Annotated in this window: 53 protein-coding genes and 2 tRNA genes (2 of these 55 cut by a window edge); 27 read left to right on the forward strand and 28 right to left on the reverse strand. The window is 66.0% G+C overall.

Going from position 1 to position 57,671, the window contains the following annotated elements; translation table 11 throughout:
• Positions 1-469: the 3' portion of a thiolase family protein gene (locus VHK65_11540; GenBank protein ID HVS06780.1), read on the forward strand. 725 nt of this gene lie to the left of the window's left edge; the window shows 469 of its 1,194 coding nt (coding positions 726-1,194); its start codon lies beyond the left edge, outside the window; the stop codon is at positions 467-469.
• 48 nt (positions 470-517) lie between these two features.
• Positions 518-1,315 (forward strand): hypothetical protein, encoded by a 798-nt coding sequence (locus VHK65_11545; protein HVS06781.1) that lies wholly within the window; start codon positions 518-520, stop codon positions 1,313-1,315.
• Between the two features lie 19 nt (positions 1,316-1,334).
• On the opposite strand, the gene VHK65_11550 is transcribed toward VHK65_11545, so the two are convergent.
• Entirely contained in the window at positions 1,335-2,429 is a 1,095-nt protein-coding gene (locus VHK65_11550) for an ion channel (GenBank protein ID HVS06782.1), read from the reverse strand.
• 24 nt (positions 2,430-2,453) lie between these two features.
• Positions 2,454-2,537, reverse strand: a tRNA-Leu gene (locus tag VHK65_11555).
• Between the two features lie 67 nt (positions 2,538-2,604).
• Between VHK65_11555 and VHK65_11560 the strand changes: the two genes are divergently transcribed.
• Genes VHK65_11560 through VHK65_11570 form a run of 3 tightly spaced genes read left to right on the forward strand, consistent with a single transcriptional unit; the run spans position 2,605 to position 4,494 of the window.
• Positions 2,605-3,084: a D-alanyl-D-alanine carboxypeptidase gene (locus VHK65_11560; protein ID HVS06783.1), complete on the forward strand. Its 480-nt coding sequence runs from the start codon at positions 2,605-2,607 to the stop codon at positions 3,082-3,084.
• A complete protein-coding gene (locus VHK65_11565) occupies positions 3,075-3,638 on the forward strand; it encodes a hypothetical protein (protein HVS06784.1) in 564 nt (187 codons plus the stop codon). Before VHK65_11560 ends, VHK65_11565 begins: the two co-directional genes overlap by 10 nt.
• Before the next feature lie 52 nt (positions 3,639-3,690).
• Entirely contained in the window at positions 3,691-4,494 is an 804-nt protein-coding gene (locus tag VHK65_11570) for a VTT domain-containing protein (GenBank protein ID HVS06785.1), read from the forward strand.
• Here VHK65_11570 and VHK65_11575 read toward each other — a convergent pair.
• The 5 genes from VHK65_11575 to VHK65_11595 form a co-directional block, all read right to left on the reverse strand.
• A complete protein-coding gene (locus VHK65_11575) occupies positions 4,491-5,654 on the reverse strand; it encodes a hypothetical protein (protein HVS06786.1) in 1,164 nt (387 codons plus the stop codon). The genes VHK65_11570 and VHK65_11575 overlap by 4 nt on opposite strands.
• Before the next feature lie 110 nt (positions 5,655-5,764).
• Positions 5,765-7,393, reverse strand: a complete 1,629-nt coding sequence (locus tag VHK65_11580) for an MDR family MFS transporter (GenBank protein ID HVS06787.1) — start codon at positions 7,391-7,393, stop codon at positions 5,765-5,767.
• Positions 7,380-7,949 (reverse strand): MarR family transcriptional regulator, encoded by a 570-nt coding sequence (locus VHK65_11585; protein HVS06788.1) that lies wholly within the window; start codon positions 7,947-7,949, stop codon positions 7,380-7,382. Before VHK65_11585 ends, VHK65_11580 begins: the two co-directional genes overlap by 14 nt.
• Before the next feature lie 104 nt (positions 7,950-8,053).
• The gene (locus VHK65_11590; GenBank protein ID HVS06789.1) at positions 8,054-9,694 is read right to left on the reverse strand and encodes an MFS transporter; all 1,641 of its coding nucleotides are present in this window, start codon (positions 9,692-9,694) and stop codon (positions 8,054-8,056) included.
• Between the two features lie 142 nt (positions 9,695-9,836).
• Positions 9,837-10,472 (reverse strand): PadR family transcriptional regulator, encoded by a 636-nt coding sequence (locus VHK65_11595; GenBank protein HVS06790.1) that lies wholly within the window; start codon positions 10,470-10,472, stop codon positions 9,837-9,839.
• Positions 10,473-10,562: 90 nt separating this feature from the next.
• Here VHK65_11595 and VHK65_11600 point away from each other — a divergent pair, with 90 nt between their 5' ends.
• The 3 genes from VHK65_11600 to VHK65_11610 are packed head-to-tail and all read left to right on the forward strand — an operon-like array spanning position 10,563 to position 13,816.
• On the forward strand, positions 10,563-11,246 hold the full coding sequence (locus VHK65_11600) for a response regulator transcription factor (GenBank protein HVS06791.1): 684 nt from the start codon (positions 10,563-10,565) through the stop codon (positions 11,244-11,246).
• 1 nt (position 11,247) lies between these two features.
• Complete coding sequence (locus VHK65_11605) at positions 11,248-12,660, forward strand: HAMP domain-containing sensor histidine kinase (protein ID HVS06792.1); 1,413 nt, start codon at positions 11,248-11,250, stop codon at positions 12,658-12,660.
• A gap of 40 nt (positions 12,661-12,700) precedes the next feature.
• Positions 12,701-13,816, forward strand: coding sequence for a hypothetical protein (locus VHK65_11610; protein HVS06793.1), 1,116 nt, complete (start codon positions 12,701-12,703; stop codon positions 13,814-13,816).
• A 423-nt stretch (positions 13,817-14,239) separates the two neighbouring features.
• Here VHK65_11610 and VHK65_11615 read toward each other — a convergent pair whose 3' ends face one another.
• The 4 genes from VHK65_11615 to VHK65_11630 form a co-directional block, all read right to left on the reverse strand.
• Positions 14,240-15,568 carry an ABC transporter permease gene (locus tag VHK65_11615; GenBank protein HVS06794.1) on the reverse strand — a complete coding sequence of 443 codons (1,329 nt, stop codon included), beginning with the start codon at positions 15,566-15,568 and terminating at the stop codon, positions 14,240-14,242.
• Positions 15,555-16,367, reverse strand: coding sequence for an ATP-binding cassette domain-containing protein (locus VHK65_11620; GenBank protein ID HVS06795.1), 813 nt, complete (start codon positions 16,365-16,367; stop codon positions 15,555-15,557). Before VHK65_11620 ends, VHK65_11615 begins: the two co-directional genes overlap by 14 nt.
• Before the next feature lie 66 nt (positions 16,368-16,433).
• Positions 16,434-17,639 carry a substrate-binding domain-containing protein gene (locus VHK65_11625; GenBank protein ID HVS06796.1) on the reverse strand — a complete coding sequence of 402 codons (1,206 nt, stop codon included), beginning with the start codon at positions 17,637-17,639 and terminating at the stop codon, positions 16,434-16,436.
• Between the two features lie 270 nt (positions 17,640-17,909).
• Positions 17,910-18,194, reverse strand: coding sequence for a GlsB/YeaQ/YmgE family stress response membrane protein (locus VHK65_11630; protein HVS06797.1), 285 nt, complete (start codon positions 18,192-18,194; stop codon positions 17,910-17,912).
• Positions 18,195-18,320: 126 nt separating this feature from the next.
• Between VHK65_11630 and ftsH the strand changes: the two genes are divergently transcribed.
• On the forward strand, positions 18,321-20,288 hold the full coding sequence (ftsH, locus tag VHK65_11635; GenBank protein ID HVS06798.1) for an ATP-dependent zinc metalloprotease FtsH: 1,968 nt from the start codon (positions 18,321-18,323) through the stop codon (positions 20,286-20,288).
• Between the two features lie 9 nt (positions 20,289-20,297).
• Here the strand turns inward: ftsH and VHK65_11640 are convergent, their stop codons facing one another.
• A complete protein-coding gene (locus tag VHK65_11640; protein HVS06799.1) occupies positions 20,298-21,074 on the reverse strand; it encodes a BTAD domain-containing putative transcriptional regulator in 777 nt (258 codons plus the stop codon).
• Positions 21,075-21,197: 123 nt separating this feature from the next.
• Here VHK65_11640 and VHK65_11645 point away from each other — a divergent pair, with 123 nt between their 5' ends.
• Positions 21,198-21,350, forward strand: a complete 153-nt coding sequence (locus tag VHK65_11645) for a DUF1059 domain-containing protein (GenBank protein ID HVS06800.1) — start codon at positions 21,198-21,200, stop codon at positions 21,348-21,350.
• Between the two features lie 61 nt (positions 21,351-21,411).
• Positions 21,412-21,759, forward strand: coding sequence for a YciI family protein (locus tag VHK65_11650; protein HVS06801.1), 348 nt, complete (start codon positions 21,412-21,414; stop codon positions 21,757-21,759).
• Here the strand turns inward: VHK65_11650 and VHK65_11655 are convergent.
• From VHK65_11655 to VHK65_11715, 13 genes are all read right to left on the reverse strand, one after another.
• On the reverse strand, positions 21,756-22,724 hold the full coding sequence (locus VHK65_11655) for an XdhC family protein (GenBank protein HVS06802.1): 969 nt from the start codon (positions 22,722-22,724) through the stop codon (positions 21,756-21,758). The genes VHK65_11650 and VHK65_11655 overlap by 4 nt on opposite strands.
• A 15-nt stretch (positions 22,725-22,739) precedes the next feature.
• Positions 22,740-25,094 carry an aerobic carbon-monoxide dehydrogenase large subunit gene (locus tag VHK65_11660; GenBank protein HVS06803.1) on the reverse strand — a complete coding sequence of 785 codons (2,355 nt, stop codon included), beginning with the start codon at positions 25,092-25,094 and terminating at the stop codon, positions 22,740-22,742.
• A gap of 3 nt (positions 25,095-25,097) precedes the next feature.
• Positions 25,098-25,610 (reverse strand): (2Fe-2S)-binding protein, encoded by a 513-nt coding sequence (locus tag VHK65_11665; GenBank protein HVS06804.1) that lies wholly within the window; start codon positions 25,608-25,610, stop codon positions 25,098-25,100.
• Positions 25,611-25,612: 2 nt separating this feature from the next.
• A complete protein-coding gene (locus VHK65_11670; GenBank protein HVS06805.1) occupies positions 25,613-26,485 on the reverse strand; it encodes a xanthine dehydrogenase family protein subunit M in 873 nt (290 codons plus the stop codon).
• Between the two features lie 116 nt (positions 26,486-26,601).
• Positions 26,602-27,639: a hypothetical protein gene (locus tag VHK65_11675; protein HVS06806.1), complete on the reverse strand. Its 1,038-nt coding sequence runs from the start codon at positions 27,637-27,639 to the stop codon at positions 26,602-26,604.
• A complete protein-coding gene (locus VHK65_11680) occupies positions 27,636-28,625 on the reverse strand; it encodes an XdhC family protein (protein HVS06807.1) in 990 nt (329 codons plus the stop codon). The genes VHK65_11675 and VHK65_11680 overlap by 4 nt, the downstream gene beginning before the upstream one ends.
• A 78-nt stretch (positions 28,626-28,703) precedes the next feature.
• Positions 28,704-28,904 carry a hypothetical protein gene (locus tag VHK65_11685; protein HVS06808.1) on the reverse strand — a complete coding sequence of 67 codons (201 nt, stop codon included), beginning with the start codon at positions 28,902-28,904 and terminating at the stop codon, positions 28,704-28,706.
• 41 nt (positions 28,905-28,945) lie between these two features.
• On the reverse strand, positions 28,946-30,130 hold the full coding sequence (locus VHK65_11690; GenBank protein ID HVS06809.1) for a VWA domain-containing protein: 1,185 nt from the start codon (positions 30,128-30,130) through the stop codon (positions 28,946-28,948).
• Positions 30,123-31,022: a MoxR family ATPase gene (locus tag VHK65_11695; GenBank protein ID HVS06810.1), complete on the reverse strand. Its 900-nt coding sequence runs from the start codon at positions 31,020-31,022 to the stop codon at positions 30,123-30,125. The genes VHK65_11690 and VHK65_11695 overlap by 8 nt, the downstream gene beginning before the upstream one ends.
• 51 nt (positions 31,023-31,073) lie before the next feature.
• Positions 31,074-31,934 (reverse strand): xanthine dehydrogenase family protein subunit M, encoded by an 861-nt coding sequence (locus tag VHK65_11700; GenBank protein ID HVS06811.1) that lies wholly within the window; start codon positions 31,932-31,934, stop codon positions 31,074-31,076.
• Entirely contained in the window at positions 31,931-34,282 is a 2,352-nt protein-coding gene (locus tag VHK65_11705) for a xanthine dehydrogenase family protein molybdopterin-binding subunit (GenBank protein HVS06812.1), read from the reverse strand. Before VHK65_11705 ends, VHK65_11700 begins: the two co-directional genes overlap by 4 nt.
• 15 nt (positions 34,283-34,297) lie before the next feature.
• On the reverse strand, positions 34,298-34,801 hold the full coding sequence (locus tag VHK65_11710) for a (2Fe-2S)-binding protein (GenBank protein HVS06813.1): 504 nt from the start codon (positions 34,799-34,801) through the stop codon (positions 34,298-34,300).
• Positions 34,802-34,922: 121 nt separating this feature from the next.
• A complete protein-coding gene (locus tag VHK65_11715) occupies positions 34,923-36,500 on the reverse strand; it encodes a S8 family serine peptidase (protein ID HVS06814.1) in 1,578 nt (525 codons plus the stop codon).
• Positions 36,501-36,771: 271 nt separating this feature from the next.
• Between VHK65_11715 and VHK65_11720 the strand changes: the two genes are divergently transcribed.
• From VHK65_11720 to VHK65_11730, 3 genes are all read left to right on the forward strand, one after another.
• The gene (locus VHK65_11720; GenBank protein ID HVS06815.1) at positions 36,772-37,425 is read left to right on the forward strand and encodes a hypothetical protein; all 654 of its coding nucleotides are present in this window, start codon (positions 36,772-36,774) and stop codon (positions 37,423-37,425) included.
• Between the two features lie 93 nt (positions 37,426-37,518).
• The gene (locus VHK65_11725) at positions 37,519-38,064 is read left to right on the forward strand and encodes a lactate utilization protein (protein HVS06816.1); all 546 of its coding nucleotides are present in this window, start codon (positions 37,519-37,521) and stop codon (positions 38,062-38,064) included.
• A 13-nt stretch (positions 38,065-38,077) separates the two neighbouring features.
• Positions 38,078-40,258: an LUD domain-containing protein gene (locus VHK65_11730; protein HVS06817.1), complete on the forward strand. Its 2,181-nt coding sequence runs from the start codon at positions 38,078-38,080 to the stop codon at positions 40,256-40,258.
• A 49-nt stretch (positions 40,259-40,307) separates the two neighbouring features.
• On the opposite strand, the gene VHK65_11735 is transcribed toward VHK65_11730, so the two are convergent.
• The gene (locus tag VHK65_11735) at positions 40,308-41,036 is read right to left on the reverse strand and encodes a 1-(5-phosphoribosyl)-5-[(5-phosphoribosylamino)methylideneamino] imidazole-4-carboxamide isomerase (protein ID HVS06818.1); all 729 of its coding nucleotides are present in this window, start codon (positions 41,034-41,036) and stop codon (positions 40,308-40,310) included.
• A 52-nt stretch (positions 41,037-41,088) separates the two neighbouring features.
• Here VHK65_11735 and VHK65_11740 point away from each other — a divergent pair, with 52 nt between their 5' ends.
• The 12 genes from VHK65_11740 (at position 41,089) to VHK65_11795 (ending at position 54,962) form a co-directional block, all read left to right on the forward strand.
• Positions 41,089-41,436 (forward strand): YerC/YecD family TrpR-related protein, encoded by a 348-nt coding sequence (locus VHK65_11740; protein ID HVS06819.1) that lies wholly within the window; start codon positions 41,089-41,091, stop codon positions 41,434-41,436.
• Entirely contained in the window at positions 41,433-42,314 is an 882-nt protein-coding gene (hisG, locus tag VHK65_11745; GenBank protein HVS06820.1) for an ATP phosphoribosyltransferase, read from the forward strand. The genes VHK65_11740 and hisG overlap by 4 nt, the downstream gene beginning before the upstream one ends.
• Positions 42,311-44,638, forward strand: coding sequence for a histidinol dehydrogenase (hisD, locus tag VHK65_11750; GenBank protein ID HVS06821.1), 2,328 nt, complete (start codon positions 42,311-42,313; stop codon positions 44,636-44,638). The genes hisG and hisD overlap by 4 nt, the downstream gene beginning before the upstream one ends.
• A complete protein-coding gene (gene hisB, locus VHK65_11755) occupies positions 44,628-45,212 on the forward strand; it encodes an imidazoleglycerol-phosphate dehydratase HisB (GenBank protein HVS06822.1) in 585 nt (194 codons plus the stop codon). Before hisD ends, hisB begins: the two co-directional genes overlap by 11 nt.
• Positions 45,209-45,823 carry an imidazole glycerol phosphate synthase subunit HisH gene (hisH, locus tag VHK65_11760; GenBank protein ID HVS06823.1) on the forward strand — a complete coding sequence of 205 codons (615 nt, stop codon included), beginning with the start codon at positions 45,209-45,211 and terminating at the stop codon, positions 45,821-45,823. The genes hisB and hisH overlap by 4 nt, the downstream gene beginning before the upstream one ends.
• Positions 45,824-45,833: 10 nt before the next feature.
• Entirely contained in the window at positions 45,834-46,592 is a 759-nt protein-coding gene (gene hisF, locus VHK65_11765) for an imidazole glycerol phosphate synthase subunit HisF (protein ID HVS06824.1), read from the forward strand.
• A complete protein-coding gene (gene hisIE / locus VHK65_11770) occupies positions 46,589-47,197 on the forward strand; it encodes a bifunctional phosphoribosyl-AMP cyclohydrolase/phosphoribosyl-ATP diphosphatase HisIE (GenBank protein HVS06825.1) in 609 nt (202 codons plus the stop codon). Before hisF ends, hisIE begins: the two co-directional genes overlap by 4 nt.
• A 137-nt stretch (positions 47,198-47,334) precedes the next feature.
• Entirely contained in the window at positions 47,335-47,955 is a 621-nt protein-coding gene (locus VHK65_11775; GenBank protein ID HVS06826.1) for a hypothetical protein, read from the forward strand.
• Between the two features lie 172 nt (positions 47,956-48,127).
• Positions 48,128-48,571, forward strand: coding sequence for an ester cyclase (locus VHK65_11780; protein ID HVS06827.1), 444 nt, complete (start codon positions 48,128-48,130; stop codon positions 48,569-48,571).
• Positions 48,572-48,774: 203 nt separating this feature from the next.
• Complete coding sequence (locus tag VHK65_11785) at positions 48,775-50,268, forward strand: prolyl oligopeptidase family serine peptidase (protein HVS06828.1); 1,494 nt, start codon at positions 48,775-48,777, stop codon at positions 50,266-50,268.
• A gap of 319 nt (positions 50,269-50,587) precedes the next feature.
• Positions 50,588-54,031: a hypothetical protein gene (locus tag VHK65_11790; GenBank protein ID HVS06829.1), complete on the forward strand. Its 3,444-nt coding sequence runs from the start codon at positions 50,588-50,590 to the stop codon at positions 54,029-54,031.
• A gap of 406 nt (positions 54,032-54,437) precedes the next feature.
• Positions 54,438-54,962, forward strand: coding sequence for a hypothetical protein (locus VHK65_11795; GenBank protein ID HVS06830.1), 525 nt, complete (start codon positions 54,438-54,440; stop codon positions 54,960-54,962).
• A gap of 80 nt (positions 54,963-55,042) precedes the next feature.
• Here VHK65_11795 and VHK65_11800 read toward each other — a convergent pair whose 3' ends face one another.
• Together VHK65_11800 and VHK65_11805 are read right to left on the reverse strand one after the other, a co-directional pair.
• On the reverse strand, positions 55,043-55,297 hold the full coding sequence (locus VHK65_11800) for a hypothetical protein (GenBank protein HVS06831.1): 255 nt from the start codon (positions 55,295-55,297) through the stop codon (positions 55,043-55,045).
• Between the two features lie 246 nt (positions 55,298-55,543).
• Positions 55,544-55,617 (reverse strand) — tRNA-Cys (locus tag VHK65_11805).
• 575 nt (positions 55,618-56,192) lie between these two features.
• On the opposite strand from VHK65_11805, the gene VHK65_11810 reads away from it, so the two are divergent.
• On the forward strand, positions 56,193-57,671 hold the 5' portion of the coding sequence (locus VHK65_11810; protein HVS06832.1) for a molybdopterin-dependent oxidoreductase. The gene runs 246 nt beyond the window's last position; 1,479 of the gene's 1,725 nt are visible here — the first part of the coding sequence; the start codon lies at positions 56,193-56,195; the stop codon falls past the right edge of the window.

The following is a 57,671-nucleotide window of genomic DNA, read 5'->3' on the forward strand; positions in this document are numbered from 1 at the left end:
CGGCAGCGTGACCGCCGGCAACTCATCGGGTATCAACGACGCCGGCGCGGCCGTCGTGGTGATGACTCGGGCGAAGGCCGACGAGCTAGGGGTCACGCCCCAACTAGAGTGGGTCGCCGATGCCGTCGCCGGCATCGCGCCGGAGATCATGGGGGTGGCCCCGATCTTTGCCGTGCAAAATCTCTTGAAGAAGGTCGGCATGACGATCAACGATATCGATCTGATGGAGCTGAACGAGGCCTTCGCCGCGCAGGCCGTCGCGGTGATCCGCGAGCTGGAAATCGACCCGGACAAGGTGAACCCGAATGGCGGGGCCATCGCGCTCGGCCACCCGGTCGGGGCCACCGGGGCGATCCTCACCGTCAAGCTGGCCTACGAGCTGAAGCGGCGGCAGGCCGAATGGGGCATCGTGACGATGTGCATCGGCGGCGGCCAGGGCATCGCCACCCTCTTTAAGAACCTGAACTAGACCCTCCGGCTGCACGAGTTCGGCCCTCGGCACGTTGTATTCGGAGGCATGTCTCGCCTGCCTCGGCGCCCCATCGTCCTCGCGGCCACACTGGTGCTCACCTTGATCGCGCTGGTGCGATATGGCGTGCTGGTCACGATCCTGGTCATGGCCCTCGGGGTGACCGCGGCCGTCCTCGTCGGCCGTCACCAGAGGGGCGCGTTCCGGATCCACAAGAAGGCCCCCAAGGGCCCGGTATGGCGCCCCAAGAATCACCACAAGGAGCTGCCGGCCCCGGCTGACGACCCGGTGATCGGCTTCGCGGAGCCCGTTGTCGAGCTCTTCGCCGCCCGGACTCCCCCGCTCGCGCATCTCGGCCTGAGCTCCACGCTGCGCAGCCAGCTCGACGGCTTTGCGCTTGGTCGCACACGGCGGATCATCGAAGCACCAGACCTCCTCACGCACGCCGCCGCCGACGCGGAAACGTGGCCGGTCATCGAGGCGGCGGTGCAAAAGAGCCTGGCGTTGGCGCGGTCACGGGGCGTCGAGGTCCGTCCCGAGGGCCAGCCGCGACTGACCCAGGCGCTCGCCCTGAGCGCCGTGCAGGGCGTCCTTCTCGCCGAGTGGCGGCAGCTGGACGACGGCGCCACCGTCTGGGACGGCGCAACCGCGCGAATCCGCGCGTCGGATGCCTTTTCGATCCAGCACATCACCGAGGCGATGGAGCGGCGCCAGCTGCCGGAGCTGTTCGCGGGAATCGCTCGACGACCACCGAATTTCGAAGTGCGGCTCCTACTGCCCTACACTCTCGCGACCGCGTTTTACCTCCGGTTGCGCGGAAAGGCGCCCGAAGCCTTCGCGGCCTGAGCCGGTAACGACCGTGCGCTCAGGCGGCGCCCGCGGAGATGTCCTCGTGCCGGTTCTGGGTGAAGTGGCGGTATGAGCGGTCGCCGATCCATTGCGTCGGCGGCGCCGCGAACCATTTCGCCATGTCGTTGAGCGCGCCCGCGTACTCGGACCGCAGTTTGGCAAACGCCGCCCACGAGTCGTCAGGCGGCGCTAGCGTGTAGCCGAACTTCGCGAGGCGCTGGCGAGCCTCATCGAACTCGTATCGCTCGACCCCAGGCTGGTGGTCCCGCGTAATCGCAAAAAAGCGCGCCAGGTCTTCGACCGTGTGCCGGCCCATCGCATACATCATCTGGGCCGGGCCACGCGGAACATCGACCACCGTGGTCAGCACCAGCGTCGCGGCATCGAGCACGGCCCCGAGCGCACTGATCCAGGACTCATTGTCGTGGCTCGAGCGAAAGTAGGCGAGCAAGGGATAGGCCATGTGGCTGTCGAGCACTTCCGCGGCCCACTTCTCCCACTCGATGAAGATGCGCGAAAGATCATCCTTTAGACCGAGTTTCGATGAGGCTTCCAACAGGCTGACGCCCGACGGCGGCGCTCCGGCCCGCGCATCGAGCGTGACGACCAGGACCTCCCTCCGCTGAAAAGACGCATAGAGCGAGAAGATGAAACTGATCGCGAGCGCGATCAGCCCGAGCCCGGCGACCGCCGCCGTGATCGAGACCAGCCGGGCCAACCACGTATGCGCAACGATGTCGCCATAGCCGATGGTGAGCAACGACGTGCCGGCAAAGTACATCGCCACCGGCAGGCTCTCGAGGGGCGGGCGGGTCTGTGTCCGGAGGGCGTAGAGCATCAGCCCGAAGCCGATGATGAGGCTGAGGATCCAGACGAGCAGCAGGCCGATGAGAATGCGGGGGGCAAAGGTGCCGAGAACACGCTCCCGCCCTTCAGACGAACTCTTTCGCAACCCGAAGGTTCGCCAGGCTCGCCAGCTGCCGCGGATCACGAAGCGCGTCAGTCGGAACCCTCCGACCGTCGGTCGCGGCACGACCACCGACTGGAAGACGTCGTTGAGCACAGCAAACACGACGATCGCGCCGGCCAGGAACTCGATGATGTCGATCATGTCTGCCGCTCAGATTAGCCGGTGTGCCGGGACAGGGACTCGAACCCTGACGCCCTTACGGGCAGGCGATTTTAAGTCGCCAACGTCTACCTATTTCGTCATCCCGGCGAGAGCAACATTGTAGGCGGGTGCTCTTGCTTTCTTACCTGTTCTGCGATAGGCTCGCTGACCTGCCATGGGACGGTCTTCGCTTCGCCTGACGGTCATCGTGGTGGTGACCGGTGGGTTGATCAGCATGGTGGGCTCGGCGGCCCCGCCCCGACCGCCAGCGCCGCGGGAAACGTCCACGCTGCTGGCCGCTGCGCTGCCGGCGGACGAGCTCGACCGCCAACGGGAACCCACTTTTTCGGCCACACCCTCGCCCCTTTCCTCGCCGGCGCCGACTGCGCCACCATCGGCGACCGCGCCGGCTCGCCCCGTTGCGACCCTGCGGCCGATTCCGCTCCCGGCGATCGATGCGCAGGAGGTGGCCCTGGTGAATCTCGACACCGGACGTTTTCTCTGGCAATCCAATGGTCGCGCCGCGTGGGCACCAGCCAGCCTCACGAAGATTTTCACCGCCATGGTCGCCGTCGATTTGCTGGGGATGAGCACCACGGTCACGGTGCCGGCCTCGATTCGCCAGTACCCGCCGACTCCACCTTCATGGGACTGACCCCGGGAGAGCGGGTCACGGTGCGCGAGCTCTTGTACGGCATCTTCCTCAGCTCTGGAAACGACGCGGCCGAGACGCTCGCCTCGGCAGCGACCTCTCGCGCCACGTTCATCGCGGACATGAACGCGAAGGCGGCACGGCTTGGCCTGCGTACCACCCATTTCGCCAACCCGACCGGTCTGGACGCCTCCGGTCACTACTCCTCGGCCGATGACCTGGCGATCGCCACGGTCTACCTCGAGTCGCACTATCCCGGCCTGGTCGGCATCGCCGCAACGCCCGCCATCGCATTGACGGCGACCGCGACCCACAAGGCCTACGCGCTCGTCAACCTCGACAAGCTGCTGTACACCTACCCGGGTACGTATGGCCTGAAAACCGGCTGGACCGAGGTGGCGCTCGGCTGCTTGATCACGACCGCGAGCCGGGGTGGCCACCGCCTGCTGGCGGTGGTTCTCGGCGCTCCCAATGGGACGGCGTACGCGGAGATGCCGAAGGTGCTCGATTACGGATTCGAACTGCTCGGCGTCCTGCCTCGACCTGCTACGCCGTAACCGGCGTCAGGCTCGAGCAGCCACAAGGCCACTCACATTTCAGCCAAGCTGAATGGCCCCCGCGATCGCCTTGCGGCGGTACCCTACCGATGTCACGAACGTCTTCCAACATCGTTCTCGCACAGGACCCTCGCGTGGCGGCGTGGTCGCCCGGATCACCATCGGCCTCACAGTTGGCACGCTCGCTGCCGGCGTTGTCGGCGCCTCGGCCCAACCTGGTTTCGCCAACCACGTGACGGCCGTCGAAGCTGGCATTCAGCAGAAGGTCGGAGTCGAGCTCGCCCTTGCCGGCATCTACCTGGAGGAGTCGGGCGTCCCATCGCCCATGCCGTCCGAGGTCTCCATCGGGTATCTCGGGCAGCGCATCAATCGGAATCCGCTGGCATTGTTCGCGGCCTGGATCGGGCTCAGCGCGCTGATCCTGCTTGGATCGACAAACCTGTTCGCCGCATCACGCCGATTCGGACCACGACTCGTCGGCGGGCGCATCGGAACGGCATTGCATCTGACGCCCGCCGGGGTTGCGCGCGCGCAGCGCTGGTTTGCTCGCTGGGGCCCGCTGGCGATCGGCGTCTCGCGCTACATCCCGGGATTGCGCTGGGGCATGGCCGTGGCCTGCGGCACCCTGGGGGTGAGTTATCGCACCTTCTGGGTGAGCACGGCGATTTCCGCTTCGATCTGGGCGGGCGGGCTGCTCACGCTGGGCGTGACGCTGGGCGCCGCGGTTGGCCGCGTGATCGCCGACCATGTCTGGCTGGGTCTGCTCCTCCCGCTGCCCGCCGCTGCCGTCGTGACCACCGGACTCATTCGCCTCGTGGTCATCCGGCGATCGGGCGCGGCGGCCCCCTCCGTCTAGGCTGTCGCCGGTCGCATCCGGACCCGCTGCGTCACCACCAGCGCCAGCGCGCCGGCGCCCAGGATCAACGCCACCAAGCCGACCAGCCATCCGATCACGGGGATGACCCCAATCACGGCCAGGACAAGAAGGCCGGCCAGCAGCGCGAGGGCATCGTGGTAGCGGCCCCAGCCCAGCTGCGCGAAGATCAGCCGGCCCAGCAGGAACCCGGAAACAACGTAGCCAATCGCCAGCGCCAGGACCCAGAGCGGGATCAGTAAGACTCCAAGCCACCAGAAGCCGAGAAAGATCCCAACGATGAATACGACCAGCGCGACGATCGGGGTGATCACCAGGATCGCGGCCCCGATGCCCAGGCTCGCCCAGGGCTGCGCCCGCTCGGTGTCGATCGCCCGGGTGCTCACGCCGGGGAGCAGGAAGATCAGGAGCAGGCCGAGCGCGAGGATCCCGATCAGCGCGCGCAGCCAACCGAGGAACCCGTTGCCGGCGCCGCCGCCCCGGTCGAGGGGCGTGTGCCGCGTGGTCGCTCCGGCGACACTTGCGCCGTTGACCCGCTCGACCGAATTGTTGCTCGTGTAGTCGAGGTTCCCGGCAATCTGCGCGCCGTCCAGCTTCAGATGGTCGACCTGGCCGCGAACGTCGCCGCCGACCTTATTCCGTAGCGTGAGGCTGCCCGCTGCCATCTGGACCCGACGGGCGACCGGCGCGGAGACTGTGGCCATCCCACCGGCCACCACCAGGTCGCGGCCGATGGTGGCACCGGATCCGACGTCGATCATGCCTCCGGTGACCACGATGTCCTGCGCGACCGCTCCGTTCACGGTGATGTTGCCGCCGGCAGCGATGATGCTGCCGCCGACATGGCCGTTCACCGTGATGTTGCCGCCGCCGAGGATCAGGTCGCGGGTGACATTGCCGGACACGGTGATCGTCCCACCACCGGCGACGACGCTCCCGTTGACGGTTCCGTTGATGCTGATCGTCCCGGCGCCCGCGTAGATATCGTCGTTGACCGTTTCACCGGGTCCGACCGTGACATCGTTGCCCTGTCGAAGATCAGCGGCGGCTGCCTGGAGCGGCAGCCAGGCAAATACGGCTGCGACGACGATGGATCCCCCAAACGCCGTCAACCAGCGGTGGTGTATGCCTGTGCGTGCCATCCCGTGCCCTCCTCTTCCGACAGCGATCTGCTTGCATTCTCCCACTCTCGCGCTAACCCGTGCGGGCCGAACGGCGATTCAGGCGGGGCTGCTAACCCGCCCGACCTGGCTCAGCCGACCGCGGCCTCGCGCTCCGGCTCTCCTGTTGCCGGGACCTCACCGATGCCGGCCCCGCGTTGCGGTTGCCGCGACCGCAGCGGCACGTCGGGCATGAAGAGCGTGGCGATCAGCGCAACCGCCGACAACGCCATCGCGATCAGGAAGAGGTCGTGGAGTGTCAGCGCGAGCGCCTGACGAACGGCATGCATCGCCTGGTCGAAGAGGGGCGCGAGCTGTGGTGACAGCTTCGCCTTCGCGGCGGCAATCTTCGCCGGATCGAGCAGGGCGTTGGGATTGCTGGCCGAACTGCCCAGGGCATTCTTGAATGTGGGAGGCAGATTGACCCTGGCGATCTGGGTGCTGATGGCGTCCGGCAGGCGCTGGGCCAGGATCGTGCCGAGGACCGCCGCGCCCGCCGTGCCGCCGACGTTACGCCAGAACTGGAACTGGCTGGTGCCGACACCGAGGTACCGCATCGGAAGGGCGCTCTGGACGGCGTTGATGTAGAGCGGCATGGTGACACCGAGCCCGAGGCCGACCAGGACGATGTCGATCGTGATCGACATCTGCGACGTCGCGGTCGTCGTTTGGGCCATCAGGTAGAGCCCGACCATCATCAGCGCGATCCCGATGGTGCCGAGGTAGTGGTAATGCTTGATCCGAGGAATCAACTGCCCGGTCAGGACGCTGGACACGATCAGGCCGAGCATCATCGGCGTGAGAAGAAGCCCGGAGTTGGTCACGCTGACGCCGAGCACGCCCTGGAGCTCGAGCGGGACGAAAATGATCATCCCGAACATGCCGAGCGCGGCGAAGAACCCGACCAGCATCGAGACCGTGAACGCCCGGTTCTTGAACAGTGAGAAGGGCACGATCGGCTCCTTGACCCGCTGCTCGATCACGAAGAAGGCGACCAGCATCGCCACACCGAAGCCGAGCAGGCCAAGGACCTGGAGGGAGGTCCATCCCTGGTCCTTCGCCACGGACAGTGCAACCAGTACCGGGATCAAACCGGCGGCCAGCGCCGCCGACCCGACGAAGTCGATGTCGCGCCATGAGGCTTTGGTCCGCACGAAGGGCAGGAAGGCCGTGACAACGACGACGCCGAGCAGGCCGACCGGCAGGTTGACGTAGAAGACCCAGCGCCAGCCAAGGTTGTCGGTCAAGAAGCCGCCGACCACCGGGCCGATGATGGACGAGAGACCGAAGACGGCACCGAAGAGGCCCTGGATGCGCGCCCGCTCCGCCGGCGTGTAGATGTCGCCGAGGACGGTGAACGCCGAGGCGAAGAGCATGCCGCCGAAGAGGCCCTGGACGATCCGGAAGACGATCAGCTGTGACATGTCCTGCGCGACGCCGCAGAGCGCGGAGGCCGCGGCAAAGCCGATCATCCCGGCGATCAGGAACGGCTTGCGGCCGAAGAGGTCGCCAAGCTTTCCGGCGATCGGAACCACCACCGTCGACGCGACGAGGTAGCCGGTGATCAGCCATGAGTAGCGATCGAGACCGTTCAGCTCGGCAACGATGCGCGGCAACGCCGTCCCGACGATGGTCTGGTCGAGCGCGGCGAGCAGCAGCGCGAGCATCACGCCGATGGTCGCCAGGACTTTGATCCGGGTGGTCAGCTCAGCTTGTGGCATGGGTTTTTCCCTCCTCGACGGCCATCGCCTGGATGAGGCGCAGACACAGGTGTCGCAGTTGAATCAGCTCCGAGTTTGTCAGACCCCTGGTCAGCGCGACCTGGGCCCCCGCGGTCTCCCGCCACAGGGTCTCGATCCGCTCGCGGCCATGATCGGTGAGCTCGGCATAGACCGAGCGCCGGTCGGCGGGATCATCGACGCGCTTGACGAGGCCGTCGCGCTCCAGGTTGTCGACCAGGCCGGTCACCGTTCGAGGGGAGACGTCCAGCATTTCGGCCAGCTCGCCCATCGTGAAACGCCCGTCCGGCTGGTGTTTCAGGCGCACCAGGATCTGGAAGCGGCCCTCGCTGAGCCCGAACCGCTCCGCCCACCGCTCCATGGTGATGTGGAGCTTCTTGCCCAGGATGCGGACGGCGGCCAGCGCCTCGGTTCCCGGCTCGACGTTTCGGCCCTGTCGCGTCAGGACCTCGCGAACTCGCGGGTCGAACAGGAAACCGTTCGCGTCCGCCTTGAGCTCGGTCGGGTCGTGATCGGTCTTGAAAGTGAGCTGACTCATATTTGCAGGGCACATTATTACATAGCTCAAGAAACAGGGGCAACCCGCAATTGGTGGGAACCGGGTAACAGGACAGGGGCCCCGCCCGGCGGCGCCCCTGTCCCTCAGGCGACGGGCGCCGCTTCCTGGTAGGCCTGCGCCCCAGCCGCCGGCTCGGCTCTGGTGGCGCGAGCGCGGACGCCGGTGACGCCAACCGCGGCGACAACGATGATGGCGATCGCCAGCGCCATGCTGGGCCGCATCGCGTCGACGAACGACTGGGTGAAGACGGCATGCGCCAGACGCTCGAGCAGCTGCACGATTTGCGCCGGTATTCCGGCGGGGAGCTGCAGGCTGCCGCCTGTCTGGCCGCGCCCGACCTCCAGACCGTGGCTCGCCGCCTGGCTGAAGCCATCGACGAACGGGGCCCGGAACGGGGCGGGCAGCTGCGACGAATACCCCACCGCGTGTGACTGCAAGCCGGTGGCGAGCCGGTTCTGCAACACCGCGCCGATAGCGGCGCTCCCGATCACGGTGCCCAGCTCCTGCACAGTGTTCAAGACTCCCGAGGCGACCCCGGCCAGCCGCGGCTGCAGGTCACGGGTCGCCAGGCTGTAGACGGGCGTCCACACTCCCGCAAGACCCAGCCCACCGAGGAGCAGCCCCGGCACGAAGGTCCAACGATTGGAGTCCACCTGCACCCGCCAGGCGATATAGGCCATCCCAAGCGCGAACAGCGTCAGTCCCACCATCAGGATGTACTTGCCGAAACGCGCGGCCAGCGGAGCCACCACGCCGGAGAACAGCATCATCGTCAGCGCCATCGGCGCCACAGCGACTCCCGCGTCGAAGGCGCTCAGCCCCAGCACCGACTGGAAATAGATGGTGATCGGCAGAAAGACGCCGACCATGGCGAACCCCATCGCCATCAGGACGAGCGTCATGATCGTGTAGTTGCGATCCTTGAACACGGCGAACGGCAGCAGCGGCTCGCGGTCCTGGCGGCGCCACTGGATGATGAAGAAGATCGCGAGGACGACGACACCGGCGGCGATGATCTCAGGGATCGTGATCCCGGACCGGACCGTTCCCCAGTTGTAGCGCTGTCCCTCGATTAAGCCGAAGACGACGCCAAAGAGGCCGGCCGTGGCGAGCGCGACACCCGCGAAATCGAGGCGGTGCTTGCGGCCGGGGCGGAGATCCGGAACCAGCGCGAGCGCCAGCGCCACGATCAGGGCGCCCACCGGAAGGTTGACATAAAAGATCCAGCGCCACCCGAAGTTGGTGACGATGAAACCGCCGACGATCGGGCCCGCTAGTACCGCGAGGCCGGCCAGTCCCCCGTAGATGGCGAAGACGCCACCTCGCCGCTCCGGCGGAAAGATCGTCGTCATGATCGGCAACCCCTGCGGGGCCAGGATGGCCGCCCCAAGACCCTGCGCACCGCGGGCAAGGATCAGTTGCGTTGGATCCTGCGCGAGACCGCTGAGCGCCGAGGCGACCGTAAACACCACCACGCCCGCGATGAACATGTTTCGCGGACCGAAGATGTCGCCCAGCCGTCCGGAGGTGATCAAGAGCACGGCATACATCAGGCTGTACCCGTTGAGCACCCACAGGATCTGGTCGAGCGATGCGTGCAGGTCATCGACGATGCTTGGGATCGCGACGTTGACGATGGTCAGGTCGAGCAGAGTCATGAAGAGACCCAGCGCGAGCACCGCCAGCGCCAGCCAGGGCGCCGACGGTCGAACGGTTTTGGACATGGCGGTGTTAACCCTCCTTGGAATTGACGCCGCTATACTCGGGGTGCGCGCCCTTGAGTGGCGGTCCTGCTAAAGGCCTGCTCGAGGAACACGACCTCTGACGGAGTGGTCAGAACACTTCGCCGGAGGTCGTTGTTATTCATCAATGATCACCTCCTCCTTCTCGGTTTCCAAGTCGCGCGTCAACCGCGTGCATCTCCTCATGCGTGATCCACAGCGTGCCGTCCTCGATGTCGCGGATAAGGCTGCGAACCCAGGCCAACTCCGCGCGGTTCATGACGACGCCGTACTCGGCCTCCACGAGGAAGAGGCGGGGGATCGCCAGGGTCTTCTGCAAGTTCTCGAGACCCTTCTCGTTCCGGGCAATCTGACCGTCCAGCAGCGCCATCCGCGCCCGGAGGAGGCGCACGACCTCGCCCTTGTCGAGCACGGCTAAGAAGGCGAGCGCCGCGGCAAACTGCGGATAGTCGTTCACCGGCTGCGCCACCATCTCGCGCATCCAGGCCGTGATCTCCTCCCGGCCGGTCTCGGTGATGGCGTAGACCGTCCGTTCCGGCCGGCGCCCTTCGCGGCTGGGCGCTTGTGCTGTGATGAATCCACCCTCTTCTAGACGTTCGACCGTGTCGTAAATCGACCCACCCTTGAGCCTGATGACCTGGTCATGGCCCCGCTCCTTCATCTTCAATTTCATTTCGTAGGGATGCATCGGGTGCTCCATCAGCAGGTTCATGACGGCCAGAGCCAGTGGGGTCCGGGGAAGTCCTCTTTTAGTCTTCATCGTTTAGTCGACTTCGACTATACCACTGCGACTAGTCGGTGTCAACTAGAAATCGGCTTACAGCATCCTTACAAAGAGCGAGGACGATATATGGACGTGAGCGCAGGCGCCCGGCGGATCCTGGTGGTCGATGACGACCCGATGGTCGCGACCACCGTCCAGCGCGTCCTTCGTCCCGAAGGCTACGAGGTCGCCGTGGCGCTTGGCGGCGCCGACGCGCTGGCGCAAGCGCGTGCGCACCGGCCGGACCTTGTGGTCCTCGACCTGATGATGCCCGGCATCGACGGACTGGAGGTGTGCCGGCAGCTGCGGGCGGACACAGACCTGCCCATCCTGATGCTGACCGCGCGCAGCGGGACGGCCGATCGCGTCCGCGGCCTCGACACCGGCGCCGATGACTACCTCGTCAAACCGTTCGCCTATGCGGAGCTGTTGGCCCGTGTCCGCGCATTGCTGCGCCGCACGCCCCCGCCCGCCACCCTCCTTCAGTTTGCGGATTTGCGCCTGGAAATCGGGACCCGCGAGGTCCGCCGCGGTCAGCGGGTGATCCCGCTCACCGCCCGCGAGTTCGCGCTGCTCGCCCACTTCATGCGGCACCCTCGGCAGGTGCTGACTCGAGACCAACTCCTTGGAGCCGTCTGGGCCGGTGAGGATACCGACGACAACGTCGTGGCCGTTTATGTCGGGTACCTTCGCGCGAAGCTGGACGGCGAGGGCGAGCCGCCACTGATCCAGACGGTCCGAGGCTTCGGCTATAGCTTGCGCGAGACCTGACGTGTCGTTCCGTCTGCGACTGACGTTCTTCGGCGCGGCTCTGGTCGCACTCACCCTCCTGGCCTTCGGCTGGCTCGTCTACGAGCTGGCCGCGAACAGCCAGGCGGCGACCCAGGACGACGCCCTCAGGCAACGCGCCGCCGATGCCCTGACACTGATCCGGACGGCCCCGCCGGGCGAGCTAAACGGCACGGCGACGCCATCGCTCACCGGCGCGGAAGATCTGCAGCGTCGCACCGACCCGTTCACGGAAGTGCTGACCTCGTCCGGCGTGGTCCTCTCGAGCACCGGTCGGGTCGGGAGCGCGGCCCCCGCCGTGCCGGCGACCTTGCTCGATGCCGCCGCCAACGGCGGCGCGCTGGCGACGGTCGATACCCCTGGCTCCCCGCAGCTGCGCCTCTTCGCCGGGCCATGGTCGCGCCCGGATCTCGGCCTGCGCGGCTTCGCCGTCGCCGGCCAGCCCACGAGCATCCAGATCGAGAACCGCAAGGGCCTGCGAGGCTTCCTCATCATTTCGTCGATCCCCACCTTGTTGGCTGCCTTTCTCGCCGGCTGGCTCGTCACCGGGCGGGCGCTGCGGCCGCTCAAGACCGTGGTGGAGACCGCGGACTCGATCGCCCGTACGCGCGACTTGAAGCGACGGCTGCCTCCCGCGAAACGGCGGGACGAGATCGGCCTCCTCAGCGAAAGCTTCAACGGCATGCTGGAGCAGGTTGAGGCGGCCAACCAGCAGCTCACCGTCGCGCTCGACGCGCAACGACGCTTTGTCGCTGATGCGTCGCACGAACTCCGGACGCCATTGACGACCATCCGGGGCAATGCGGACTTGCTGGCGCAGGGTCCGGCCGTGACGGAGGACGTGCGCGCCGCCGCCGCCCATGACATCGCCAGCGAGAGCGCGCGGATGAGCCGGCTGGTGGACCACCTGCTAACGCTGGCCCAGGCCGACGCCGGCCAGCACCTCGAGCTTGCGCCGGTCGAGCTGCGCGCGACGATGGCATCGGTCGGCCGTCAGGCGCAGACCATGCATCCCGACCGAACCTTTCGCAGCGTGGGAATGACGGACGCGACCGTCCGGGCGGACATCGACGCCGTCACGCAGCTGCTCTGGATCCTGGTCGACAACGCGGTGAAATTCACCAAACCGGGCGGGGAGATCGAGCTCGGCCTGCGCCAGCTCGACTCGACCGCGTTGCTCACGGTCGCCGACGACGGGACGGGCATCCCAGCGGACGATCTCGAGCGTGTCTTCGAGCGCTTCTACCAGGCCGATCCGGCACGGTCGAACAAGGGTGCCGGACTCGGGCTCTCGATCGCCCACTGGATCGTCGACGAGCATCACGGAATTATCGGCGTCCGGAACAACACCGGCCCCGGCTGCACGTTTACTGTGAGCCTCCCGCTCGCCGGCTAACCCTTACGTCGTTCTTACCGGCCGGCGGTACGGTCGACCCATGTACGATGTGGCCGCCGCTCATGCGCCGGCGCTCTCAGCGGCAATCCTGCTGGTCGCCTTCTGCTGGTGTTTTCTCCTGTTCCTCCGGATCCTGGCGCGCCGACAGCTGTTGCAAACCGCCGTCCTCTTCGTGACGGCGTTCGACGCCGCGTCAGCGATGACCAAGCTGGCGGCGGCCCTGATGCTGGCCAGCGGCGCGATCCATCTCGCGCTCGTCCCCGGTCATGCCGGGATCACCGGCGTCCTGTTCGTCATCGATGGGCTCGGGTTCATCGCGCTTGGAGTCGCCGCGTTTTTCACCTCATGGTGGCGCCGCCCGGCGGTCTTCTGGCTGGTGGCGACGATCGTCGCCTACGTCGTTTGGGTCGTCGCCGGTTGGGAAACCCCTGACCAGATCGGGATTGCCTGCAAGTTGATCGAGCTGGTCGCGCTCGGCCTCATCCTGCGGCTGGCGCAACCGGGGCGGCGCACCTGGCCGCGCCGCATCTGGCGAGCGGTCGCCTTTCCGATCATGGCCATCGTGGCGACGCTCGGAATCTGGGTCGGCGGTCTCGCCCACCCGGACGCCCTGCACGCGCATGCGGGCGCCCTCCTCCAGCCGGTCGCAGCCGTGGCGACCCCGGAGCAACGCCAGGCCGCCTCGCGTCTGCTGGGCGACACTCGGGCGGGCATCGCCCGCTATCAGGACCCGGCGGCCGCGATCGCCGCGGGGTACAAGCCTGGTGCGGTGTCGAGTGCCGACCCACTCCGCCATTTCACGAACGCAGGGAACACGAATGCCATCCTCGATCCCAACCATCCGCAGGCCCTCGTCTATGCCCAGACGAAGCACGGACTCCAGCTGATCGGCGCCATGTACCAGATGAAGCGCGCCGGCCAGTGGGGCCCCGACCCGGGCGGGCCGCTGACGCAGTGGCACCAGCACGAGGGCATCTGCTTCTCCCCCTTCGGCTTCGAGTTCAGCTTCGAGACGCCCTTCTGGACGTGCCCCGTAGGGTCGACCAGCATCACGACGCCCCCGATGCTGCACGTCTGGATCGTTGACAACGGAAAAGAAGGGCCGTTCGCCGCGGACTTGGACAAGACTGTCCAAAAGCAACTGCAAGGGAGTTGAACAAGCCATGAGCATCGCATCGCCCGCCGTCGCCGCAAACGCTGTGCCGTCGACGACCAGTGCACCGGAGATCGCCTCCGTGCTGGTGGTCACCCAGGCGAGCCTCTCGCTCGTCGCCGGGCTGAGCGCGATCCCGTTCGCCATCGTCGAGCCGGGCTTCCGCGCGCTCAGCCTGATCACCATCCTGATTGCGATCGGGATGTTCTGGCTGGCGCGCAACCTTCGCCGGCAGCGTCGCTGGGCACGCCGCTGGGTCATCGCCCTCGAGGCACTCAGCCTGGTGGCGTCACTCCTGTTGACCGTGCTGCCCATCGGCGCCATGCGTGGACCCGTACCGGTCCTTGTCAACCTCGTGCTGCCGGCGGCCGTTCTCTGGCTCCTCTGGTCCCGCTCGGGCCGAGCCGCCTTTAAGCAGACGGGCGATCAGACGCGGGCGGCGCTGCCTGAGGTGGCGCTCCGGCGAGAGAGCGAGTCGATCGTGATCGCCACCAACAACACCAGCCCGGTGACGATGAACTGCCAGCGGACGTCCAGGCCGAGCAGTCCCATCCCGTTGTAGATCCCGCCAATGACCAGGCCGCCGAGGATGCCGTGGAGCACCTTGCCTCGGCCGCCGAAGAGGCTGGTTCCGGCCAGGACTACGGACGCAATCGCATATAGGACGAGCTGTCCACCGTTGATGTTGCCCGACATGCCGCCCAGATAGGAGGCGTAGAGCAGGAGACCGATGCCAGCGGTGAAGGTACAAATCATGAAGCACAAGGTTCGAACGGCGGCAAGATTGATGCCGGCCCGCCGTGCGGCCTCGGGATTACCGCCAATCGCGTAGACGTAGCGTCCAAACTTCGTTCGCTGAAGAATCGTCATCCAGGCGGCGAAGACGGCGAGGACGATGGGAATGACCCAGGGCACGCCCGCCAGCGTGCCGAACGCCGCCCGGTTGACATTGCATATCGCCACCACCGAGATCGCGACGAGCGCGATCACGGCAATTTTCAGGAGCGTCAGGCTGACAGGTGGTGCGACCAGGCCGCTTCGGCGCCGGCGGTTGTCCCCAAACCAGAGCAGGGCGGCGATAGCGAGGACGACAACCGCCATCGCGATCCAGCTGACCGTGGGGTCGATCGTTCCCCACATCAAGTTGTAGAGCACCTGCAGATTTGGATTCAAGCCGGCGAGGCTCGGGTAGCCGGAGAAGGCGAGGCCGAGGATGATCAGCATCGTGCCCTGCCAGATCAGCAGCCCGGCCAGGGTCACGATCAGCGACGAGAGCCGAAGGCGGGTGATCAGGCTTCCCTGGACCGCCCCAATGACGGCGCAGACCGCCAGTCCTGCGATGATGGCGCCCCACCACGGCCATTTCGCGGTGCCTGGCTGCACCAGCTGTACCGTGACCGCGGCACCGACGCCGCCGGCATAGGCGATCGAGAGATCGATCTCGCCGAGGAGGATGACAAAAATCTCACCCATTGCCAGGACCATGAAGACCGCGCTCTGCTGGAACAGGGCGACGAGGTTTCCCGCCGAGAGAAAGACGTGATGTGGGCTGATCGCCTGGAAGACGACCGTGATGATGAGCAGGGCGAGGATAACCGGCAGCGCACCGCTTTCCCCACTGCGGATACGGGTCAGCCAGGCACGGAACCATTCGCCCAGTGATTGGGCGACGAGTTCGGGCGGGACTTCGATGGTCGCGGCATGTACTGCAGCGGTCGGATCCGGAGCGGTTTCGGGGGCCTCAGCGCGCGCCACTCTTTGCTCCGTTACCATCCGTTGGCTGCCCGGCGCGGCTCGAGGCACCGGTGGTCATGTAATCGACGACACTTTGCCGGTCGTAGGTGGTGGCGCGACCCTGCGTCACCATCCGGCCGAGGTGCACAACGGCAATCCGGTCCGCCACCTCGAAGACGTCGTTGAGGTTGTGCGAGATCATCATTACCGCCAGGCCGCGATCCCGCAAGCGCCTGACCAGGTCGAGCACCATCTTGGTTTGCACCACACCCAGCGCGGCCGTCGGTTCGTCCAGCATGACCAGCTTGGAGTTCCACATGACCGCCTTGGCGACCGCCACCGATTGACGCTGCCCGCCCGAGAGTGAAGCGACGGGCTGCCGGATCGACCGCACGGTGGTAACCCGAAGGTCGGCCAGCGTCTTGCTCGCGGCACGCTCCATGTCGTCCTCATTGAGAAAGGCGCTTCGCGTCCGTTCGCGGCCAAGGAACATGTTCTGGACGATGTCGAGGTTGTCGGCGAGCGCCAGGTCCTGATAGACGGTCTCGATTCCCAGCCGGGCGGCGTCGCGCGGGCTGCGAATATGAACCGGGCGGCCCTCCCAGAAGAATTGGCCGCGGTCGATCTCGTAGATGCCGGCGATGCACTTGGTGAGGACAGACTTACCGGCGCCGTTATCCCCGCAGAGGGCGGTGACCTGACCGGCATAGAGGTCGAGGTCCACCTGCGTGAGGGCTTGCACCGGGCCAAAATGCTTGTCGACGCCCCGGGCCTTCAACCGTGGCTCGGCCCCTGACGAGTCTTTGATTACCTGCCCCATCGCTTCACTTTATCGCGTGAGGTGGGAGGTTGGCGCCGCCGCGGAAGGCGGCGGCGCCACAACGATCTAGCTAATGCCCGCGGCCGTGCAGACGGCCGTCGTAACGTCGGTGCAGAGTTGGGTCTTGTCGACGAACTTGTCCTTGATGACGGTGTCGTTCATGTTCGCGCTTGTCACCCAGATCGGCACCAGCAGTGAGGCTGGCTGGGTGCTTCCCGCTTGCCCGCTCGGCGGCGAGGTGGTGCCATTGAGCAACGCGGCCGGAGGCGTGAGGCCGGCACGCAGGACGGTGGCGAGGGCAACCGCGTCCTGAGCCTCGAGATAGACCGCCTTGTAGACGGATCCGCACTGATAGCCCTTGAGAACGTTGGCCATGCCTTGCTCGGTCGCATCCTGTCCGGTTGTTGGGACCTTCTTGGGTCCGACGCCCTTGTTCTTGAGGACGGTAATGGCCGCGTTGCCGAGCCCGTCATTCGCCTCGACGGTCGCGTTGATGCTCGGGTTGGCGGTGAACTGCTGGGCGAACACGGTCTGTCCCGCGGCATTGTCCCAGCCGGGGGCGATCTTTTCCGCGACGAGCGTCATGCCCTGGCTGTTCGTCTTGCCTGCGGTTAGCGGGGTTGTCTTGTCGCCCCAGATCGAGTTGTTGTAACCCTGGGCGAAGGAGACGGCATTGGGGTCCGTATCCTGGCCGCCGTCCAGCTCAAAGACCTTCGGGCTCGAGACGTGCCAGTCGGTGACACATTTCAGGAAACCATCGCCGATCAGCTTGCCGACCTGGACATTGTCGAAGCTCACGTAATAGACGTTGGTACCCGTGAAGGTGGCCCGGTCGTAGCTGATGGTCTTGACACCGTGACTTGCGGCCAGTTGCTGGATTTGCCCGCCGACATTGCTGTTCAGAGGGTCGAAGATCAGCACTTTGGCGCCGGCGGTGATGTCCGCCGTGGCGAGGTTAAGCTCCTGGGCCGGGTCGCCCCCGGCGTTTGAGATCGTGTACTGCGATGTCGTATAGCCGGCCCCATCAAAGGCCTGCTTCAGATACGGTGCGTCGAAGTTGACGTACCGCGTCGACGAGGTGGTGTCGGGGAGGATCACCCCAACGTTTCCACTGCCCGCCGTGGTCATGCTCTTCAGGTTGGCCATGTACGAGAACGATTGGTTGAAAGACGAGACACTGAGGTCCGCCGGCACGCTCGCGCTTGCCGCCGGTGCCGCTGTCGAGCTACCGCACGCCGCCAGAACGACGGCGAGCGCGCCCGTGGACGCCATTAAAGTCAAAGATCGTACCTTTCGCACGTTGCATTCCCTCCTCAGGTTGGGTGGCTTTACGCGGAGCCGAGTTCATATTGTGCCGTCCCTGAGAGCAATTGGCAAGAACAAAGTGGTTCGGGCCACTGGACCCTCTAACACTCTCTAACGAATGTAGGGCTCGCTGGCGCCAGGAGGGCACCCGCCGTCTGAGGCCGGACGGGGTTCTAAGGAAAAACGCGAGGGCCCGAGCGTCTGCGCCGCCGGGACCCCGCGCGCGCTACGCAGCGCCTAGTGTCGGCTCCACCCGCGAGCGAAGCTCGCGCCCGCGACGACACTGAGAACGAGGACAACGATTGCCGCGCCAAGAATCGCGGAGAGGATCGGGATGCCACCCAGCGACAGGTCAGGGGCGATGACGACGTGCAGGATGTCGACCATCAACCAGGCGCCCACCAGTCCCGCGACGATCGCACCGAGCAGCCCACCGGGCATGCCGCGGCTGACCAGTCGTTCGCCAATCAATCCGGCGATCGCGCCGACCAGCAGCAAGACGAGCACGTGCGTAAGCGTCATATCAAGCCTCCAATTATTTAGTAGTACCGCTATCACAAGATCATAGCCTGGTCCGGGCGATTTGCCAAGCGTGTAGAGTCGATTGCGAGGGGAACGACTTTGGCTTCCAGCCCGACCAAACGACCATTGCTTCCGGCGCGCGGTACCGGACCCACGCCGGCCGGATCGCCCCGGCCCTTCTGGCGCAGCCGTGGCTTCTGGATTTACCTCATCGTGCTGCTGGCGATCAATTACATCCTGACCTTCGTGTTCATGAGCGGACCAGCGCGGATCACGGTGCCCTACACCACCTTCATCCAGCAGGTGAATGCCGACAACGTGAAGGACATCACCGCGCAGGCCAACTCCATCCAGGGTGACTTCAAGACATCGGTGACATCCGGGTCGGCCAGCGGCACGCTCTTTCAGACCGAGCGGCCGGTGTTTGCGACCGACAGCCTGGAAACGCTGCTCGAGCAGCACAACGTCCTCATCACCGCGACGGCCCCCGGATCGGGAGGATCACCGCTGCTGAACATCCTGCTCAGCTTCGGGCCGGCCCTGCTGCTGATCGGTGGCTTTCTCTATCTGAGCCGGCGCATGTCCGCGGCGGGTCCGGGCGGATTTCTCGGCGCCTTCGGCCAGAGCAAGGCCACGCTCTACACGCCGGACTCGGGGACCCGCATCACGTTCGCCGACGTCGCCGGCATCGAGGAGGCCAAGCAGGACCTGGCCGAGGTCGTCGATTTCCTCAAGACGCCGGAAAAGTACCAGCGGCTCGGGGCGCAGATCCCCCACGGCATCCTGCTGGTGGGAGCGCCGGGCACGGGCAAGACCTTGCTGGCGCGCGCCGTCGCCGGTGAATCCAACCGGCCGTTCTTCAGCCTGTCGGCCTCGGAGTTCGTCGAGGCGATCGTCGGCGTGGGCGCGGCGCGAGTCCGGGACCTGTTCGCGAAGGCGAAGGCCGCCGCCCCGAGCATCATCTTCATCGACGAGCTCGATGCGATCGGCCGCGCACGCGCGTCCTCCGCCGCCTTCGGCGCGAACGACGAACGCGAGCAGACCCTCAACCAGATCCTGACCGAGATGGACGGCTTCACGCCGAATCAGAACGTGGTCGTGCTCGCCGCCACCAACCGGCCCGAGGTCCTGGACCCTGCTCTGCTCCGCCCGGGTCGGTTCGATCGTCGCGTGACGGTCTCCGCACCTGACAAGGTGGGACGCGAGGCGATCCTCAAGATCCATACGCGCAAGGTCTCCCTCGCTCCTGATGTGGACCTCGGCGATATCGCCGGCGCGACGGCCGGCTTCGTCGGCGCCGACCTGCGAAACATCGTCAACGAAGCCGCCCTGGTCGCCGCCCGCAAGGGCAGGACGGCCGTCACACGCGAGGATTTCGACGAGGCGATCGAGCGATCCGTCCTTGGGCTTCGCCGGCCGATCGTGCTCGGGGCCGACGAAAAACGCCTGATCGCCTACCACGAGTCGGGCCACGCACTGATGGGCCTGCTGATCCCCGGAGCGGATCCGGTAAAGAAGCTGACGATCGTGCCGCGCGGGCTTTCCCTCGGCTCGACCTACAGCCAGCCGCTCGACGACCGCTACAACTATCCCGAGAGCTACCTGCGCGGCCGGATCACGCTCGCGCTGGGCGGCCGAGCGGCCGAGGAAGTTGCCTACGGCGCCGTCACGACCGGGGCGGAGAGCGACCTCCAGCAGGTCAATCAAATCGCCCGCTCGATGGTGGCGCGCTTTGGCATGTCACCGAAGTTGGGGCCGCTGAACTTGACTCAACCCGGCGACGGTGCGGCGAGCACGGAGCACTTCAGCGAGGAGACCGCCAAGATTCTTGACGAGGAGGTCCGCCGGATCGTCGACGAGTGCCATCGGGAATCGATGCGCCTGCTGACGGAAAACCGCGATCGTCTCGATCGCCTGGCGGAGGCAGTGCTGAAGAAAGACACGCTCGACCAGGACGAGATCTACGCCGCCACGGGGATCAGCAAGCCGCCGACGGCCCGTCCGGTGATCGCCCCGCCGCTCCCTGGCAACGGTTCCTCGCGCGATGGCGACCTGGCGAAAGCTGAGGTCGGCTCCGAGATCCATCGCGCGTAGGTCCGACGGTCAGGCTGTGCTCCCGAGTAGCGTTTTCAGCAGCGATTCCGTCTCGTCCGAGGGGGCAACGCCCAGCTCGTCGGCGAGCCGCTGGCGGCATTGCTGGTAGACCCGCACCGCCTCGGCGCGATCGCCGCGCCTGACGAGCACCTGCATCAGCCGGCGATAGCCTGACTCACGAAACGGCTCCAGGTCGACGGCGGCGCGCGCCTGGTCCTGGGCGAGGGCGAGCTCGCCGTTCCAGATGAGCGCCTCCACGCGGCAGTCGAGCGCTCGCACCAGGATGTCACGCAGGCGCTCCCGTCGAGTCATCACCCAGGGCGCGTCCTCTCCCACGAGGAACGGGCGGCGCGCGATGGTGGTCGCGATCAACGACGGCCCATACGCGGCCTGCGGCCGATTGGCGAGCACGGCACCTTCGGCCTGGTGGACGGCGTCGGCCGCGGCCTCGAGGTCGATCCAGGTCTCGGCGGGCGGCCGAAACTGGTAGCAGCGAAAAGCATTGGCGATGATCCGGTCGCGATCGAGGCCCAGCGTGCCCAGCTTCTGGCGGAGCTTGCTGATCACCGCACTGAGCGCCACCGGCCACGACGGTGGAAGCGAGTCGGGCCAGAGCAGCTCGGCGAGCTCGGACTGGGTCACCGCCCGCTCCCGCTCCGACACGAGGTAGACGAGTGCCAGGCGCCCCTGGCGACCGGCGAGATCGGCGTCACGGAGCAAGTGCTCGCCACGCTCGACGGCGACCTCACCGGTCAGGTAGATGCGAAGCAATGAGCCTCCAAACATTCGCCAAAGGCGTCCAGCGATGATCGATCTTAGCCGCCCCCGGCTCTCAGCCGCCCCCGGTGTGGAAAGGGCGGCGGTAGGAAAGGGCGGCGGTTCAGTCGAATACCTTTGAGGAGGTGCGGAATGCAAAAACGCGTCGAATGTGAATGCGGCTGGTCGCTCCAGACGGACGACGAGGCGAAGCTGGTGGTCGGGGTCCAGCAGCACGCCAAGCAGATCCACAACATGGAGGGTGTCACCAAAGACCAGGTGCTCGCCCAGGCCAGGCCCGCTTAATCCACAGAACATTAGCGCGCCCCGGTGTGGAAAGGCGCGCGTGTAAATAAGAGGAGAGAACATGAAATATCTGTATTTGCTCTACGCCGACGAATCGAAGATGCCCGCGCCGGACAGCCCGCAGATGCAGCAACAGCAGGCTGCCTTCGGTCGCTATTACGAGGAGCTTTCGGGGAAGGGCATGTTCAAGGGCGGCGACCCGGTCCAGCCGTCAAAAACGGCGACCACGGTCCGCGTCCGCAACGGGTCGACGAAGACCGCCTCAGGGCCCGCCACCACTGGGAGCGAGCAGGTCATTGGCTTCTACGTCATCGAGGCGAAGAACCAGGACGAGGCCGTCGCTTACGCGGCCAAGGTACCCTCGGCCAGCGTCGGCTCGATCGAAGTCCGACCGATTATCGGATCCTAGCTGTCACCGCGGGAAGGTCGGGACGTCGACGCCTGACCTTCCCGCAGCTTGAACGCATCCAGGCAGCCGGCGCCGCAAAAGTAGTGGATGGTCTCGCCGACCCTGAGCGTATGCAGGGCGCCCTTCACCTCGACCTGCATGCCGCAGATCGGATCGACGGCGGTCTCCGGCAGGGGGATCGCATAGCGGCGCTGATCCGCGTGGCGTGCGGCGACGATCTCGGCGAGCGTCGCCAGGGCGATCTCCTCCTGGGACCCACCCACCGAGCTGTCGGCGGCGCGGCGGACCCGTTCCAGGCCCCTGACGCCTCGGCCCTGAAGGACGCCGAGAACGGTGGCGGCCCGGCGGCGGCTGGCCACCAGTCCAATGTAGGCGACGTCATAGCCTAAGAGTGCCTCGATGGCATCCTCGTCGTAGTGGCCCATCGTCGCCACAACGGCCCATGTGCTCGCGTTGGGCTGCGCCGGCGCGAGGTCGAGCGAGCCGATGACCTGGTCCGCCTCGGGGAAATCGGTCGGAACCGCGCCCGGGTGCACCGCACACGTCTTGTACCCGATGGTGGCACCTAGTTTGACCAGGGTGCGCGCCGCCGGCGTATCGCCAACGAGGAGCAGCAACGGTCGTGGGAGTTGCGGATCGATGAAGACATCGAGCTTGCCGGCACTCGGGCAGGTACTGAGATGCGAGACGACGCCGGGTAGATGATCGGGCGACTCGTCGGGCGCGATTTTGACCAGTCGGGGCTGCGCGTCTCCCATGGCGATCATCGCCTCGCGCCGCACCAGCCCTTCGGAGCAGCTACCGCCGACCCATCCCCAGAGTTTTCCGTCGGCGGTGATCAGCGCCTTGTCGCCGGCCTGCGCCGACGTCGGTGGCTCGACCCGGACGACGGTCGCGACGACGAACGTTTCGCCGCGCCGCCGCAGCTCCGCCGCCCGGTCCAGCACGTCATCCGCGAGTGACATCCCCGATCCTTACCCTTACTCCGCAGCGCCGACCTTGTTGAGCGCCTCCCAGACCTTGTCCGAGGTGACCGGCATGTCGATGTTCTTGATGCCCAGGTGTCCCACCGCATCGATCACGGCGTTGACGAAGGCCGCCGGCGAGCCGACCGTGGCCGACTCACCAACCCCTTTCGCGCCGATCGGGTGGTGGGGCGACGGCGTGACCGTCTCGCCCATCTCGAACTTCGGCGTCTCCCAACTCGTAGGCAACAGGTAATCGGTGAAATTCGAGCCGAGGCAGTTGCCTTCCTCGTCAAACGTGATCAGCTCCATGAAGGCGATGCCAAAGCCCTCGGTGAGGCCACCGTGGATCTGTCCCTCGACGATCATCGGGTTGATCCGCACCCCGCAGTCGTCGACCGCCACCATCCGGCGGACTTTGACCTGGCCCGTGCCACGGTCGATGTCGACCACCACGAGATAGGTCCCGAACGGATACGTCATGTTGGGCGGATCGTAGTAGGTCACACCCTCGAGGCCGGCTTCCAACCCGTCGGGCAGGTTGGTGTAGGCGGCAAACGCCACATCCTGGATGGTCTTGGACTTCGAGGGCGAGCCGCGGACGAAGAACTTGCCGTGGTCGAACTCGATATCGGCCTCCGACGCCTCGAGCAGGTGGGCTGCGATCTTCTTCGCCTTGTCGCGCAGCTTGCGCGACACCATCGCCGTGGCCGCCCCGCCGACCGGCGTGCTGCGGCTCGCGTAGGTGCCCAGCCCGTAGGGCGTGTTGTCGGTGTCGCCCTCCTGGACCTCGATGTCGGCAGCGGGGATGCCTAGCTCCTCGGTCACGATCTGCGCGAACGTGGTCTCGTGGCCCTGACCCTGGCTCTTGACGCCCAGCTTGAGGATCGCCTTGCCGGTGGGATGAACGCGCAATTCCGCGGAGTCGAACATGCGGAGCCCGACGATGTCATAGTGCTTGCCGGGACCCGCGCCCACCACTTCGGTGAAGCTGGCGATCCCGATCCCCATCAACTCACCCTTCTTCCTCTTCTCGGCCTGCTCCTTCCTCAGCTCCTTGTAGCCGAGCTTGTCGAGCGCGACCTGCATTGCCCTGGGGTAATCGCCACTGTCGTACTCGAAGCCGGTGGCTGACATGTAGGGGAACTGCTCTGGCTGGATGAAGTTCTTGAGCCTGATCTCGGCCGGGTCCATGTTCATCTCGAGCGCGGCACTCTCGACCAGTCGCTCGATCAGGTAGGACGCCTCGGTCACCCGGAACGAGCAGCGATAGGCCACGCCGCCGGGCGCCTTGTTGGTGTAAGCGCCGTCCGTCTCGACGTGGGCAGCCGCGAGATCGTAAGAGCCAGTGACGATATGGAAGAGCCCGGCCCTGAACTTCGACGGTTGGGCGTCCGCATAGAAGGCGCCGTTGTCGCTGAGCATCTTGACCCGCAGCCCCAGCATGCGCCCGTCGTTGCGGAGCGCCAGCTCGCCCGACATGTAATAGTCGCGGGCGAACCCGGTCGAGATCAGGTTTTCGCTGCGGTCCTCGACCCACTTCACCGGCTTGCCGATCAGGAGGGAAGCGGCCGTCGCGACGACGTAGCCGGGATAGATCGGCACCTTGTTGCCGAAGCCGCCGCCAATGTCGGGCGAGATGATCCGGATGTTTTGCTCCGGCAGCCCCGCGACGATCGCGAACAGCGTGCGGTGCGCATGCGGCGCCTGCGATGTCATGTAGAGGGTGGCGTGCCCGGTCGCCGGGTTGACGTCGGCGACGATGCCGCAGGTTTCCAGCGGTGAGGGGTGGCAGCGTGGATAGAACGTATCCAGCTTGACGACCCGATCGGCCTTCGCAAAGGCCTCCTCGGTCTTCGCCTTGTCGCCCGCTTCCCAGTGATAGATATGGTTGTCCTTCTGGCCCTCTTTCTCGTCACGAATCAGGGGCGCGCCTGGCTCGAGCGCTTTCTGCGGGGTGACGACCGGCTGGAGCACTTCATAGTCGACCTCGACCAGCGCCGCGGCGTCCCGGGCGACGTACGGATCGGTCGCGATGACGCAGGCGACCTCCTGACCCTGGAAGCGCACCTTGTCGGTCGCCAGCACCGCCTGGGTGTCGCCGGAGAGCGTCGGCATCCAGGCGAGCTTGTGCTGGGCCAGCAGCGCCCCCGTCACGACCGCGACGACACCCGGCACTGCCTGGGCGGCGTCCGTGTTGATGGACTTGATCCGGGCGTGGGCAAATGGGCTGCGGTGGATGGCCATGTGCAGCATGCCGGGGAGGTTGATGTCGTCCAGGTAGTTGCCCTTGCCCCGGATGAAGCGGTCGTCTTCCTTGCGCTTGATGCTGTCGCCGATGTTGCCCTTGAGTGGGGTTTCAACAGCCATGGCTTAGCTCCTCGTCGCGGCCGTGGCCGCCTCGGGTACCGCTGCTGAGGCTCGCATCTGGGCGCCCGCGCTCTTGACCGCTTTGACGATGTTCATGTAGCCGGTGCAGCGGCAAATGTTGCCCGAGAGCGCCCAGCGGATGTCGTCGTCGGAGGGGTCCGGCTTCTCGTTCAAGAGCGCAATGCTGGTCAGCATCATGCCGGGCGTACAGAAGCCGCATTGGAGCCCGTGTTCTTGCTTGAACGCCGCCTGGATGGGGTGCAGGGTGCCGCCGGCGGCCAGCGCCTCCACGGTGGTCACCTGCTGACCATCGGCCTGGACGGCGAGCATGGTGCAGGACTTCACTGGCACCCCTTCGACCAACACGGTACAGGCGCCGCAATGGGTCGTATCGCATCCGATGTGGGTCCCGGTGAGTCGGAGTTTTTCCCGAAGGAAGTGCACGAGGAGGAGCCGCGGCTCGACGTCAGCGCTTTTCTGCTCGCCGTTGACCGTGACGGTGATCGACTGGCCCATGTTCATCCACCTCCCCTCGCGCGCTCGTAGGCGCGCTTCAGTCCACGCTCGGTAAAGACCCGGACGATGTTGCGTTTGTACTGGACGGATCCGCGATGGTCGGCTTTCGGCTCGGCGGCCTCCGCCGCCAGGGCGGCCGCTTCCTTGATCGTGTCGTCATCTAACCTGGCGCCCAGCAGCGCGGCCTCGGCCCGCTCCGCCCGGATGTTTTGGGGCCCAACGGCTGTCAGTCCGATTCCCGCCGAACCGACCTTGCCGTCATCCATCTGCAGATGGACCGCAACCGCGACGGTGGCGAAGTCACCGACCTTGCGCTCCAGCTTGAGGTAGGCGCCGCCGGTTTGGGGCTTGGCAACGGGTATCCGGATCTCGGACAGAATCTCGGTGGGTTGCAGCGCGGTGCTGAACGGCCCGCTGAAGAAGTCGCGAGCCTTGACCGTCCGGCTTCCGGACTTCGAGCGCAGGACCAAGTCGGCGTCGAGCGCGAGCAAGACCGTTCCCCAGTCACCCGAGGGGTCCGCGTGGGCGACCGATCCCGCAATCGTTCCGCGGTTGCGGATGATCGGGTCGGCGATCTGGGGGGCGGCGTCGGCCATCACGTGGTAGCGCGAGGCCAGCAGGCTCGAGCGCTCCGCGGACTTGTGGCGGAAGAGCGGACCGATGGAAAGGGTCCCGTGGCGCTCCTCGAGAAAGTCCAGGTCCTTGATCTTGTTGATGTCGACCAGGTGCGCCGGACTCGCGAACCGTAGCTTGAGAAGCGGGATCAGGCTCTGGCCGCCGGCCAGGACCTTGGCGTCTTCACCGAGCTCATCGAGGAGGCCCAGCGCCTCGTCCATGGTCTTCGGGGCGTGGTACTCAAATGGCGCTGGCAGCATGGACAACCCCTCCTACAGTGATTGTGGAAACCAGCCGACGCGTTCGCTAACCGTAGTCCGGCAAAGGTTTGTTGTCAATCCGCGAAACGAATTGGAAGCAAATTCACATCCGAGAGTCAGGCATCAAGTGTGTCGAACGCGCCATACGCCGGAAAACGAAAAGCCATGTCCTTCGACAGCAGCCCCCCATGGCCGAGGCGGTTGAAGTCGTCCGCCGTGACGCGCGCCCCGGTGAAGAGCCGCGGCAGGATGAGGTCGAGCACGGTCGCCCGCGAGAACATCCCGCACGCCGCCACGCCGAAAATCGGCTTGTCGGTGAGATAGGCGAGCCAGACCGCGCTGCCCGGGTGCGCCGGGGCGCCCTGCTTTTCCATCCGGGCGTGAAGCCGCTCGAGCGCCACCAGGGTCGGGTCGAGCGGGTCGGTGGCGTTGGCGCCGGCGGTCAGCAGCAGGTCCGCATCTCGGAGGAGGCCACCGACCGCAGCTTCGACCGCCCCGACGTTGTCCGCGACGTACTGGATCTCGCTGATGGTCGAGCCGAACCAGGCCACCTTCATCTCGATCGACGCCTGGAACTTCTCGCGCTGCGCCGGGTCCAGCCGCTCGCGCACGAGGACTCCCACCCGCGTCGGCCGGAAGGCCAGCACCCGGATCACGCCCTCGCCGCCGACCGCCACGCCCTCTGCATCGCGCAGCCGGGCCTCCGGCACGACGAAGGGGGTGACCTTGACCCCGGCGACGGTCTTACCCTTCGAGACGAGCTGGCCGTCGAAGAGGGTGAAGATCGACACGTCCTGGATGCTGTTGAGCGCCTGCAGCCGCTCGGCATCGACCTTGAAGATGCCGTTCACCTCGGCGCTCAGCCGGACCTGGCTCTCGACCGGGCCGTGAACGATGACGCCTGGACCGGCCACGAGTTTCGCCAGGCGGCGGGCGGCCTCATCCTCATGGATGTCGCCCTTTTCGATGCGCACCACGTGGAGCTCATCGACCCGGGCGCTCGCCACCACCGGCCAGTCGGCCGTGGTCAGAATCCGGCCCTTGAGCAGCAAGACTCGATGGTGGTCGTCCGGAACCAGCAGGGTCTGGGCCAGCACGGCGCCCTCGATGCCCTCGGCGCTCAACCGCAAGCCCCGCAGGGACTCGGCTTTCACGCCGCCGCGGCCGGGCCCGGCATCGGGCCACCCTGCTTCCCATGGCGCACTGCCACCATTTGCGCCAGGATCGCCAGCGCCGTCTCCTCGGCGGTCTGCGCCCCGAGGTCGAGGCCGATCGGCGCCTGGACACGCTCGATCTCGCGCGGGTCGACCCCGGCCTTGATCAACCTCGCGACTCGGTCGCGATGGGTCTTCTTGCTGCCGATGGCGCCGATGTAGCGAGGCCGCCCGCACAGCGCCGCGGTGATCGTCGGATCATCGAACTTCGGGTCGTGCGTCAGGATCACGACGTAGGTCGAGCCGTCCATCGGCAGGTCCTTCAGGACCTCGTCCGGCCAGGCCTTGATTACCCGTCGCGCCTCGGGAAAGCGGTCTTTCTCCGCGAACTTTGACCGGGCATCGACGACCGTCACCCGGAAGCCGATCGCGCTCGCCAGGCGCGTCAGCGGGATGGCGACGTGCGAGCCGCCGAAGATGAAGAGCTCCGGTGGACGGGGGAAGGGCTCGAGGAAGACACCGTCCTGCCGGACCGGGTTCTCCCGGTTGAGAAGGTCGGGGACCTCCGGGTCCGCCAGCGTCAGGAGCGCGCGGGCACCGGGCGCCTCGCCGACGCCCGTCTTCAGCACCACCGGATGCTCCTGCTCCAACGCGGCCATCAGGTCGCGATGCACCTGCGCCAGTGGCTCGACGAGCACATCGATTTCGCCGCCGCAGCTCAGGCCGACGGTCCAGGCGAGGTCGTCACTGACGCCGTAGTGAAACAGGCTGGCGGGCTTCCCCTTCAGGATCGCCTGGGCCTGCTCGAAGACCTCGCCCTCGAGACACCCGCCGCTGACGGAGCCAGCGATCTTTCCCGACTGGCTGATGGCCATCCGCGAGCCGGCCGGCCGCGGGGCGCTCCCCCAGGTACTGATCACGGTCGCGACCGCGACCGGGTCGCCTTGCTCGAGCCACACCTTGACGTCGGTCATGACGTCGCGCATAGCTCAAAGTGTAGTCAGCCGCCTGATGAATCGTTGCCAGGCCGATGCGGTCAGGACCGGCGCCGGGCTCTCAGAGGCTCATGGGTCCTGTTCAGCAGACGCGGCAAACGATCGTTGCCACACGGCAACGGCCAACGCCAGCGCCAATAGACCTGGAATCACCGGCTGATGGTTCGAGCTCAGGAGACCAAACAGGACATCCACGAATCCAAGCAGCGCGAGCGCCCCGGCGGCAATGCCGATTCGTAGCCCCGCCGCCTTCGGATCGTCGGCACCCACGATCTAACTATGCGTTGCTGCAGCGAAGGCGTCAACGCAAGTCATGCGGATGCTCGGACCAGCGTCTGGCGGCGAACCGGCCGTCGGCCTGCGGTTTCCAGCAACAACGCGCCGAGCGCCTCCAGGTTCGCGAGGTTGTGGGCGGGTAGGAAGTCGTCGACGAAGGGGAGCGCCGCCTGCAGCCCCAGGGTAAGCGGCTCATAGCCGGGGGCACCCATCAACGGGTTCATCCAGATCAGCCGGTGGCAGGACCGCTGCAGCCGGGCGATCGCCCGCCGCATATGCGCCGCATCACCGCGGTCCCAGCCGTCACTGATGATGGCGACGGTGGCACCGTGGCTGAGCACGCGGCGCGCATAACGCCGGTTGAAAGTCTCGATCGCCTCGCCGATGCGGGTTCCGCCCGACCAGTCATCGACCGACGCCATCACGCGGTTCAGCGCGGCATCGACGTCATGGCTCCGGAGCAAGCGGGTGATACGGGTCAGGCGTGTGGCGAAGACGAACACCTCGACGCGCGTACTGGCATTCTTCAGCGCGTACGTGAAGTTGAGAAGGAGGCGCGTGTAGCGCTCCATGGAGCCGCTGATGTCGCAAAGCAGAACCAGCGGGCGCGCCCGAAGGGTCGGGCTCTTCCAACTGAAGACCAGCAGCTCGCCGCCAAATCGCAGGCTGCGCCGCAGAAGCCGGCGGATATCGAGCCGATCGTGGCCGCCCGGGCGCGCCCGTCGGGATCGCGTCAGGCCGGCGGGAAGCCGCATCAGCCGGATCAGCCGCCGGACCTCCGCCATCTCGGCCTCGGTCAGGGTGTCGAAGTCTTTCTGGCGAAGCACCTCGGCCTGCGAGTAGCTCGCCACCTCCTGCTCCTCGGCGCCTTCGGCCGCCGCGCCCTCCTCATCGAGCACCTTCAACTGGCGGCCCGTAAGCGTCATCTGGGTTTCCCGTTGGGATGACGCCGTCGCGGACGGTGCGGGCAGCTCGCCATGCGCCGCGTTGGCCTGAAGGAAGGCGCCCAGCGCCCGGTCCAGGATCTGCAGCTCGTCTCGCCGTCGGGCGAAGTGGACATGAACCGCGGTTCGGACATCGTCCGGACGGCGCAGGTCGATCACCGTCAGGGTCGTAAGGAACGGCAGCATCCGCGCAGGGCCGGCGTCGAAACCGAGGCCCCGAAGGATCCGACCGAAATGCAACCAGTTGCGGGCGAGGATCGCGCCCGGGTCAGGCATTGACGGCGCGGGCAACGAGCTCCCGCGAGCCCGCGCCGCGCAGTCGTTCGAGATCCTCCTGGTACTTCACCACGGCGCCGAGCGTCGCCTGCACGGCGGCTTCGCTGAGCTCGGTTTCGCCGAGTGCCATCAGTGAGCGGGTCCAGTCGAGCGTCTCGGCGATGCCCGGCAACTTATAGAGGTCGAGGCGACGAACGCCACCAATGAACTCGCTGACCTGCCGGGCCAGCTTTTTCGGAACGTCCGGCACCCGCGCGGTGATGATCTCGTACTCCCGATCGACCGACGGGTAGTCGATCCAGAAATAAAGGCAGCGGCGCTTCAGGGCATCATGAATCTCGCGCGTGCGGTTCGAGGTGATGATCACCGCCGGCGGCTTGTCGGCCTTGATGGTGCCGATCTCGGGGATCGAGATCTGGAAATCGGAGAGCAGCTCGAGGAGGAACGCCTCGAATTCGTCGTCGGCCCGGTCGATTTCGTCGATCAAGAGCACCGGCGGCTTCGCGCCGTCACTTTCGATCGCCTGCAGCAGCGGGCGCTTCACCAGGAACTGGTGGCTGTAGATCTCGCGCTCGGTCTCGTCCCGGTTGGTGCCGGACGCTTCCAGCAGACGGATGTGTAGCATCTGCTTCGCGTAGGCCCATTCGTAGACGGCGTTGTTGACGTCGATGCCTTCGTAGCACTGCAGCCGGATCAGTCGCGTGTCGAGGATCTCGGCGAGCACCTTGCCGACTTCCGTCTTCCCAACCCCGGCCTCACCTTCGAGCAGAAGCGGCTTGTCCAGCGTCAGGGCAAGGAAGATGGTCGTTGCCAGGCTGCGATCGGCAACGTAGTGGTGTGCCTGCAGCGCCCGCTCGACGTCCTCGATCGACGAAACGGGAAGGTCCTGCATGTAGCGAATTGTAGGGAGAGCGGCGGCGAAGTGCCGCTGCTCTCCCTCTTCTTAGTGGTGCGCCGTGATCTGTTCGAGCGCCCGCCGGGTCAGGACCTGTACCAGGTGCCGGCGGTAATCCGGCGAGCCGTTCAGGTCTTGCTGCGGGTTGGTGCCGTCCGCGGCCCGCTCGGCCGCCTGGCGAAGCTCGTCGTCGTGCCCCGCCTTGCCGCGCAACGCTCGCTCGACTGCGGATGCCCGGATCGGGCGGGTCCCCATCCCGGTGAGACCGATCGCCACCTGCGTGACCTCGTGACCGCTCACTCTCGCCTGCGCGGCGACCGCCACGATCGCCCAGTCCTGCGACCGCCGGCTGAACTTCAGGTAGGTGCCTCTGCTGCCCGGCGGCGGCGTCGCGATCCGGATCTCACGCAGGATCTCGTTGGGTTCGAGTGACGTCGTGAACGTGTCGACAAAGAAATCGTTGGCGGCGATGGTGCGTTCGCCCTTGGGGCCGACCACCTTGAGCTCGGCATCGAGCGCCAGCAAGCAGGCCGGGAAGTCCCCGTTTGGGTCGGCGTGCGCCGCCGCGCCGCCGATCGTCCCGCGGTTGCGAACCTGCGGGTCGCCGATCTGTGAGGCGGCGCTGGTCAACAGCGGCAGCTTGCTCTTCAGCAGGTCGGAAAACTCGATGTCGTGGTGACTCGTCAGTGCGCCGATCGCGATGTGGCCGTCTTCCTCACGGATGTAGCTGAGGTTGCCAATACGGCCGATGTCCACCAGGAAGGACGGCGTCGAGAGGCGCAGCTTCATCAGCGGGATGAGACTATGCCCACCGGCGAGGACCTTCGACTCCTGGCCGTGCTTGACCAGTTCCGCAACCGCCTCCGGCAGGCTGCGCGGGACGACGTAATCGAATGCGGCAGGCGTCATCGTTTTGTCCCTCCGTTGCGGTGCATCAGCGCCCAGAGTTTCTGTGGGGTGGCCGGCATGTCGATGTCCTTGACCCCGAATGGTTCGAGGGCGTCCACGATGGCGTTCATCACGGCGGGGGTTGAGGCGATCGTTCCCGCCTCCCCGACGCCCTTGGTGCCCAGCGGGTTGACCGGGCTGGGGGTCACCGTCGCCGCCAGCTCGTACGAGGGGACGTCGGACGCCGTCGGAATCAGGTAGTCGACGAGGCTACCCGTCCGTAGCTGGCCAGACTCGTCATAAACCGCTTCTTCGAAGAGAGCCTGGCCGATACCCTGGGCGATGCCGCCATGGAGCTGGCCGTCGACCACCATCGGGTTGATCCTGTTGCCGACGTCGTCGACGGCGACGTAGCGAAGGATTTTCGTGGCGCCGGTTTCGGCATCGACTTCCACGACCGCGATGTGGGCGCCGAACGGCCAGACGAAGTTGGTGGGATCGAAGAAGGTCGTGGCCTCCAGACCGCCTTCCATGCCCTTAGGGAGCCGGCTGGTCTGGAAGGCGGCCACGGCGATCTCTTGGATGGTGACCCCTTTCGACGGCGTGCCTTTCACGAAGGCCTTGCCGTTTTCGTAGACGACGTCGCCTTCCGCCGCCTCCAGCAAGTGGGCGGCGATCTTCCGCGCCTTCTCCTGCACCTTCATCGAGCTGATGTGCACGGCGTTGCCGTCCAGCGCCGTGCTCCGGCTACCGTAGGTGTCCATTCCCATGGGGCCGATCGCCGTGTCCCCATGCTGGACGTCGATGTCCTCGACGGGGATGCCGAGCACGTCGGATGCCACCTGGGCGTAGGTCGTCTCGTGCCCCTGCCCATGCGGCGAGCTTCCGATGATAACGGTGGCCTTGCCGGTGAAATGGACGTTGACCACCGACATGCCCCAGAGCGAGACGCCGACCGCCGCCTGCGTGGCGCCCGCCGGGCCCAACCCACAGATCTCGATGTAGGTTGAGAGGCCAATGCCGATGTACTTGCCCTGCTTGCGCTTCTCCGCTTGCTCGCGGCGCAAGGCCTTGTAGTCGACCATCTCCAGGGCTTTGTCCAGGGTGATGGTGTAGTCGCCCGAATCGTAGGTGAGCCCGAGCAAGGTCGTGAAGGGCTGGTCCTCCACCCGGACGAAATTCTTCCGCCGGACCTCGACCGGGTCGATGCCGGTCTCACGGGCCACCAGGTCCATCACCCGCTCGATCAGGTACGTCGCCTCAGGCCGGCCGGCCCCGCGGTAAGCGTCGGTCGGCGTCGTGTTCGTGAAGACGCCGACCGCCCTTCCATCGAACGCCTTCATCTTGTAGGCGCCCTGCGCGACCAGCATGCCCAGCACCTGGAAGGTGCCAAACTGGCTGCAGTAGCCGCCGAGGTTGAGCCACTGCGTCGGCCGGAGGCCGAGTACGGTGCCATCCTTCTTCGCGGCGATCTCGACATCCCAGATCTGGTCCCGCCCATGGTGGGTTGCCTTGGTGTTTTCGCTTCGATCCTCGATCCATTTGACCGGCCGACCCAACTTCCGCGACGCGAGGGCGGTCAGAATCTCCTCGGGGTAGACCCGGATCTTCGACCCAAACCCGCCACCAACCTCGGGCGCGACCACCCGAACGTTGCTTTCGGGAATGCCAAGGATGACAGCCAGCCACACCTTGACAAAGTGCGGAATCTGGGTCGATGACCACACGGTGAGCTTGTTGGCGAACGTCTTGTAATCTGCCAGCACGCCGCGTGGCTCGATCGCGATTGGGATCAGGCGTTGCTGGACGAGGCGCTGCTTGATCGTGATGTCGGCTTCCTTGAAGGCGGCCTCGATATCGCCGGCCGCAAACTTGGTGTCATACGAGAGGTTGCTTCCCAGCTCTTCGTGGAGGATGGGAGCGCCCTTCTCGATGGCTTTCTCGATGTCCGTGACCGCCGGCAGCGGCTCGTACTTGATGTCGATCCGCTCACCCGCGTCCTCGGCGGCGGCCCGGCTCGAGGCCAGCACGATCGCAACCGGCTCGCCCACGTAATGAACCTTGTCGATCGCGACCGGATAGTGGTTCGGATACTTCTTATCGGGTACAAAGCACACCGTGACCGGCAGGGGTGCGCCGAACTCCGGCTTCAGGTCTTTCCCGGTAAAGATCGCGATCACGCCGTCGGCTTCCTTCGCCCGGGCGGTCTCGATGCCGAGGATCCTCGCGTGGGCCTCGCTCGATCGGATCACGTGCATGTGGACGACGGCCGTCTGTGCAATGTCGTCGACGTAGCTGCCGGTCCCGGTGACCAGCCGTGGATCTTCGCGTCGCTTGACGGAGGCGCCAACCATTTGGGATATCGCCATCTTGAAATCCTCCCTCTAGGAGACCGGCGCGGGCGCTTTGCGCTCGGCCCCAGGCGCCATCACCTTGGCCGCCGCCTGGATCGACTTGACAATGTTGTGGTAGCCGGTACAGCGGCAGAGGTTGCCCTCGAGCCCCATTCGGATCTCTTGCTCGGTCGGGTTGGGGTTGCGCTCGAGCAGCTGCTTCGCCGCCATGATCATGCCCGGGGTGCAGAAGCCGCACTGGAGGCCGTGCTCGTCCCAGAATGCCTTCTGAAGAGGATGTAGCGTCGATCCCTTGGCCAGGCCCTCGATCGTCGTGACCTGGGCCCCATCGGCCTGGACGGCGAAGACCGTGCAGGACTTCACGCTGTGGCCGTCCAACTCGACGGTGCACGCTCCGCAGTTGCTGGTGTCGCACCCGACATGCGTCCCAGTGAGCCCCGCCAGCTCTCGGATGTACTGCACCAGCAGCAGCCGAGGCTCCACCTCGTGCTCGTGCTTGGTGCCATTGATGGTGACGGCAACCCTGCGCCTCATAGCCACCTCCCTCTGATTAGCCGATCCGCCTGCCAAAGAAGGTATAACACCCGAATTGCCGAGTGTCTAGACGCTCCTGAGACCGTCGGGGCCGGGCGCGCCGCCCGGCCCCTACCAGCGACTAGTTCTGGTGATCTCCGCCTTCGTCGCCGCCGCCGATCGCCCTCAACGCATTCACCTGGCCGTGTCCGTACCAGGAGTTGTCGTCCGCCTCACCCGTGCAGGTCTGCGGCGCAACGTTGTTCACAGAGGGGAAGAACGCGTACTGGGCGAGCACCGCCGCTGTCGGGCAAGCGATCGGGTCGGCCGTCTCTTGCAGCCGCTCCCGAACATCCGAAGCACTCATCCGACCGAACCGGCTGATCATCAGCGCCACCAAACCCGTCACATGGGGCGATGCCATCGAGGTCCCCTGCAGGTAGCAGTAGAAGGCGTTCGATCCACCGGCCGGATCGACCACCGGTCGCAAGCAGGAGTTCTTGAGGCTTACCGGGTAGGTCGACAGGACCCGGCCGTTGGGCGCCGCCGCCGTCTTCTGCAGAACGCTATCGCCGCCGGGAGCCGCAACGTTGATGACGTCCATGCCGTAGTTCGAGTAGAACGACTTCCGGCCCAGGTTGCCCGTGGCGCTGACCGCGATGACTCCCGGCATCTGGACCGGGATGACTTTGCAAGCCTTCGTGACCGGTCGGGTCACCGGCGTGGTGTCGTCCGGGCTCTGGCGATCCTGGGTCGGATTCGCCATGTCGTCCGCGAAGTTCCCCGCCGCCGCCACGTTGACGACGCCCTTTCGGGTCGCGTAGGCAATCGCGCGTCCCTCGGCTTTGAGGATCAGGCGCTCCTGCTGGGTACCGTTCGGACAGTTGTAGTAGTAGGGATCAGCGAAGTAGCTGTTGTTCGTGACGTTGAAGTGATGGGATCCCGCCCACATGAAGGCGCAGACCACCGCCTGTGGGAAGAAGAATCCCAGGCTGTCCCCGGCCTTGATGCCGGCAATCCGGACGTTTGGCGCAACCCCGACGATGCCGATGCGGTTCGACGCGGCCGCGATGGTTCCTGCCGTATGCGTCCCATGCCCGTTGACATCCATGGCCGCGGCAGCGCCCGCGACCGGCGAACCGCTGAGGCAGTTCACACTGTTCGCGCTATCGACGTTGGGAGCCAGGTCCGGATGGGTGTAATCGAGGCCGGTGTCGATATCCCCGACCAACACGGAGCGACTGCCGCCCGTGATCTTGTGCGCTGCGGGGGTTTGGATCTGCTTCATATCCCACTGAAGCGCGGACAGGTTGTCGCTATCGCTGGCGGGCTTGCCGCCATTTCCTTCATGATCGCCGCCGCTGTTCTCGATCGTGGGCTTGAGATGGAATGCCAACGTGTTTGCATTGGCGGCGCCCTCGACGTCGAGGTTTTTCTGCGCCCGGCCGGCGAATTGGGCATCGCCCGTCCGGACGACGACGACCCCGATCGCGTCGTAGCTCGCCACGATCGTGCCGCCCTGCAGGCGGAGCTGGCTCAGCAGGCGAGCCGACACGTTCTCCTGTTTGGCGAGCACGATGTAGGTCTGGGATGTCGACGCCGCATCGGCGCCGACCGTCGACGTGATGGGTGTGATTCCGGCGACGAGCGCCGCAGCTCCGGCGATTGCGCTGAACCGTGCGAGCACACGCGTGCGCAGGCCAAAGAACGTCCGCGTCATGGGTTTCCCTCCCTTGGTCTAGTCGTGGTCGAGACGAACGGACCCACCGTAGCAGGGGGCAGCGAACCCGTCAAGGAGGGGTTAACTCGGGGGAACGTCCGGCAAATGATGGCTCAGGGTTGAGCCTCACGGGGAATGGGTACCCTTAATGTAAGGCCCCTCGGGACGCTTTGACGTCCCTCCCTCGCTCAAGATCAAGTGAGCCTGGTCCTTTCGATCGATCCCTCACCAGTCACGACTTGCTAAAGCAGGTTGTGCAAGGAGACATCGTATGTCAGTACAGAATCAGGCGACCTCGTATACCCGCGTCGTACGTCTCAAGGGCGATCCGACGAAGATCGAAGAGGCGATCAAGCTTTGGACGCAGGATATTCTGCCCCTCTTCAAGAAGCAGAAGGGTTTCACCGGCGTGACGCTCCTCGGCAATCGGAAAACCGGCGACGCCTTGACCGTTTCTTACTGGGAGACCGAAGGAACGATGAAGGATGCTCGCGGCCAGGTTCGTCCCGAGGCGCTCAAATTGCTGAGCAAGATCGGCGGCAGCATCGTCGATGACGACGAGTGCGAAGTCGCCCTGCTCGAGCGCTTCAAGCCACCGATGGCCGGCGCATACGCCCGCGTGACCACCGTTCAGGGCGACCCGGCGCACGCTTCTGACGCCATCTCCAACTTCACGGAGAACATCCTGCCGGCGATCGCGAAGCAGCCCGGCGCGCGGACCGCGTACTTCTTCGTCAACCGCCAGTCCGGCAAGACGTTCGGGGGTTCGATCTGGGACACCGAACACGATCTACAGAAGAGTGAGACTTCGATCGGTACTCTGTGCGCGGACGCGGTCAAGAAGTTTGGCGGCCGCGATGCCCTGACCGAGGCTTTCGAAATCTACTTCACCGAGATTCTTACGCCGGTCGCGCCAGTCCGCTAAGCCGTATCGAGGGGCGCCTCCCAGGGCCGGTCCGATCATGATCTGGACCGGCCCTAACCCTCATGATGGGGGGATGACGGAGGACAAATAAGGGTGCTCGTCGGGCCGCTGGGCGCGAGCGAGCTTACCGACCGATTTCGCCAGCGTGCGACGCAGGCGGGGGCAACGGTGCAGACCGTCCCGGATGACAGCGCCGCCGTCGCAGCGGTAGCACTGGTTGCGCGACAGTTCGACGCACCCCGGGTCACGGCGACGCCCGAAGGAGCGCGCTTCGCCCCAGCTGGGGCCCTGGTCGGCGGCTCCGCGTTGGAAGTTGCGGACGCCGAGATGGGCGTCTCGGTTGGCCGTCTCGCGGTGGCCGAAACCGGATCGGTGCTGCTCGGTTCGAACAACACGGAAGCGCGGCTTGTTGGGATGCTGGCCCGAACCCATGTGGTCGTGGTCTCCGCGCGCCTTCTGGTCCCGTCCCTCGATGACGCGGCCGAAACCGTTCGGGCTCTCGCCGGCCCGGGGCCGGAGCAGCTCCGTTACCTGGGACTCGTCACCGGCCCGAGCAGGACGGCCGATATCGAGCGGGTCCTGACCATTGGGGTCCAGGGACCCCGTGCGCTGCATGTCGTCCTGATCGAGGATTCCTGAGGTCGTGATCGGGATGAGCTTTCGAGAGCGCTACCGCCGGGCCGTTCACGACATTCAACTGCGCACGAATCTACTGGCCTTTCAGCGCGGCTGGCGGCAAAGCCGCGCCGAGCGGTTTGCGGAATACGTCGGCCCGGATGGGCAGTCGGGCGAGGCGGAGTTCGACACGCTCCGCCGGCAGCTCGCCGGCGCGAAGGACGCGGTGATCGCCGACCAGGAGGCCGCTTTCGCCCGATTCAAGTCGGCTGCCGAATCGAATGGTGCGGTCGTCTACCAGGCGTCGAGCGCTGACGACGCCACCAAGTACATCCTGAGCCTTTGTGAGCGAGCCGGATCGACCATCCTGGTCAAGACCAAGTCGATGGTCAGTGAAGAGATCTTCCTGAACCACTACCTCGAGTCAAGGGGCATCCGGGCCGTAGAGACCGACCTCGGGGAATGGATCGTCCAGCTCCGTCACGAGACGCCGTCGCACATGGTGATGCCGGCGATTCACCTCAGCCGGGAGCAGGTTGGCGAGACGTTTTCCGAGGCGACCGGCCGGGAGGTTTCCAGGGAGGACGTCGGCGAACAAGTTGGGCTGGCGCGCACCGAGCTGCGCAAAGACTTTCTCGCCGCCCGCGTCGGCATGACCGGGGCGAACGCGCTGGTCGCCGAGAGCGGCACGGCCATGATTATCACGAACGAGGGCAACGAGGCAATGGTCACCACCCTGCCCGATGTCCACGTGATGCTGGTCGGGTACGAGAAGTTAGTAGCGACCTTCGGCGATGCGATGACACAGCTGCGCCTCCTGCCGCGCTCTGCCACCGGCCAGCACCTGACGTCCTACGTCACCTTCATCAGCGGTCCCGATCGTCCCGGGCGTGAGCTTCACTATGTCTTCGTCGACAACGGGCGCAGCGCAATGCGGCGCGATCCCGACTTCGTCGACGCGCTGCGCTGCATCCGCTGTGCGGCCTGCGCCAGCGTCTGCCCGCCGTACCAGGTGGTCGGCGGACACGTGTTCGGCCACATCTACTCGGGAGCCATCGGTCTGGTCAACACGCCGTTTCATCACGGGCTCGACCACGCGGCCGGTCCGCAGTCCCTTTGCGTCAGCTGCAACGCCTGTCAGACGGTGTGCCCGGTCGACATCCCGTTGCCGCGCCAGATTCTCGACGTCCGGCGCCGGGTCGTTGAGGCACACGGAATTTCACCGTTGAAGCGCGCCGTCCTGTTTATCTGGGGCCGCCCGCGGCTCTTCCGCGGCATCGCCCGCGCCGTCGCAGTCGTGGGCGCGCCGGTTACGCGAGACGGATTCTTGCGGCTTCCCCTTCCCGTCCAGCAGCGCTGGCGAACCCCGCCTGCCCCGAGCGTACGGCCCGCCCGTCAGCGCCTGAAGACCGTCATCGAGCCGGCGACAACAGGACCGCTCGCTGACAGCGGGGCGAAAGGCAAGACCGTCGCCTATTTCATCCAGTGCCTCACCGACCCGCTCGCGCCTGAGCAGGCTGAGTCGGCAGTGAAGCTTCTCTCGGCATGCGGGGCACGGGTTATGGTTCCGATGGCGCAACATTGCTGCGGTCTGCCATTCCTCGACTCGGGCGACGCCCACGGTGCCAAACGGCTGGCCAGGCAGACGATTGTCATGCTCGAATCCACGACCGCCGACTACATCGTTTCAGCGGCAAACTCCTGTGTGGCGACGATCGTCCACGACTATCCCCACCTCTTTAAGGACGAGCCGCAGTGGAAAGCGCGGGCGGAACGGCTCCGCGAACGGGTACGCGACCTGGCGTCCTTCCTCGTCAACGTCGCCCGATTACCGGCCGGCGCGCTGGCAAATCCCTCCAATGACGTCGTCACCTACCATCCGTTCTGCCAGAGCCTCAACGTCCTCCACGCGGATCAGGCGGCGCGGCGACTACTGATTGAGGTGTGCGGACTGGAATTGCGCGAACTGCCAGAGGCCAATGTCTGTTGTGGCTTCGGCGGATCCACCTCGTTCGACGCCCCGGAGGTAGCGCGCGGCATCGTCGACCGCAAGCTCTCGAACATCGACAGCAGCGGGGCCGACGTCGTGGTCACCGACAATCCGGGCTGCATCCTGCACCTACGGGGAGCTGCACACGCGAGCCGCCGTCGTCTCCGAGTGCTCCACCTGGCCGAAATCATGGCCAGCAGGCTGGAGGAACGCTCACGGAGCGGCTAGTATCCGGCTAGCGCAGTCGAGCTCGAGCCGCGGGCTGCTGCCCTGACCTCTAGGGCACCAGTTCCTTCCGGGCCGCGATGGTAAGTGCGAGGCCGAGTTCGATCCTTCTTTCGAGCAACGCCCGCCCAACGATCGCTCCCTCGGCCCCAGCATCCCGGATCGCCTCCAGGTCGGCGTAGGTCGCGACGCCACCGGCGACGAGGACCGGAACCCCCAGGGGAAGGATGGCGGAAAGGCCGGAGAGATCGGGGCCTCGCAGTGTCCCGTCACGGACGATGTCCGTATGGATGAAGCGGCGTGCGCCCAGGTCCCTGAGTTTCTCGGCGAGCGCGACCGGGGCCTCCGCCGAGGCGTGGCGCCAACCCCGCGTAAGGACTCTACTTTCACGGGTATCAAGACTGAAGACGAGGCGTGGACCGAAGCGGGCAGCCCATGACGCCGTGCGGGCGAGCGATTCCGTCGCGGCCGTGCCGACGATCACCCGCGCTACCCCCCGCTCCAGGGCTGCCTCGATCTGGGCGAGGCCACGAGCGCCACCGCCCGCCTGCACCGGCACCCCGGCGGCCGCCGCCATTTCAGCGATGACATCGAGGTGGCACCATTGACCGAGGCGGGCGCCGTCCAGGTCCACGACGTGCAGCCAGGTGGCCCCGGCCGCGGCGTACCCGCGGGCGAGCGCGACCGGGTTAGGCCCAAAATCGGTGACCCGGTTGAAATCGCCCTGCTCAAGCCGCACCGCGCGCCCGCCGAGGAGGTCGATCGCGGGAATGATCAGCATCCGGAAATTCGGCTCGGCGACTGGCCTCCTGTCATCGTGTTAGCATATTAACATGCTAAAGCGGCGGCGCCGGATTCCGACCCCGCGAGCCAAGTCGGGTCCTCCCGCGGAAACCTGGATCACTCCCGCCACCACTGATCTCTTCAAGGCGATCGCCGGGTTGAAGTCGCCCGAGGAGACCGAGCGCTTCTTTCGCGACCTGTGCACCATCCCCGAGCTCCACACGCTCGCGCACCGCTGGGAGGTCGCCAAGCTCCTCGACCAGGGCGTTCATTACGCGGACATCGCGCAGCGCACCGGCGCCAGTACCGCCACCATCACCCGCATCAATTCCTGGCGGCGCTTTGGGATGGGCGGCTACCGGTTGCTGCTCGACCGGCGGAAGGCACGCGCGAAATGAACGGCCGCTCGGGGCTTACCGATGGCCGGCTGCGCCTGGCCATCCCGAACAAGGGTCGCCTCGCCGAGCCGGCGATCGTGCTCTTGCGAGAGGCGGGCTATCACTTCGAGGCGGACGACCGGCGCCTGTTTGCGCCGTGCGAGAACTACCCACTCGACCTGCTGTTCGTGCGGGCCGAGGACATCCCCGAGTATGCGGGAGACGGCGTCGTCGACCTGGGCATCACCGGGTCGAATCTGGTCGAGGAGCGTGGCAGCCCGGTCACTCAGTGCATGGCCCTCGGGTTTGGCCACTGCCGGCTGGGCGTGGCCGTCCCCGACGAGCGACCGTTCCAGCGGCTCAGTGATCTCGCGGGCCGGCGCGTGGCCACCTCGCATCCCCGGACCACGGCGCGCTTCTTCAAGGAACGCAACCTCTCCGTCGAGCTGATCGAGATCAGCGGCGCGGTTGAGATTACCCCCTTGCTGGGCGTGGCGGACGCCATTGTCGACCTGGTCTCGACCGGCAGCACCCTGGCCGTCAACGGCCTGCGCGCCATCGAGACGATCCTCGAATCCGAAGCGCAGCTCATCAGCCATCCGCATCTGACGCCGGAAAAGACCGAGCGCAAGCGTCAGCTCGAGACGATGCTGGCCAGCGTGATCGCGGCTCGGCGCAAGAAGTACGTGATGATGAATGCGCCAGCCGATGCGCTCCGCCTGATCAAGAACGTGATCCCTGGGATGCAGTCGCCAACTGTGATGCCGCTGGCCGATCCGTCGATGATCGCGGTGCATGCCGTCGTGGACGCAGACGCGGTCTGGTCGCTGCTCGGTCCGCTCAAGGCGGTGGGGGCGACCTCGATCCTCGTGCTGCCGATCGAGAAGCTCATCCCATGATCGCGGTGGACGCCCTCCCAGCGCCGGGGACCGCCGCCTACCGCTCGCTCGTCAACCGCGCACCGGTGCCCGAGAGCGTGCGGGAACACACGCGAGCGCTGCTGCTGGACGTCCAGCGACGGGGTGACGCAGCATTGCTCGATCTGACCGAGCGCTTCGACGGCGTGCGTCTTCGGCAGACGAGGGTCCCCAGCGAGGCCATGCGGGCCGCGCTGGACAACCTGGATCGCGGATTGCGAAGCGCGCTCGAGGCCGCCGCCGCGAACATCGAAGCGGTGCACAGTGCCCAGCGCTTCAGCGAGGAGCCGGTCGACGTCGTAAGAGGAGTGCGCGTCTGGCGCGAGTGGCGTCCGCTCCTCCGCGTCGGAATCTATGTACCGGGGGGGCGGACCGTCTACCCCTCCTCCGTGCTCATGCTCGCCATCCCCGCGCGCCTCGCCGGCTGCCAGGAGATCGTCATGTGCTCGCCCCCGCAAGGTGATGGGCAGGTTGCCGCCGTGATCCTGGCTGCCGCCGGACTCGCGGGCGTGACCGAGGTCCACGTGATCGGCGGCGCCCAGGCGATCGCGGCCATGGCCTACGGCACCGAGTCGATTCGCCGGGTGGACAAGATCTTTGGGCCCGGCAATGCCTACGTTACGGCGGCCAAGCTGGCGGTGTTCGGTGAGGCGGCGGTCGACATGCCGGCGGGACCGTCCGAGATCCTGATCCTGACCGATGGGTCGGTCCCCGCGCCGTGGATCGCGGCCGACCTGCGAGCCCAGGCGGAGCACGCGCCCGACGCGCGCGGCGTGCTGGTCAGCACCGATGCGGCCATCGCGGCTGATGTTCGCGACCTGGTGGACGGCGACATCGCCGACCAGGTCCGAGTGCTGACGGCGACGGACCTGGATGAGGCGGTTGGGTTCGCAAATGCCTTCGCGGCGGAGCACTTGACCCTCGCGTGCGCCGAGCCCGAGCGGTGGCTGGCTCGTATCTCGGCCGCCGGATCCGTATTTCTCGGACCCTATGCCCCCGCGGCGGCGGGCGATTATGCGACCGGGGCGAACCATGTGCTCCCGACGGGCGGCGCGAGCCGCTCCTTCAGCGCCCTTGGCGTCGACGCCTTTGGGCGCACGCTGCAGGTCCAGTCGCTCGACCGATCCGGCCTGGCCCAGCTCGAGCCCGTCGTCGACGCGATCGCCGGAGCCGAGCAGCTCACCGCCCATGCGCAATCCGTCCGCGCCCGGCGGAACGGCTCCGCCGTCTTCACGGGACCCGACGGTCCGCGGCCGCGCGGAGCAATCGTCGACATGCAGCCGTATGAGTGGGAGCCGCCGAGCGCGCGCATCGCGAGCGAGGCCGGCGTGCCCGAGGCCGACGTGGTGCGCTTCGACACCAACACGTCGCCCTGGCCGGGCGCGTCCCTGAACGAGCTGGGAGCGCTGGCGCTCAACGAATACCCCGACACCAGCTACACGATGCTCACCAGCGCGCTTGCGGCGTACACGGGGGCCGAGGCGGAGACGATCACCGTTGGTGCGGGTGCCGATGAGATCCTCGATCTGCTGGCAAAAGCCTACGTCGGCGCGGGCGATCCGGTCGTCCTCACGCGCCCCACGTATGCCATGTTTCGGATCGTCAGCGAGATGGCCGGCGGTCGCGTCGATGCGATCCCCGGGGTAGGACTGGACCTCGACCAGGACCGATTCGTGCAACGGTCACGCCACGCCCGCCTCACCTGGTTATGCAACCCGAACAATCCCACCGGCGAGCTACTGCCGGTCGCCTTCATTGAGCGGCTGGCGGATGCATCCCCCGGCGTGGTCGCGGTGGACGAGGCCTACTTCGAGTTTTCGGCCGTCACGGCCGCAGGGCTGATCGCGCGCTTTCCCAACCTGGTGGTGATCCGCACCCTGAGCAAGGCGTTCGGGCTGGCCGGCGTTCGGGTCGGGTACGCGCTCGCGGGGCCAGTGATCGGCGCCGCACTCCGCCGGGTCCGCCCACCCGGCAGCATCAGTGTCGTCTCCGAAGCGCTCGGCGTCCAGGCATTGCGCGACCTCGACGGGATGCGCGACCGCGTTTCCCGGATCGTCGCGAGCCGTGACACGCTGTGTCGCGAGATCACAGGTCTCGACCTGCCGGTGCATCCCTCGGCGGCGAACTTCCTCCTGGTCCAGACCGGCGATGGGGCCGCGTCATGGCTCCTGCGTCGTGGGCTCGTGGTGCGGACGTTCCCCAAGGGGTCAGCGCTCGCCGGATTCATCCGGATCACGGTGCGGACCGCGCAGGAGAACGCTCGCCTGGTCGACGCGCTGTCCGAATGGAGAGCGCATGCCGGCTGATCGCTCCGCGGCAAAACGGCGGCGGACGAAGGAGACCGAGGTGTCGCTGCGCCTCAACCTCGACGGAGACGGCACCGCGGAGATCGCCACGGGCGTCCCATTTCTCGACCACCTGCTGCGCGCGCTGGCGGTACATGCCCGGTTCGACCTGGACGTGAACGCACGCGGCGACCTGCAGGTCGACGCGCATCACACGGTTGAGGATGTGGCCATCCTCCTGGGCGAAGTGCTGGCGGAAGCGCTCGGCGATCGGTCGGGCATCGCGCGCTTCGGCGACGCCATCGTGCCGCTCGATGAGAGCCGGGCGACCGTCGCCCTCGACTGCGGCGGCCGTGGCTACGCGATGATCGACGTGCCGCTCCGCGGCGTCATGATCGGATCGCTGCCGGCAACCCTGGTCCCCCATTTCCTGGAGACCTTTGCGCTCCGTGGTGGTGTGACCCTGCACGTGATCGCCTCCGGGCGCGACGACCACCATCTGGCCGAGGCGACCTTCAAAGCCCTCGCCCGCGCGCTGCGCCAGGCGTGCGCAGTGGATCCGGCGCTGCGCGGCCGAATCCCGAGCACGAAATGATCGCGCTCATCGACTACGGTGGCGGCAACCTGCGCAGCGTGGAGAATGCGCTGGCGCGCCTCGACGCGACCTGCACCATCGCTCTGGCCCCCGAGGATCTGGCCCACGCGCGGGCCATCATCTTTCCGGGGGTTGGCGCGGCGGCGCCGGCAATGGCCAGCCTGCGGGGGCGCGGCCTCGATGAGGCCGTCATTGCTGCCATTCGCAACGGTGTCCCATTCCTTGGGATCTGCCTGGGGATGCAGCTCCTCTTCGAGTGGAGCGCCGAGGACGGCGCCGCCTGCCTGGGCATCTTTCCCGGCACGGTGGAGCTGATGAAAACGGAGGAGAAACTGCCCCACGTCGGCTGGAATACCGTCGAATGCGTCCGGCCGCACCCGGTGCTGGACGGGATGGAGGGTGAGGCCTTCTACTTCGTCCACTCCTACGTGGTCGTGCCACGATATCCTGCGGTCACTGCCGCCGAGACGACGCACGGCGTTCCGTTCGTCAGTGCGATCGCTCGCCAGGGTCTGGTCGGTGTGCAGTTCCATCCCGAACGAAGCGGGACCGCCGGGTTGCGCCTGCTCGAGAACTTCCTGCGCTTCGCGGATGCCGAGGCGGCGGCCTAGCCACATCTAAATGTTGCTCAAGCGGATCATCCCCTGCCTCGACACCGCCCGCGGGCGAGTCGTCAAGGGGACGCATTTCCAGCAGCTGCGGGACCAGGGAGATCCGGTCGCCCTGGCCCGGAAATATTCCGAGGACGGCGCCGACGAGCTCACCTTCCTCGACATTGACGCAACACCGGAGGGCCGGGCGACGCTGGTCGAGCTCGTAGAGCGGACGGCTCACGAGGTCTTCATTCCCCTTACCGTTGGCGGCGGCATCCACGATGTCGATGAGATCCGGACCCTGCTGCGCGCGGGAGCGGACAAAATCTCGATCCAGACGGCGGCGGTGCAGCGACCGGCGCTGATCACCGAGGGCGCGCGCGCGTTCGGTTCGCAATGCATCGTCGTGGCGATCGACGCGAAACGGGTCACCGGGAATGGATGGATGGTCTTCACCCACGGGGGGCAGACTCCGGCGGGGCTCGAGGCGGTCGGCTGGGCGATCGAGGCCCAGCGCCGAGGCGCCGGTGAGATCCTGCTGACCAGCATCGACGCCGATGGCACGCAGGCCGGCTACGACCTCGAGCTCACCCGCGCGGTGGTCGACGCCGTGCAGATTCCGGTCATCGCCTCAGGCGGCGCCGGTCACCCGAAAGACCTCGTCGCGGTGCTCAACGAGGGGAAGGCTGATGCCGCGCTGGCGGCGTCCATCTTCCACAGCGGTGCGTTTCCCATCCCACAAACCAAGGCGTACCTGGCCGACCACGGCATCCCAGTGCGGAGATGAACGTGCCTGACGTCGGGAGCCTGACATTCGACGAGCGCGGCCTGATCGTCGCCGTCGCCCAGGATCGAGCGGCCGGCACCGTCTTGATGGTGGCGTACATGGACCGGGAGGCGCTGGCCCGAACGGTCGACAGTGGCGAGGCGCACTTCTGGAGCCGCAGCCGGCAAGCGCCGTGGCACAAAGGGGCGACCTCGGGCAACGTGCTGCACGTCGAGGAGATCCAGGCCGACTGCGATGCCGACGCGCTCCTCCTCTCGGTTCATCCCTCGGGCCCGGCATGCCACACGGGGCAGCGCTCGTGCTTTGCGCAGCCGGCCTCGATCCTCGACCAGCTCGACGCGACCCTGCGCGACCGAGAGGCGCAGCGACCGCCGGGGTCCTACTCCGCGAAACTTTTCGACGGAGGGCGTACCGCGATCCTCCGCAAAGTAGGAGAGGAGTCGGTCGAAGTCCTGCTGGCCGGCGCTCAAGAAAGTGACGAGGCGCTAACCAACGAAGTCGCCGATCTCTGGTTTCACACGAGCCTGCTACTGCGGGATCGCGGCCTCAGCCTGGCCGCGGTGCTCGAAGTCCTGGCACAACGGCACCCCGCTTCGCCGCGCTGATTACGCTCGGGCGGCGGCGAGCTGGCCAGCCGGGGCTCCAGCCAAAATGCCTTCCTGCGAGATCGCATAGGCCTTTACTACCATATGCTGAGATTCTCGCGGCAGTGAGTAACTAGTACGGAGTGGTGAGGGCGGGGATGTCCATACGACCCAGCGACGCGTGTCCGTATCCGAAGCCATTTACGGCCGACTTCAACGATTGTCCGACCTACCAGACGCGGCATGCCATCGTGGTCGACTCCAATGACCGGCCGCTGCGGACGATCTGGTCGTGCCGGCACATGGAGACGAAGCAAATCCCGGGAGAAGCCGGGCACTACTATGGCGCCTGCCAGCTGGGTGACGCGAAGGGCCGACAAGAGTGGGTCCAGCGGATCGGTCCAGAGCGGATCCGCAACATTCAGAAGCTGCGCGCGCAGACCATGCCGCTGGCGCAAGGCTTGGTCGACGATCTGGCCTCCCTCAAAGGTCGCCATCTGGAGGCGACCCGATCAAACGGTGACGGCAACGAGATTCTGGCCCTCATGCGAGAACGGGGACGGCGCTACCTGGAGGAATTCGAGGACTTCCTCAGCGAGCGGCAGGAGCTTCTTCAATTAGCCGGGATGCCACTGACGGCCGTGATGCAACTGGCTCGGCAGTGGGTCGACGAGTTTGTCTCCGAGACCTGGGGCCGCTCGCGCACCGTCCAGGTGCTTCCCGATGATCTGGTCGCTTCACTTCCCGACTCGGTCCGGGTTTTCTACGCACCGAGCTAAAGCTGGACACACGAGCCGAGAGGGTATTGCCACACGGGGTGACATCGCGTGGAGGTGGGTATAGACATGGTTGTGCCCCCACGAGGTGAGGGCTTGGGCCGTCAGGTCCCCCGCATGAGGTCTGCCCGTTGGCTGGGCCAAGAGTTCTTAGAAGGATTCCAAAGGAATCGCTATGCCTACCATCGTCACCGATCCCAAGGTACTTGCCGCCAAGTACAATCACGCGTTCAACAGCCACGATGAGGCCACGCTTCGGTCCCTGATCGCGCCGAACGCCCGCTTCAGCGCCCCCGGCGACGTCCGCCTCGAGGGCAAAGACGCCGTCATCGGCTATTCGAATGGCTGGATGAAGGCACTGCCCGACGCGAAGATCAACGTCACGCACGAGATCGTGAGCGGCCCATGGATCGTCCAGGAGTTCACGTTCGCGGGTACCCACACCGGCCCGCTGACCGGCCCCATGGGCACCATCCAGGCCACCAACCGCAAGGTCTCAGGCCAGTGCGTGTCGATCACTCGCTACGAGAATGACCTCGCCGTCGAGAGCCGTCTGTACTTCGACGTGGTCCAGCTGCTCACCCAGCTTGGCGTGATGCCGGTTTCCTCGAAGAACTAACCGGACCTCGACTCGATTTCAGACCCTGACCCGAGAGCGGCACCCACGTTGGTGCCGCTCTCTTTGCGTATGGCGACACTCTTGCGCCGGAGCTAACGGAAGGCGCATCGAACGTGCGGTGGAGGTTTTGCAAGCCAACGCGCGCGCCGGCCATCGACACTCCTATGCTGGCAGTGACGAGCTCATTTACATAGGAGGGGATCATGAGCAAAACGGAAGTCGAGGCCGTCTTCCATCACTTGCACGCTCGGCAGAGCGCCGGGTGGAAAGGACGTTCAGGGAGGGAACAATTGAGACGTACCCGCGTGACCTTGCTGGCGATGCTCGCCCTAGCGGGCGCCTTGATCGCGAGCGCCGTGCCGGCGGGCGCCTCCGGCGGCACTGAGACGGGCGCCATCGGCGGCGCCAACTTCATCATCGAGATGCCGAGTGTGCCCTGGAACGGGACACTCGTGCTTTACAGCCACGGCTATGTGACCCCTGGAAGCCCGCTCGTCGCGCGAGACGCCGGCGATCCAGCAACGGCGGGCTGGCTGCTCGCCAACGGCTACGCGATAGCCGGGTCCTCATATAGCCAGAACGGGTGGGCTCTCCAGCAGGCGTTCCACGATCAGATCGCGCTGCTCGACCACTTCAGGTCCGAGCATCGGGACCTCAAGCGCACCATCGCCTGGGGACACTCCCTGGGCGGGATGATCACGGCCGGCCTGGTCCAGCTCTTCCCCCAGCGATTCGCGGGTGCCATTCCGATGTGCGGGGTGGTGGCCGGGGGGCCTGGGGTCTGGAACTCGGGCCTCGACGCTGAATTCGTTTTCAAGACCTTGCTGGCGCCCACCTCGGCGCTGCAGCTCGTGAATATCACCCATCAGGGCTTCGGTCCAGGCAGCAACTTCCAGCTCGCCGAGGGCATCCTTGCGGGCGCCCAGGGCACGGCGGCCGGCCGGGCAAGGCTAGCGCTGGTGGCCGCGGTCGCCGACACCCCCGGCTGGTTCACCACCGGCTCGCCGCAGCCGGCGCAAAGCGACTTCGCGAGCCGCGAGAAGAACCAGTTCCTCTGGGACCAACAGGTCACCTTCGCCTTCTCCTTCGCTCTCCGCGCCGACCTCGAGAGCCGGGCCGGGGGCAACCCCTCCTGGAACACGGGCGTCGATTACGAGAAGCTCCTCGACCACTCGATCAACAAAGACGAGGTGCGCGCCCTCTACCAGCAGGCCGGCCTGAGCCTGGAGGCCGACCTCGACACCCTCGCCGCGACTCCCAGGGTGGCGGCCAAGTCGACCGCGCTCCGCTACCTCGAAAAGTACATCGTCTACAACGGCGACCTCGACATGCCGGTGCTGACCATGCACACCATCGGCGACGGCCTGGTCCTGCCGCAAGATGAGCAGGCCTACGCCAGCGTCGTCCGCTCGGATGGGGACCAGTCCCTCCTGCGCCAAGTCTTCGTGAGCCGCGCGGGACACTGCGCCTTCACGCCAGGCGAGACGATCGCCGCCTTTCAGACCCTGATCGGAAGGCTCAAGACCGGGCGTTGGGGCGATTCGACGTCGCCCGCCGGACTGAACGCCATCGCCACCGGCCTCGGGGCGCCGTTCAACCCGCTGCCCGCCGCGTTCGTGAACTTCCGCCCCTCGCAGTTCCTGCGTCCGTTCGACGCGCGGAACCTCGACGAGGGCGGCGACCACCGGGCCTCGTAAACCACTGGAGGCGGGGCCGGGCTTTATGGCTCGGCCCCGACATCAATGGGACTGAAATGGGACGGAACCCTATTCGGGATTTGGAGGCGAGTGCGGGATTCGAACCCGCGGTGTAGGTTTTGCAGACCTCCGATCGAAGTTCACCAAAGGTCGTCCGAGTTCATTCTGTATTGGATTTCAACGCTGACCGTTCATTAGCGGTACACCCACTCCTGCCTGGCGGCCGGATGGAGCAGATGGGTGGGGACCTGCTCGGAAAGGTGACTATCTGCGCTGGCCTGCGCCGCGATCCAACGCCTGTACTTCAGCGCGGAAGCGCATGACCAACCACAAGACGCAGCCGCCCGTCCCCGGGAGCGTGAGCAGCCGATCGGGGATCAGTGCGCACTTCACGTCCAGCGGAAACCTGCGACGGCTCGATGCCGGAGATCGCAGCATCCTTCTATATCCGGCCGACGAGCTTGAAGCCGGTCCGGCCAACCTGTATTTGCGCCTACGGGGTGACCACGACTGCGAGGCTGTGGCGCTGCTTGGGCCCGGCAGTCCCAGCACGGTCAGCTGGGGCGACACCGGACCCATCATCAGCGGCGAGTGGCGGGACCTGCAGTACAGCGTCACCTTCCGCCTCGCCGACACCCTGGCTGCGTGGTTCTGGCACATCTCGGTGACCAGCCGGCGAGCCGCCCAAAGTGAGATCGACTTCGTGTACGCCCAGGATCTGGCGCTGGCCCCCTATGCCGCAGTACGGACCTGTGAGTATTACGTCAGCCAGTATCTCGACCTCACGCCAATCGATACGTCGTCGGCAGGCACGGTTCTCGCCGTCCGCCAGAACATGCCAGGCCGCGCGGCTCCTTGGGCCGTCATCGGCTGCCTCAGCAAGGGCGTCGGTTGGGGCACCGACGCGCTTCAACTGGTTGGGCGCGGGCACCATGCCGGGGCCCGGCCGTCTGGACTATCCGCCAAGGCGCTCCCCAGTACCCGCCTTCAGCACGAGCACACGCTCGCCCTCTTGCAGGCTCGACCGGTGCAGTTGATCGGCGGCGAAACCGTAGCCACGGGCTTCTTCGGCGTGTACCAGGCGGACCACCGAGCGGCAACGTCCGGTCAGGACACGACCGTTGTCGACGAGGCCCTGGGCAAGCCGGAAGCGCAGCCGCCGGCCCAGGGTCCGCCGAGTGGGAAGCGTTCCGCCGGCGCCCCGGTTGCGGCATCGCTCTTCTCGTCGGCCCCGCCACTGGTGTGCACGCCGTTGGATGACGATCAGCTGGCCGGGCTTACCGGCGACGGGCGCCATCACCAGGAGTGGGTCGGCGAGGCCCTGTTCAGCTACTTCACCCAGGACGGAAGCCACGTCGTGACCAGCGCCAAGCAGACGGCGGTCCTACGTCCTCACGGCCACATCATGCGGACGGGAACGGCCCTGGCGCCGGACGAGGGCAGCCTCACCACCACGGCCTGGATGGCCGGGACCTTCCTCTCGCAAGTCACCCAGGGCCATGTCAGCCTGAACCGGATGCTATCCACCCGCCGCAGCTACCTGGGCCTGCGGCAAGCGCATGGGTTACGGGTCTTCATCGAGTCCTCCGGTGCTCCGCAGGGTTGGGCGCTGCTGGACGGACCGAGCGCGTGGGCCGTCAGGCTGGACTCGTGCCGCTGGTGGTACCGTCATCCCGGCGGCGTGCTGGAGGTCGTGTCGATCGCGCCTGCCGAGTCGCATCAGCTCGGTCTTGAGATCCGGGTTCTGGACGGGCCGCCCGTACGCCTCCTGATCTGTGCCCACTCGGCGCTCGGTGGCGATGACGGGCAGGACGCCGAGCCACCAATTCTTGAGCAGGATGAAGCGGGAGTAACGCTGCGACCCCTGCAGGGCTCGCTGGCAGCCGCCCGATTTCCTACCGGATCGTTCCGGCTCTCATGGGAGCGGGGATCGGTCGAGCGCGTGGGCCGCGATGAAGACCTTTTCCTCGACGGGCAGTCGCGCGGGCTGCCCTGGATCACGATGCTCACGTCGCCCACGACGAACATGCGTCTGGTTCTGACTGCCGATCTCGTTCCGGCCGGCGACCGGGCCAAGCAGGACCTCCCAGGCGAAGCCCGGCCCCAGTTCTGGCATCGGATCAGCGATTCCGTGCGGCTGAAGCTCCCAACGGCGTCACCAGCAGCCACGGAGGTTGCGAGACTGGACGCAATTCTTCCGTGGTTTGCGCACGACGCGCTCATCCACTACCTATCACCGCGAGGGCTGGAGCAATACACGGGCGGGGGCTGGGGCACCCGGGACGTCTGCCAGGGACCGGTCTGTCTGCTGATCGCGTTGGGAGAGACGGTGACGTTACGCGACCTGATCAAGCGTGTCCTTCGAGCCCAGAACGCCCGAGGCGACTGGCCCCAGGCCTTCGAGTTCTATCCGCGCGAGTTTCGCGGCGGTCAAGGCGATTCCCATGGCGATGTCATCTTCTGGCCTCTTCTCGCGCTCGGAGAGTATCTGGCAGTGACGCAAGACCCCAGCCTGCTTACCGAGCGGATCCCATTCGTCGACGACAGCGGAACAACCGCCGATGAGCCGCTTCTCGAGCATGTCCGGCGAGCGCTGGCCATCATCGCCGCGAGAACGCTACCCGGCACCGCCCTGCCGGCATATGGGCGCGGCGACTGGAACGACTCGCTGCAGCCGGCCGACCCACACCTCGCGGCACGCCTGTGCTCCACGTGGACCGCAGTGCTTCAGGTGCATGCGCTACGCACGCTGGCTCGCCCGCTGCGAAGCGTCAGCGTTACCCTGGACGGCCCGGGCGCGTCTGAAGCGGTCGAATGCGCAGACCAATCCGAAGGCATCGCCCGTAAGACGGCCGACGGCATCCACGCGCTGCTGATGCGAGACGGGTTGCTGGCCGGGTATGGCTTGTTCGGTGACGATGGGTCGATTGAGCACCTCGTCCACCCATCGGACCAGCGGACAGGGCTGCACTACGGCGTCCTGCAGATCATTCACGCGATCTCGAGCGACCTCCTGTCCCCACGTGAGGCGCGCGAGCACCTGGAAATTCTGCGAGAGCATCTGCTCGGTCCCGACGGCGCGCGACTCTTCGACCGACCGGTCCGCTACCAGGGCGGCCCCATGGAGGTCTTCCAGCGTGCGGAGGCCAGCACCTTCTTCGGTCGTGAGATCGGAATCATGTACATGCACGCCCACCTGCGCTATGCGGAAGCCCTGGCGCGATACGGCGACGCCGAGCGGCTGCTGGAAGCCCTGGCCCTGGCCAACCCCATCGGCGTCGCCAACCGTATTCCGAACGCCCGGCCACGACAGTCGACGTGCTACTACTCCTCCTCCGACGCGGCGTTCGCCGACCGATATGAGGCTGCCGCACACTACGTTGAGGTCATGCAGGCCAAGGTGCCGCTCGAGGGAGGGTGGCGCGTCTACTCCTCCGGACCGGGGATCTTCCTGAGACTCATCGTCGAATGCTTCCTCGGCGTGCGTCGACGCGGTGATGTCCTGGAGATCGATCCAGTGCTCGCTCCCTCCCTGGACCGGCTACAGGCGACCGTCCCTCTCAATGGGATGCCTTTGGAGCTGACCTTTCGTGTCCGGAATCGGGGCGTTGGACCCGAGGCAGTCATCCTGAACGGCGTCACTCTGCCGACGACACCGCTGTCGAACCCATACCGTCCCGCAGGCGTCGCCATTGATATGGCGCTGGTAACGGCAGGCATGACGGCCCCCGGGCCAAACCGCCTTCAGATCCAGGTGTCCTGATGACGACGGTACTGGGCAAAACCGAGCGCCCTTGGCTGCGGATCCTCATTCTGGTTCGCTAGAGTTCACCGCTGTTGCCGTCACCGTTGCGGTCAACCGCGATTCCAATGGCGAGGTGGGCCTCAAGTCCTATTCAAAATTGGAGGCGAGTGCGGGATTCGAACCCGCGGTGGAGGTCTTGCAGCCCGCAACCTGCAGTTCACCAGGGTTCACTGAAGTTACCTGCGTATGACAACGCGGTTCGTTCGAAGCTCCGTCGTGCTGGGACAGCTGAACTTAGCGGCCTACGGCATAACGATGCTGCATACGCCGCACCCGTGCGGAGCTCGCACGAACCCTCATTCTAAATCGTCTCGCCCGGGAACAGCTGCTTTCGCCGTCAGGCAGTCTGTGCCACCATCAGGCGATGACGCTGAAGGAGTTGGCGGCGCGCGAGACGCGCTGTAAGGCGGAAATGGATCGCATACAGGATGCGGTGTCGGACCGTGCGGCGATCGAGAATTGGGCGGAAGCCGAACAGCAAGAGATTCAACGGTCCTATTCAACCCTGGCAGCCACTGAATCTCCCGACTCGCTTGAGGCGTTAAAACGTGGCTTATTCCTAACTTGGTTTGAATGCGCGGAACCGGCATACCTAACTGGGATCCGCAATCTCGAGAGCGCTGCGAGCGTCGCGATCATTGATCGACTCGAGGAAGCGCTAACGGCGACCCCAGCGGATCAAGAGTTGACCGAGATGCTCGCGTACTACTTTCAAGTTGCGGAGTGGTGTCTTGACCGCTATCACATCGGCGGGGCTACCCGGGCCGTGGCAGGCAGGCCGCTGTCGTTGAGCTTCTTCACCTCCGATGCCGAGCGGGCAACGTTCCACGACCGTGGCTTGATGGGCAATTACTTCCTGAGCCTTCGACCCAAGACAGTGCGACCGTGACAACGCTTAGCTTGCGCCTGCATGACGGACGATCATCCGGACCATAAGCCAAGCTCCCCTCGCCTCCGAACCGGTGGGTGTCAAGCAGCGGGCCTACCCGCAGTCTGCGGTATTGGTTGGGGCGGGAACAGGATCAAGCCCGGGGTCAAATTTCGCATAGGAATGTCACCCAGCATGTCGCTCAGGCGCCGGACATCACGCGCATAGGTGACCAGCGTCATCGGCCGCAGCCTGGTCCGGCACACCAGCAGCCAGGATTCGAGAAAGGCCCGCAGCGACGTTGTTCGCGCACTGACGCCCAATCCCTGACCGAGCGCCCACTGTGCCTCACCCAATCGGCGGATTACATCGCGTCGAGTTCGCGCGTAGAACGACCGCCGTTCCCCGCCTCGAATACGAATTCGGCCTTCCCAGGGCCCATCGGCCCGTTGGTACACGCCGCCCAGTCCGCGCTGACGACGCTCCATCTGCGCCACCTCCACAATGAAAAAGATGGACCCAGAATGCGGGCTTAGCCGTCAGCTTGGCCGTCAATTGTTAGAAGCGCTCAGGCGAGAGGTTGAAATTCGAATACGAAAAACTGGAGGCGAGTGCGGGATTCGAACCCGCGGTGGAGGTTTTGCAGACCTATGCCGGGAGTTCACCAGAGTTCGCTGAAGTTCATTGCGTACTGAATTTCAGCAGGTGGCGTCCGTTGAAGTTCATTGCGTGTCGCCAGAGTTCAGCCGGGTTGCCGTCACCGTTGCCGTCAATCATTCGGTTTGCTCGAGAGCTTTGCGGACTCCTTAAATGCACACACCCAGAAATGGGAACCGCGATAGCCAGAGATCAATGGCGAGTCCGGTTTGCGCGACGGAGGCACTGATTGCCCGGCCGCCAACCGTCAAGTTGCCCATGTCCACCATGCCAAGAATCGTGCCTCCTCGCCAAAGGAAGGCTAGCCCTATCTCGAATGAGTGCTCGGGCTGCTCGCAAGTCACGCCGCTGCATTCAGCCATGGGCCTGTATGAGTGGAAGCTGGCGATCGCCGAAGGCGATGCCATCAAGCGAGGCCCGAGGATGACGCCGAGAGTATGGCCGCCGACGAGTGTGATCGCAAACGCGCTGAGCACGGAGCGGATGTACCGACCGCGGGACTCGACACGGGGAAGACGGCCCCCCAGGCGTCACCCTCGCTGTACCTCACGGAGCCGCCAGCGACTAGGCCATACTCGATGCGAGCCTTCCTGGATGCAAAACCTTCGATCGCAACTGACCACGGGCGAGGACATTGTCGACCCCGCCACTTGGGCCGGCGCGATACCCCACGCCAACGGCATCGCTCCGCGCGTGCGGGTCGGTCACGACCGCTGGTTCAACCTGCTCTGGCTGCTCCCCATCGGGTTCGGTCTGCTCCTGGTCGGGGTGGCGGCGGCGCAGGGCCTCCGGGGCCTTCCCCAGATCCAGCGCTTCATCCAGCAGTATCCGGGCACGATCGAGTCCGCCGGTGCGCAACAGCATGAGGGGTTTCCCCTGTGGGTCTCGGTGCAGCACCTCCTCACCGGCTTCCTGATGATCTTCATCATCCGCTCGGGGCTGCAGATCCTGACGGACCATCCGCGGCTTTACTGGACCCGTCACAGCACCCCGGGCAGGGATTGGTTCCGCATCCAGAACCCGGTTCCCGCGGAGCCCCTCTGGACGGCCAAGCAGGACTCCATCAGCCTCCCCGGGCAGATCGGGCTGCCGGGGATCAGGCACTCGATCGGTCTCGCCCGCTGGTGGCACCTAGGTATGGATTCCTTGTTCGTCCTGAACGGGATCGTCTTCTACATCCTGCTCTTCGCCACGGGACGCTGGCAGCGCCTTGTGCCAACCAGCTGGGACGTGTTTCCCAACGCGGCGTCCGTTCTGATCCAGTACTTGTCACTGCACTGGCCAACCGAGAACGGCTGGGTCGCGTACAACAGCATGCAGCTGTTGGCCTACTTCCTGACCGTGTTTGTGGCCGGCCCACTTGCCCTGATGACCGGCCTGGGCATGTCACCAGCGCTGTCCACACGTTTCAAGGTGGTCAGCCGCAGGCTGAGCATCCAGGCGGCGCGCTCGATGCACTTCCTGGTAATGGCCTGGTTCGTCTTCTTCATCTGTATCCACGTGGCGCTGGTCTTCACCACCGGGTTGCTCCGCAACCTCAACCACATGTACGCCGGGCGCAACGACGAGAGCTGGCTCGGGCTTGGGATCTTCGCCCTGTCGATGGCGGTGTTCACCGCCGCGTGGGTGATGGCCACGCCGTACACGCTGCGGCACCCCCGGGTAGTGCAGCGCATCGGTTTCGCGCTGATCGGGCCGGCGCAGCGGCTCTTCGAGCACCTCGATGCGACGCCGGGGGAGTACACCGAGAAAGACATCTCACCGTATTTCTGGCACAACGGCCACTTCCCGGACTCCGACGATTACCGGGCCATGCTGGACAACAACTTCGCCACCTACCGGCTGCGGATCGGGGGCCTGGTTGACAACCCAGTCGAGCTTGACCTCGCAGAAATCAGGGCGCTCCCAGCCCATCAACAGATAACCCAGCACTTCTGCATCCAGGGCTGGTCAGGCATCGCGAAGTGGGGCGGGGTTCGGATGCAGACCATCCTCGACCTGGTCAAGCCTCAACCGGAGGCCAAGTGGGTGGTCTTCTACTCATTGGCGGAGGGCCCCAACAAGGGCGTCTAC

It is taken from the genome of Candidatus Dormiibacterota bacterium (assembly GCA_035544955.1).
Classification (GTDB): domain Bacteria; phylum Chloroflexota; class Dormibacteria; order CF-121; family CF-121; genus CF-13.

Coding starts and splice junctions, on each gene's coding strand:
- VHK65_11630 (HVS06797.1), bottom strand. CDS start 18,194: ATGACGCTTACGCACGTGCTCGTCTTGCTGCTGGTCGGCGCGATCGCC.
- VHK65_11700 (HVS06811.1), bottom strand. CDS start 31,934: ATGACGCCTGCCGCATTCGATTACGTCGTCCCGCGCAGCCTGCCGGAG.
- VHK65_11610 (HVS06793.1), top strand. CDS start 12,701: ATGTACGATGTGGCCGCCGCTCATGCGCCGGCGCTCTCAGCGGCAATC.
- VHK65_11720 (HVS06815.1), top strand. CDS start 36,772: ATGTCAGTACAGAATCAGGCGACCTCGTATACCCGCGTCGTACGTCTC.
- VHK65_11625 (HVS06796.1), bottom strand. CDS start 17,639: ATGGCGTCCACGGGCGCGCTCGCCGTCGTTCTGGCGGCGTGCGGTAGC.
- VHK65_11780 (HVS06827.1), top strand. CDS start 48,128: ATGCCTACCATCGTCACCGATCCCAAGGTACTTGCCGCCAAGTACAAT.
- VHK65_11695 (HVS06810.1), bottom strand. CDS start 31,022: ATGCAGGACCTTCCCGTTTCGTCGATCGAGGACGTCGAGCGGGCGCTG.
- VHK65_11570 (HVS06785.1), top strand. CDS start 3,691: ATGGCCCCCGCGATCGCCTTGCGGCGGTACCCTACCGATGTCACGAAC.
- VHK65_11620 (HVS06795.1), bottom strand. CDS start 16,367: ATGGGGCAGGTAATCAAAGACTCGTCAGGGGCCGAGCCACGGTTGAAG.
- VHK65_11740 (HVS06819.1), top strand. CDS start 41,089: ATGCTAAAGCGGCGGCGCCGGATTCCGACCCCGCGAGCCAAGTCGGGT.
- VHK65_11775 (HVS06826.1), top strand. CDS start 47,335: ATGTCCATACGACCCAGCGACGCGTGTCCGTATCCGAAGCCATTTACG.
- VHK65_11560 (HVS06783.1), top strand. CDS start 2,605: ATGGGACGGTCTTCGCTTCGCCTGACGGTCATCGTGGTGGTGACCGGT.
- VHK65_11600 (HVS06791.1), top strand. CDS start 10,563: ATGGACGTGAGCGCAGGCGCCCGGCGGATCCTGGTGGTCGATGACGAC.
- hisG (HVS06820.1), top strand. CDS start 41,433: ATGAACGGCCGCTCGGGGCTTACCGATGGCCGGCTGCGCCTGGCCATC.
- hisD (HVS06821.1), top strand. CDS start 42,311: ATGATCGCGGTGGACGCCCTCCCAGCGCCGGGGACCGCCGCCTACCGC.
- VHK65_11710 (HVS06813.1), bottom strand. CDS start 34,801: ATGAGGCGCAGGGTTGCCGTCACCATCAATGGCACCAAGCACGAGCAC.
- VHK65_11790 (HVS06829.1), top strand. CDS start 50,588: ATGACCAACCACAAGACGCAGCCGCCCGTCCCCGGGAGCGTGAGCAGC.
- hisF (HVS06824.1), top strand. CDS start 45,834: ATGTTGCTCAAGCGGATCATCCCCTGCCTCGACACCGCCCGCGGGCGA.
- VHK65_11580 (HVS06787.1), bottom strand. CDS start 7,393: ATGCCACAAGCTGAGCTGACCACCCGGATCAAAGTCCTGGCGACCATC.
- VHK65_11640 (HVS06799.1), bottom strand. CDS start 21,074: ATGTTTGGAGGCTCATTGCTTCGCATCTACCTGACCGGTGAGGTCGCC.
- VHK65_11550 (HVS06782.1), bottom strand. CDS start 2,429: ATGATCGACATCATCGAGTTCCTGGCCGGCGCGATCGTCGTGTTTGCT.
- VHK65_11670 (HVS06805.1), bottom strand. CDS start 26,485: ATGCTGCCAGCGCCATTTGAGTACCACGCCCCGAAGACCATGGACGAG.
- VHK65_11665 (HVS06804.1), bottom strand. CDS start 25,610: ATGGGCCAGTCGATCACCGTCACGGTCAACGGCGAGCAGAAAAGCGCT.
- VHK65_11705 (HVS06812.1), bottom strand. CDS start 34,282: ATGGCGATATCCCAAATGGTTGGCGCCTCCGTCAAGCGACGCGAAGAT.
- VHK65_11785 (HVS06828.1), top strand. CDS start 48,775: ATGAGCAAAACGGAAGTCGAGGCCGTCTTCCATCACTTGCACGCTCGG.
- VHK65_11545 (HVS06781.1), top strand. CDS start 518: ATGTCTCGCCTGCCTCGGCGCCCCATCGTCCTCGCGGCCACACTGGTG.
- hisH (HVS06823.1), top strand. CDS start 45,209: ATGATCGCGCTCATCGACTACGGTGGCGGCAACCTGCGCAGCGTGGAG.
- VHK65_11735 (HVS06818.1), bottom strand. CDS start 41,036: ATGCTGATCATTCCCGCGATCGACCTCCTCGGCGGGCGCGCGGTGCGG.
- VHK65_11655 (HVS06802.1), bottom strand. CDS start 22,724: ATGTCACTCGCGGATGACGTGCTGGACCGGGCGGCGGAGCTGCGGCGG.
- VHK65_11595 (HVS06790.1), bottom strand. CDS start 10,472: ATGAAGACTAAAAGAGGACTTCCCCGGACCCCACTGGCTCTGGCCGTC.
- VHK65_11730 (HVS06817.1), top strand. CDS start 38,078: ATGAGCTTTCGAGAGCGCTACCGCCGGGCCGTTCACGACATTCAACTG.
- hisB (HVS06822.1), top strand. CDS start 44,628: ATGCCGGCTGATCGCTCCGCGGCAAAACGGCGGCGGACGAAGGAGACC.
- VHK65_11795 (HVS06830.1), top strand. CDS start 54,438: ATGACGCTGAAGGAGTTGGCGGCGCGCGAGACGCGCTGTAAGGCGGAA.
- VHK65_11650 (HVS06801.1), top strand. CDS start 21,412: ATGAAATATCTGTATTTGCTCTACGCCGACGAATCGAAGATGCCCGCG.
- VHK65_11690 (HVS06809.1), bottom strand. CDS start 30,130: ATGCCTGACCCGGGCGCGATCCTCGCCCGCAACTGGTTGCATTTCGGT.
- VHK65_11575 (HVS06786.1), bottom strand. CDS start 5,654: ATGGCACGCACAGGCATACACCACCGCTGGTTGACGGCGTTTGGGGGA.
- VHK65_11565 (HVS06784.1), top strand. CDS start 3,075: ATGGGACTGACCCCGGGAGAGCGGGTCACGGTGCGCGAGCTCTTGTAC.
- hisIE (HVS06825.1), top strand. CDS start 46,589: ATGAACGTGCCTGACGTCGGGAGCCTGACATTCGACGAGCGCGGCCTG.
- VHK65_11660 (HVS06803.1), bottom strand. CDS start 25,094: ATGGCTGTTGAAACCCCACTCAAGGGCAACATCGGCGACAGCATCAAG.
- VHK65_11590 (HVS06789.1), bottom strand. CDS start 9,694: ATGTCCAAAACCGTTCGACCGTCGGCGCCCTGGCTGGCGCTGGCGGTG.
- VHK65_11585 (HVS06788.1), bottom strand. CDS start 7,949: ATGAGTCAGCTCACTTTCAAGACCGATCACGACCCGACCGAGCTCAAG.
- VHK65_11645 (HVS06800.1), top strand. CDS start 21,198: ATGCAAAAACGCGTCGAATGTGAATGCGGCTGGTCGCTCCAGACGGAC.
- VHK65_11680 (HVS06807.1), bottom strand. CDS start 28,625: ATGCGCGACGTCATGACCGACGTCAAGGTGTGGCTCGAGCAAGGCGAC.
- VHK65_11715 (HVS06814.1), bottom strand. CDS start 36,500: ATGACGCGGACGTTCTTTGGCCTGCGCACGCGTGTGCTCGCACGGTTC.